Raw genomic sequence first — 56,971 nt, 5'->3', positions numbered from 1 at the left:
CCGAAGCCGTCTCGACGATCAGTTCGAAGATCTCGCGGCCCATGCCGGCAATGGTTTTTTCGCCGGAGGCGATGACGCCGCAATTGACGTCCATGTCCTCTTCCATCTGGTTATACATGGTCGAGTTGGTGGCGACTTTGATCGAGGGTGTCGGCCGGCAGCCGAAGCAGGAACCGCGGCCGGTGGTGAAGACGATGACATTGGCGCCGCCCGCGACCTGTCCGGTGGCCGAGACCGGGTCGTAGCCGGGCGTGTCCATGAACACCAGCCCGTTGCCGGTGACCTTCTCGGCATAGCCGAACACGCCGTTGAGCGGCGTCTGGCCGCCCTTGGCGACCGCGCCGAGCGACTTTTCCAGGATCGTGGTGAGGCCGCCGCGCTTATTGCCGGGCGAGGGGTTGTTGTCGATCGAGGCGCCATGCTTGGCGACGTGATCTTCCCACCATTTCACGTAGCCATCGAGTTTCTTGGCGATCTCGGGGCTTGCGGCGCGATAGGCGAGCAGATGCTCGGCGCCATAGATTTCCGTCGTCTCGGAAAGGATGCCGATGCCGCCGACGCCGGCCAGGATGTCGACCGCCGCGCCCAGCGCCGGGTTGGCCGTGATGCCCGACATGCCGTCGGAGCCGCCGCATTGCAGGCCGACGACGATCTCACTGACGGGGATAGGCTCACGTTTCAACTGGCCGACTTCCTCGGCGATCTCGGCCAGCACGCCCATCGCCTTTTCCACCGATTTGCGCGACCCGCCGGCATCCTGGATGTTGAAATGGCGCTTGCCGGCGGCGGCACCCTTTTGGCCGTAAAGCGTGAGCTGGTTGACCTCGCAGCCGAGTCCGACCATCAGCACACCGCCGAAGTTCGGGTGGCGGGCATAGCCGGCCAAGGTCCGATGCAGCACCATCATGCCGTCGCCAGTGGCGCTCATGCCGCAACCCTGGCCATGGACGATCGGCACGAAGCCGTCGATGCCGGGATATTTCGGCAGCAAGGTCCTGTTGGCGGTGTCGGCGATCGAATGGCAGACGGTGGCCGAGCAATTGACGCTGGCGATGATGCCGATGAAGTTGCGGGTGCCGGCGCGGCCGTCGGCGCGGCGATAGCCCATGAAGGTGCGGGCGCGGTCGGCCTCCGTCGCATGCTCGGCCTCGCTCGGCGGCACCACTGGGAGGCGGCCGGCCTCGAAGACCAGATTGTGCGAATGGACATGCTCGCCCGGTGCGATGTCCTGTGTGGCGCGGCCGATCGCCTGGGCGTATTTGACGACGGCTTCACCCGCGGCGATCGGCTTGATCGCCACCTTGTGGCCAGGCTCGATGACGGCGGCAGCGAGCGCGCCGCCCGGCAGCGTGGTGCCGATCTCGATACGGCCATTGGCAACGGCGACATTGTCGGCGGGGGACAGAAGAATGGTGTTCGAGACGTTCACGGGCGTTTCCTGGGTGATCCTGGGATGCGCGGATTGACACGCGCCTGTTAAGAGTTAATGTCTTTTATCGTGAAAAAACAGTTTTGCGTCAATTGTTTTTTCGCCGCGGTTCGCCCTGAGGCAAGTGGTGGTGCCGGAACAACGAACCGGACCCGGAGAAAGAGATTCCTGCTTTTCAGGGTCATTGGAACACATATTGCGCTTCAAGCCGGCCGCCGCAAGCGCGGGCATGAATGGGTCAGGGGATGTCGAAGAGCAACAACGTCTATAAGGACGCCTATAACCGCTGCCTCAGGCTGCTCGACGAAACGCGCAGCCTGCCGTCGGAACCGGAGTTGGGCGCGGTGCTCGGCGTCAGCCGTACGACGGTGCGCAGCATCCTGGCGCGCATGGAAGAGACCGGACTGATCGCCTGGAACAAGCGCGCCAAGACGGTGCTGCGCGATCCGCGTCCCGATGATTTCTTTCCCGAGGAAGAGACCGACACGCTGGCCGAGATTATCGAACGGTCGTTCATGCGCAGGCTGTTGGCCGGCGGCGCCGAGGCCGGCATGCAGATCAACGAGCTCGAACTGGCGCGTGAGATCGGCGTCGGCACCACCAGCGTGCGCGAGTTCCTGATCCGCTTCTCCCGCTTTGGCCTGATCGAAAAACGCCGCAACAGCCATTGGGTGCTGAAGGGCTTTACGCGGGCCTTCGCACTGGAACTGACCGAGATCCGCGAAATGTTCGAATTGCGCTCGGCCGCCGCCTTCACCGCGCTGCCGCAGGACAGTCCGGTCTGGGGCGATCTCGACCGGCTGGAGGGGGAACACCGCGTTCTGGCACGCGAGATCGCGACGCGCTTCAATGAGTTCTCGGAGCTGGACGAGCGCCTCCACCGGCTCATCCATCGCGCCTCGCGCAACCGCTTCATCGTCGATTTCTACGACGTCATCGCCATGATCTTCCACTACCACTACCAGTGGAACAAGGCGCAGGAACGCGAGCGCAACGAAGTCGCGATCGGCGAACATCTGGCCTATATCGAGGCACTCAAGTCGCGCGACCTCGGCAAGGTCGATGCCGCCTGCCGCAGGCATTTGAAGTCGGCACGCCAGACATTGCTGACCTCGATCCCGGAAAGCCGGCCATCCCAAAAGAGCTGATCCTGTCGTGTTGCCGCAGTGTCGATTTGGCGATTTTCCACCTGTCCCGGCCGTGGTAGGTATCGTCATCGATTGTTTGAAGAGGCAGATGGTTTGAGCCGCCGGGGGAGACAACGGAGCATGCCGGCCGCGCTTGTCGCAGCCTGTCTGCTGTTGCTCCAGTCGACACTTGGTGCGTTCGCCTTCAGCACCGGGCCGAGTGCCACGCAGCTAGATGCCTTCGGCAACGTCATCTGTACCCGCGACGGCGCCACCCAGCTTCCCGGCGGCGACCAACACCCGTCACATCTGCCGGCCTGCTGCACGGTCGGGTGCAGCATGTTTTCGTCGGCCTATGCGCCGCCGCCCGATGCCGGGCTCGCGCTTGCGTCCCTTTCCTTCGAGACCGTCGCCTTCGTCTTCCCCGCGACCACGCATCTCGACTTCGCCCGCGAACGCTCCCCATCGAACCCGCGCGCGCCGCCGCGTGCGGCCTGAGCCTGCTTGCTTGCGGAACCTTTCGCGAGCGTACTCATCCAAGATCAAAACCATTCGCGACCGGCGACGGCGCGATCATCACGTCATGGAGCAACCATGTCCCATTCTTTCCGTATGTCGGCGGGCACTGTGTTCGGCCGCATCCTGCCTCGGTTCAAAGCCGGTCTCGGCATTATCACGCTGGCCTTTGCCCTGTTGTTCGTCGGCGCCCAGGCCGTCCTGGCGCATGAATTCAAGGTGGGCGATATCGAAATCGAACACCCCTGGTCGCGCGCCACCCCTGCCGGCGCCAAGGTGGCCGGCGGCTATTTCACCATTGTCAACAAGGGCAGCGCCGCGGACCGGCTGCTGTCGATTTCCTCGGACGTTTCCGAAAAGGCCGAGCTGCATCAAATGGGCGTCAAGGACGGCGTCATGACCATGCGGCCAGTTGACGGTGGCCTGGAGATTCCGGCCGGAGGCAAGGTGGCGCTGGCGCCCGGTGGCTATCACCTGATGTTCATCGGCCTGAAGCGGCAACCCAAGCAGGGTGAAGAATTCGCCGCCACGCTGACCTTCGAGAAGGCCGGCGCCGTCAGCGTCGAGTTCGCCGTCGAGGGCATGGGTGAAATGGGCGGCATGGACGACCACGCCAATTGATCGCGCCGATCCACCATTTTTTTTGAAATCAGAGGGACCATCATGATCAAGTATCTTTTGGCGGCCGGCGCGCTTCTCGTGCTGGGGACAAATGCCGCCTTGGCGCATATCACGCTCGAAACCCAGGAGGCGGCAGTCGGCTCGACCTACAAGGCTGTGCTGCGCGTGCCGCATGGCTGCGACGGCAAGGCGACGACCGCCGTGCGCGTGCAGATTCCGGAAGGGGTGATCGCGGTGAAGCCGATGCCGAAGCCCGGCTGGACGCTGCAGACCAAGAAGGGCAAATATGAAAAGTCCTACCAGCTCTATGGTCAGGCGGTGGCCGACGGTGTCAAGGAAGTCGACTGGAGCGGCGGCAATCTGCCGGATGAATTCTATGACGAGTTCGTCTTCCGGGCGACGCTGACGGCCGATCTGCCTGCCGGCCAGAAGCTCTACTTCCCGGTGGTGCAGGAATGCGGCGATGCCGCCGCCCGCTGGATCGAGGTTCCGGCGGCCGGACAGGATGAGGACGCGCTGGAGACCCCGGCGCCCGGCATCAAGCTCACGCCGAAGAAATGATTTTCTGGCGGCGCGCCCTGTCCGCAAGGTGCGCCGCCAATTCCATGGCGGCAGCATGAACCCAACATCCCCATTCCAAAGGACCGCAAGGACCGGCAAGCGATTCGGCTGGGCTGGTGGGCTCTTCGCGGTGCTCATGGCGCTCATCGTCATGGCCTCGACAGGCCAGGCCTTTGCCCATGCGGCGCTGATCAAGACCGACCCGGCCGACGAGGCCGTGCTGGCGCAGGCGCCGGCGCGGTTCTCGCTGACCTTCAGCGAGCCGGTCTCGCCGCTGGTGCTGACCTTGGTGAGGCCCGATGGTACGCCGGTTCCGCTGACATCCTTCCGCCTCCGCGACCAGACGGTCGAGATCGACAATCCGCAAACACTCAAGTCCGGCACGCATGTGCTGAGCTGGCGTGTCATCTCCGCCGATGGCCATCCGGTCGGTGGCTCGCTGCTGTTTTCCATCGGTGCGCCAAGCGAGCCTCCGGCTGTCTCCGAAGCGATCGACTGGCCGTTGGGGTCGGCGATCTGGATCGGCAAGGTCGTTCTCTATGCCGGCCTTTTCCTCGGCATTGGCGGCGCTTTCGCCCTTGCCTGGCTGGCCGGGGGTGGCCGTGCCGGTCAATGCTTTGTTGCCGGGGCAATCCTGTGCGGGCTGCTGGCGGCGCCCTTGTCGCTCGGCTTGCAAGGTCTCGATGCGCTCCGTGCGCCGCTCTCCCATCTGGCGCAGCCGGTGGTCTGGCGCACAGGGGTCGGCACCAGCTTCGGCTGGACGGTGCTGATCGCCCTGATCGCACTTGGGCTTGGCCTGCTGTCGCTGGCCGGACCGCGCCCGCCCGCCAGGCCGCTTGCCCTTGCCGGGCTGGTCGGTGTGGGCGCAGCGCTTGCCGCGAGCGGCCATGCCAGTGCCGCCGAACCGCAATGGCTGACACGGCCGCTGGTCTTCGTCCATGGGGTTGGCATCGCCTTCTGGGCCGGCGCTCTGGTGCCGCTCGGCCTCGCGCTGAAGCGTCAAGCGGCCGGCGCCGTTGAATTCCTGCGCCTCTTCTCATGGGCAATCGTGCCTATGGTTGCCTTGCTTGCCGCGGCAGGCATCGTGTTGGCCGTGATCCAGGTGCAGACGCCCTCGGCGCTGGTCGACACTGCCTATGGCCGGCTGCTGCTGGTCAAGCTCGCGCTGCTGGTCTTCCTGTTCACGCTTGCCGGCGTCAATCGTTGGAAGCTCACCGCTTCGGCCGAGGCGGGAGCGACCGAGGTGCAACGCCGGCTCACCCGCTCGGTCGGCTTCGAAGTGCTGATCGTGCTGGCGATCTTCGGGGTCGCCGCGGGCTGGCGCTTCACGCCGCCGCCACGGGCGCTGGCGATCGCTGCGGCGCAGCCGGTTTCGGTCCACGTCCACGCGCTGCAGGCGATGGCCGATCTCAGCATCACGCCTGGCCATGCCGGACCGGTCGCCGCCTCGATGATCATCATGAGCGGCGATTTCGGGCCGCTCGATGCCAAGGAAGTGACGCTGGTGCTGTCGAAGCCCGATTCCGGCATCGAGCCGCTGAAGCGCGCGGCAACCAGGCCCGGCGACGGCAGCTGGCGTGTCGACAACCTCATCATCCCGGTTCCCGGCCGCTGGACGGTGCGCATAGACATACTGGTCTCGGACTTCGACATGGTGAAGATCGAGGCGCCGATCGACATCAGGCCGTAATGGTCGCGACAACACAATTGGGCGAGGCGGTTGACGCGGGCCTGAAGGCCCGTCAATCATCCAAGCAATAATGGGCATCGAGGCAAGAACGGGCTCGAGCTCGAAAACACCAGATCCGGAAACAGGGAAGAAACGATGGAAAAAGCCGAAATCGGCCTGATCGGCCTTGGCACGATGGGCTCCAACCTGGCGCTGAACATCGCCGAGCACGGGCACCGCATCGCCGTCTTCAACCGCACCAAGGCTCGCACCGATGCTTTTGTCGAGAATGCCGGTGCGCTCAGGGACATGGTCATTCCTTGCTACAGTCTGGAGGAACTCGCCGCGGCGATCCGGCCGCCACGCCCGATCATCATCATGGTGCTGGCCGGCAAGCCGGTCGACGAGCAGATCGAAGCCTTGCGCGGCGTGCTGTCCGACAACGACATCGTCATCGATGCCGGCAACGCCAATTTCCGCGATACGATGCGGCGCTTCTCGGAACTGTCCGGCTCGGGCTTGACCTTCATCGGCATGGGTGTCTCCGGCGGCGAGGAGGGCGCACGCCACGGACCGTCGATCATGGTCGGCGGCACCGAAGACTCCTGGAAGCGTGTCGAGAAGGTGCTGACCGCCATCTCCGCCAAGTTCAAGGACGAGCCCTGTGCCGCCTGGCTCGGCACTGACGGCGCCGGACATTTCGTCAAGACCATCCACAACGGTATCGAATATGCCGACATGCAGATGATCGCCGAGATCTACGGCATCCTGCGCGATGGTCTGGGCATGGGGCCGAAAGAGATCGGCACGGTGTTTTCCAACTGGAACAAGGGCCGGCTCAATTCCTACCTGATCGAGATCACCGCCAAGGTGCTCGCCGCCGACGATCCGAAGACCGGCAAGCCGGTGGTCGACATCATCCTCGACCGCGCCGGCCAGAAGGGCACCGGCAAATGGTCCGTCATCGAGGCGCAGCAGCTCGGCATTCCGGCGACCGCGATCGAAGCGGCGGTGGCGGCGCGCGTGCTGTCGTCGATCAAGGATGAGCGGCAGGCGGCTGAAAAAGCCTATGGCAATATCGGCGTGACGAAGATTTCCGGCGACAGGGACGCGCTGCTGAAAGACCTCGAATTGGCGCTGTTCGCCGGCAAGATCGCCGCTTACGCGCAGGGTTTTGCGGTGATGAGCGGCGCTTCGAAGGAGTTCAACTGGAACCTGCCGATGCCGACCATCGCCAAGATCTGGCGCGCCGGCTGCATCATCCGCTCGCAGATGCTCGACACGATGGCCGAAGCGTTCGGCAGCGGCGGCGCTTTGACCAACCTTTTGATGGCGCCGGCCTTTATCACCATGATGCAAGAGGCGCATCCGTCGCTGCGACGTGTCGTCGCGAGGGCTTCCGAGGCCGGTGCGCCGGTGCCGGCGCTGTCTTCGGCGCTTGCCTATTTCGACAGCTACCGCCAGGGCCGCGGTACCTCGAACCTGATCCAGGCGCAGCGCGACTTCTTCGGGGCACATGGTTTCGAGCGCATCGGCGAGCAGGGTGCGTTCCACGGGCCGTGGGGCAGCGGCGCGGCTGGCTAATCGTTCTCATGGAACACCCGGCATTGCTTGCCTGCCGTGCCGGAAATACTCACCGATCCACATGCGTTTTCTCGATCCCGGGGATGCCGCCGATCTGTTGGGCAAGAAAATCGACCAGCAGCCGGACCCGGGCGATGCCCGCGCGTTGGGGGACGATCAGCATACTGAGCGGAACCGACGGCAGCGCATAGTCCGGCAGGATCGCCTCAAGCCGGCCGGACGCCAGGAGATCGCCGACAAGCCATTGATGGGCGGGCGCAATGCCGCGCCCCGCGAGCAGGGCTTCGCGTGCGGCAAGTCCGTGGTCGACCCGAAGGCGCCCGGCAAGCGGCACGACATGGCGCTCGCCGTCCGGTCCTTGCAGCACAAGGGTGTCACTGCCCGCCACGTTTGACATGCGGATGCCCTCGTGACCGGCCAGGTCATGGGGACCTTCGGGCCTGCCGCGTTCAGCGAGATAGCCGGGCGCCGCCACGAGCAGACGCCGGGACTGGCCGAGCGCCCGCAACTTCATGGAACTGTCGGTGAGCGGGCCGAGACGAAGCGCGATATCCACGCCTTCCGTGACAAGGTCGATGCGTTCGTCGGTGAGGCTGAGATCGACGCCGATGTCGCGATAGCGGTCCTGAAACGCGAAGATCAGCCGGCTGACATGCAGCACCCCGATGGCCGCGGTGCAGGAGAGCCGGATCGTGCCCGCGGGCGCTCCGCGCGTGCCGCGAGCCTCGTCGCTCGCCTGTTCGACAAGGCGCAGGATCTGTACGCTGTCGGCATAGTAACGGCTGCCCTCATCGGTCATCGTGACACGCCGCGTGGTTCTGCTGAGCAGAGCCACCCCGACGGCCTCCTCGAGTTCACGCAGATGCCGGGTGACGGTCGACTGACCGATCCCGAGTTCACGTGCGACCGCAGAAAAGCTGCCCCGTTCGGCGACGCGAACGAAGGTGCGCATGCGCTCCAGAGTGACGTCCGATTTATCCATTAATCGGCATAATTTTATGCCTTATCAAGACATAGCGGATCGTTCGGGCATTGGCTATCTCAAGGCCAACATCTTCCAACAGGATCGCTCATCATGAAAGTGTTGCTTGTCTTCGCCCATCCCGAGCCACGATCGCTCAACGGCGCGCTCCGCGACGTCGCCGTCAAGGAACTCGAGGCTCAAGGCCACGAGGTGCTGATATCGGACCTTTATGCCGACGGCTGGAAATCGGAGGTCGACCGTGCTGATTTCCCCGGCCTGTCGCCGGATGCGCGGCTGGTGCCGGTGGCGGCCTCCAAAAAGGCGTTCGAGGCCAATGCGCTGACCGAAGACGTCAAGACCGAGATCGAGAAGCTGCTTTGGGCCGATGCGCTGATCCTGCAGTTTCCGCTGTGGTGGTTCGCCATGCCGGCGATCCTGAAGGGTTGGGTCGATCGGGTCTTTGCCTACGGCTTCGCCTATGGCGTCGGTGAACATAGCGACAAGCGATGGGGCGACCGGTACGGCGAGGGCACGCTCGTGGGCAAGCGAGCAATGCTGATCGTGACGGCCGGTGGCTGGGAGGATCATTATTCCCCGCGTGGCGTCAACGGCGCGATTGACGATCTGCTGTTCCCGATCAATCACGGGATCCTTTATTATCCGGGCTACGACGTGCTTCCGCCGTTCGTGATCTATAGCGTGGACCGTTTCAACGAAGCCGGCTTCGAGCCTGTCGCCGAACGCCTGCGCGAACGGATGCGGACGCTTGCGACCACGGCGCCCATTCCCTACCGGCGCCAGAATGGTGGCGACTACCTGATCCCGAGCATGCGGCTTCGTGCCGAACTGGGCGATCCGGGAGCAGCAGGCTTCGAACTCCATATGAACCGCGGCGCGGCCGACTAGAACGGTCCATTGTTTCACGGAACGCATGCGGATTTGCGCGTTCCGATCCAGGCCGATGCTCAGTCGGAGCGCCGATAGGCCACGACGCCCTTCGGCTCGCTCAGGCTCTGCAGCGAGCCGGGCGCGGCACCACCGATCCAGCCGAGCACCGAGCGCGCGAGTTCGGACCCGGCCAGCCGGAAGTCTTCGTTGACGACCAGCAATTCATGCCTGAACAGATGCAGCAGTTCCGACGATTGCTTCGACACCACGTCGACGTCGCGGCCGAGCTTCAGGCCGGCATCCTCAATGCCGGCGACGATAGCGAGCGTCGCGGCTGCAGCACTGCTGATGATGCCGTCCGGCCTGATGTCGCGCCGCATCAGCTGCGCCGTCCTCATCCTGATCTGCTCGATCGAATGGTCGATAGAGACGGTGTTGAACGGCACCTCGCTGGCGCCGACTTCGCTCAGCGCGTCGGCAAAGCCGTCGACCGTATGACGGTAGTAGCTCAAACCGACCGGCGGCGTCACCAAAGCGAGCCGGCGGCGGCCCATGCCGGCGAGGTGGCGCACCGCCTCGGCCGCGAAGGCGTAGTTGTCGAAATCATGATAGGGATGAACCAACCCCATATCGGTACGGCCATGCGTGGCAAAGGGAATGCCGCGCTCCAGCATGTAGCGGGCGCGGGGATCGTTCGGCTGCGTACGCGAGATGATGACGCCGTCGGCGGAGCCGGTCTCCACGAGATAGCGCACCGGATCCAGCGGATCCTGCGAGCGCGAATAGGGTGTGACGATCAGGTGGTAGGGCGTGTCGGCGATGACTTCCGTCACGCCATAGATGATGTCGGAGACAAAGCTCATGAGTTCGTGCTCGGTGTTGAGCACGAGGCTGATGACATTGGTCTTGCCGGTCCGCAGGCGCACGCCGGCGCGGTTCGGCCGATAGCCGATCTGCTTGGCCACGAGCTGGACACGACGCCTGGTCTCGGCGCCGATCTCGGGCGCATCCTTCAAGGCGCGCGAGACGGTGGTGACGCCGAGGCCGGTCATGAAGGCAAGCGTCTTCAGCGTCGGCCGCTCCTGTGCCGTCGCCTCCTCATCCTTGTCCGTGCGTTGTCTGTCCATCCGTCCCGCCCATCAGGCGCATAGCAGCCGCCGGGCAGCCCGGCAATGTTGCGGCCACTTCCCATGGCGCGTCATCTGCATTGGAAGCAATATACTGAAACGTTACAGCTTGTCACGATCGGTGTAAAAATGGGTGCTGGCGGACACGGAAAGACATCGTCAACCGCGTGGCAAAAAATCGTTGGGATTCAGAGGGAAGCCTGCTCCTAGCAGGTTTCTTGCTGCTTTTGCTCATTGTGCGGCGCACTCTCGCTCATTGCGTCGCACAACAAGGCCGCAGCTAAGCGATTTTGTTCGCGGCTCGAAAAATATCAAACCGACTCTTGCCGGAAGGGGTTGCGCATAGTCTTCAATTGCCGTATCGAAAATCTGTAACGTTTCAGATTTCTGGGAGGAAGCCGAAATGCGATATAAATTCCTGACCGCTGCGTTTGCAGCGACGGTTGCGCTCAACTTCGCCGGGCCGGCGGCCGCGACCGATCTGGAAGTCACCCATTGGTGGACTTCCGGCGGCGAGGCGGCAGCGGTCGCCGAACTCGCCAAGGCATTCGACGCCACAGGCAATCACTGGGTCGACGGCGCCATCGCCGGATCCGGCGGCACGGCGCGGCCGATCATGATCAGCCGCATCACCGGCGGCGATCCGATGGGGGCCACCCAATTCAATCATGGCCGGCAAGCGGAAGAGCTGGTGCAGGCCGGCCTGATGCGCGACCTCACCGATGTCGCCACCAAGGGCAAGTGGACGGAGGTGGTACGGCCCAAGAGCCTGCTCGACTCGTGCACGATCGACGGCAAGATCTATTGCGTGCCGGTCAACATCCATTCCTGGCAGTGGCTGTGGCTGTCGAACGCGGCCTTCGAGAAGGCCGGCGTTCCGGTGCCGAAGAACTGGAATGAGTATGTGGCCGCGGCCCCGGCGCTGGAGAAGGCAGGCATCGTGCCGCTCGCGGTCGGCGGGCAGGCATGGCAGGCATCGGGCGCCTTCGACGTGCTGCTTGCCGCGGTCGGTGGAACCGACGCCTTCCTCAAGGTCTACAAGGACAAGGACGCCAAGTTCGCCGCCGGTCCCGAAGTCGCCAAGGTCTTCAAGGCCGCGGACGATGCGCGCAAGATGGCCAAGAACACCAATGTGCAGGACTGGAACCAGGCCACCAACATGGTCATCACCGGCAAGGCTGGCGGCCAGATCATGGGCGACTGGGCTCAAGGCGAGTTCCAGGTCGCCGGCAAGACCGCCGGCAAGGACTATACCTGCCTTCCCGGTCTTGGCCTGAACGAGGTCATCGCCACGGGCGGCGACGCCTTCTACTTCCCGCTGCTCAAGGATGCCGACAAGGCCAAGGCGCAGGAAGTGCTGGCCGAGACGCTGCTCGATCCCAAGACCCAGGTTGCCTTCAACCTCAAGAAGGGTTCGCTGCCGGTGCGCGGCGACGTCGACCTCAACGCGGCCAATGACTGCATGAAGAAGGGCCTCGCCATCCTGGCCAAGGGCGCGGTCATCCCATGGACGGACCAGCTGCTCTCGCAGGACAGCCAGAAGCAGAAGGAGGACCTTTTCTCCGAATTCTTCGCCAAGCCCGAGATGAGCCTCGAAGATGCGCAGAAGCGCTTCGCCGACATCATCGCTTCGGCTGACTGACGACTGATGAGCCGCCTCGCTCCCGACCTTGCCAGGCAGGGCCGGGAGCCCAGGCGTGCTGACTTTCCGCCCTTATCCGATTCAGCACGACTGTACCGATGAGCAAGAGCGAACGCCCGAGCCAACTCTTCCGCAATCTCAATGCGAAGGTCGCTTCGATCCCGATGATCCTCACCGCAATGGTGGTCTTTGTCGGCGGCACCGCATGGACGGTGCTCTATTCCTTCACCAATTCGAAGCTCCTGCCGCGGCTGAATTTCGTCGGGCTCGACCAGTATTACCGGCTGTGGGCGACGCCGCGCTGGCTGATCTCGATCGAGAACCTTCTGATCTACGGCGTGATCTCACTGGTGTTCTCGCTGGTGATCGGGTTTCTGCTGGCTGCCCTGCTCGACCAGAAGATCCGTTTCGAGGACACGTTCCGCACCATCTTTCTCTACCCCTTCGCACTCTCCTTCATCGTCACCGGCCTTGTCTGGCAATGGCTGCTCAATCCGGATTTCGGCGTCCAGGGCGTGGTACGAAGCCTCGGCTGGACCAGCTTCGACTTCAATCCGCTCTACAATTCCAGCATCGTCATCTACGGCATATCGATCGCTGCGCTTTGGCAAGGCACGGGGCTGATCATGTGCCTGATGCTGGCGGGCCTGCGCGGCATCGACGAGGATATCTGGAAGGCCGCACGGGTGGACGGGATACCCATGTGGAAGACCTATCTGTTCATCATCATCCCGATGATGCGGCCGGTGTTCATCACCACGCTGGTGATCATCGCATCAGGCATCGTGAAGGTTTACGATCTCGTTGTCGCGCAGACCAGCGGCGGGCCGGGCATCGCCTCCGAAGTGCCGGCCAAATATGTCTACGACTACATGTTCTTCGCCCAGAACCTCGGCCAGGGTTTTGCCGCCTCGACCATGATGCTGCTGTCGGTGATGATCGTCATCGTGCCGTGGGCCTATCTCGAATTCGGAGGCCGCAAGCGTGTCTGACCATGCCGTCGCCTTGTCCGCCACGTCGTCAAACCCGCGGGATGATGCCGCCGGCCCGAGCGGGCCAAAGCCGCGACACATGTTCTCGCGCCGCAACATTTTCCTCTACGGCACGCTTGTGGTGGTCGCGCTCTACTATCTCCTGCCGCTCTATGTGATGGTCGTCACCTCGCTCAAGGGCATGCCGGAGATCCGTCTCGGCAACATTTTCTCGCCGCCGCTCGAGATCACCTTCGAGCCCTGGGTCAAGGCGTGGTCGCAGGCCTGCACCGGCCTGAATTGCGATGGGCTTTCGCGTGGTTTCTGGAACTCGGTGCGCATCACCGTTCCTTCGGTGATCCTGTCGATCGCCATCGCTTCGGTGAACGGCTATGCGCTGGCCAACTGGCGCTTCAAGGGCGCCGACACGTTCTTCGTCATCCTGATCGTCGGCGCCTTCATTCCCTATCAGGTGATGATCTATCCGATTGTCATCATCCTGCGCGAGATCGGCCTCTATGGCAGCCTTACCGGCCTGGTGATCGTGCACTCCATCTTCGGCATGCCGATCCTGACGCTTCTGTTCCGCAATTATTTCACCTCCATGCCGGAGGAGCTGTTCCGGGCGGCGCGCGTCGACGGCGCCGGCTTCTGGGGCATCTATCTGCGCATCATGCTGCCGATGTCGCTGCCGATCTTCGTCGTTGCCATCATCCTGCAGGTGACAGGCATCTGGAACGACTTCCTGTTCGGTGTCGTCTACACCCGCCCCGACACCTATCCGATGACGGTGCAGCTCAACAACATCGTCAACTCGGTGCAAGGCGTGAAAGAATACAACGTCAACATGGCCGCCACCATCCTGACCGGGCTGGTGCCGCTGATCGTCTATTTCATTTCCGGCAAATTGTTCGTGCGCGGCATCGCCGCCGGCGCGGTGAAAGGGTGATGGCTATGGCGGCGAACGGCACCAGTGTTTCGATCCAGGATCTGTCGCTGAACTTCGGCGCCATCTCGGTGCTGCAGACCCTCAACCTCGATGTCGCCGAAGGCGAGTTCATCGTGCTGCTCGGGCCCTCCGGCTGCGGCAAGTCGACCTTGCTCAACTGCATCGCCGGCCTGCTCGACATTTCCGAAGGCCGCATCTTCATCAAGGGCAAGAACGTCACCTGGGAAGAGCCCAAGGACCGCGGCATAGGCATGGTCTTCCAGTCCTACGCGCTCTATCCGCAGATGACGGTGGAGAAGAACCTGTCCTTCGGGCTGCGCGTCGCCGGCATCGCCAAGGACGAGATCGCCAAGCGCATCGCGCGGGCCGCCGAGATCCTGCAGATCGAGCCGCTTTTGCAGCGCAAGCCGGCCGCACTTTCCGGCGGCCAGCGCCAGCGCGTCGCGATCGGGCGGGCGCTGGTGCGCGATGTCGACGTCTTCCTGTTCGACGAACCGCTGTCCAATCTCGATGCCAAGCTGCGTTCCGAACTACGCGTCGAGATCAAGCTTCTACATCGCAAATTGCAGAACACCATGATCTACGTCACCCACGACCAGATCGAGGCGATGACGCTGGCCGATCGCATAGCGGTGATGAAGGGCGGTGTCATCCAGCAGCTCGACGCACCGCAGACCATCTACAACCGTCCGGTCAACCGGTTCGTCGCCGGGTTCCTCGGCTCACCTGCGATGAACTTCGTCGAGGGGCAGTTGGAGACCAGCACGACGACAGTGTTCAAGACCGGGGATTTGACCATACCGCTCGATCGCTACAGCTTCGACGGCACCGGGGACAAGAGCGGGGCTTGCGTGTTCGGGATCCGGCCGGAGCACGTTGCCTTTGGCGAGGCCGCGAATTCCATGCCCTTTGCCACCGATGCCGCCGTCGAGATCGTCGAGCCCATGGGTTCCGATACGCTGGTGTGGACGAAGCTCGGCGGCCGCATTTTTTCCTTCCGTGTCGAGGCGGAAAAGACGCTGCGCAATGGCGATCCGATCCGGATCGGCTTCGATCCCGCCCGCGCCTCGCTGTTCGATACCCCATCCGGCAACCGCATGTAGCTCCCAAGAAAACCATCCTCCCAAAGACAATCCCAAGCAGAACGGACAGAGACGATGAACTGGTCATTCCAACTTTACAGCGCTCGCAATTTCTTGCCCTGGACCGATGTGCTCGAAATGCTCGGCAAGCTCGGTTACGCCGAGGTCGAAGGCTTCGGCGGCGTCTATGACGACCCCAAGGCCTTCCGCGCCGAACTCGACAAGAACGGGCTTTCGATGCCGACCGGGCATTTTTCCATCGATGCGCTGGAGAAGGACTTCGACGGCGTGCGCAGGATCGCCGAAACGCTCGGCGTCAAGCTTTTGATCTGCCCCTATCTGATGGCCGAGGACAGGCCCTCCGACGCCGCCGGCTGGCGCGCCTTCGGCGAGCGTCTGGCCAAGGTCGGCGAGGTGGCCACGAAGGCCGACTATGGCTTCGCCTGGCACAACCATGATTTCGAATTCAAGACGCTCGCCGACGGCTCGCTGCCGCAGGATCATATCCTGTCGTCCGCCCCCAATATTGGCTGGGAAATGGACGTTGCCTGGGTGGTGCGCGGCGGCGCCGACCCGCTGCCCTGGATCGAGAAGTACGGCCAGCGCATCGTCGCCGTCCATGTCAAGGATATGGCGAAGCCTGGCGAGGGGCTGGATGAGGATGGCTGGTCGGATGTCGGGCACGGCACAATCGACTGGGCCGGCCTGATCAAGGTGTTGCGGGCCAAGAGCGCGGCAAAATACTTTGTCATGGAACAGGACAATCCCAACGACATCGAGCGCTTCGCCCGCCGCTCGATCGCAACCGTCAAGAGCTACTAGGAACAACCACCATGGCAAAGAAACTGGGTATTGGCGTCATCGGCTGCGGCAACATCTCGAAGGCCTATTTTTCGCTGGCGCCGCTGTTTCGCGGCATCGAGATGCGTGCCTGCGCCGACATCAACATGGATGTGGCCAGGGCGCGGGCGAAGGAATTCAAGCTCCGTGCCGAGACCGTCGAGGATCTGCTCAAGGCCGACGACATCGACATCATCGTCAACCTGACCATTCCGGCCGTGCATTACGAGGTGTCGAAGCAGGTGCTCGATGCCGGCAAGCATGTCTATTCGGAAAAGCCGTTCGTGCTGTCGCTTAGGGAAGGCCAGGACCTTAAGGCGCGGGCCGAGAAGAAGGGGCTGCGCATCGGTTCGGCGCCGGACACGTTCCTGGGCGGGGCGCACCAGCTGGTGCGTGAACTGATCGACGAGGGAAAGCTCGGCAGGATCACCAGCGGCACCTGCCACGTCATGGGCCACGGCATGGAACACTGGCATCCCAATCCGGACTTCTTCTTCCAGCCGGGCGCCGGGCCGGTGCTCGACATCGGGCCGTATTACATCACCAATCTGATCCAGCTGATCGGGCCGGTGAAGCAGGTGGCGGCTTTCGCGACGACTCCGGCCAAGGAGCGGACCATCAGCTCAAAGCCTCGCGCGGGTGAAAAAATCCCGGTCAACACGCCGACCACCATTCACGGCCTGCTCGAATTCGAGAACGGCGCCGTGGTGACGCTGAACACCAGCTGGGACGTCTGGGCTCACGGCCACGCGCCGATGGAACTCTACGGTGAGGCCGGGACGGTGTTCGTGCCGGATCCGAACTTCTTCGGTGGCGACGTGCGCTTCACCAAAGAAGGCAAGCCGGTCAAGAAGCTGCCGAAATGGAAGCACCCGCTCGGCATCCCCAATGAGATGCACGGCCAGGGCATGATGGCCAATTACCGCACATCAGGCCTCGCCGACATGGCGCTGGCGATCGCTGAAGGCCGGCCGCACCGCTGTTCGATGGAACTCGCGCTGCATGCCGTCGATGTCATGACCGGCCTCCTGCGCTCGGGCGAAACCGGCAAGTTCGTCGCCATGCAAACCACATGCGAGCGCCCGGCCGCGCTTGGCGTCAAGCAAGCCAAGGATCTTTTGGCCAAGAAGAAATAGGTCGCGAAGATTATCGATAATTTTGCTTGCCCCTCTCCCCGTTCCTCCGGGGAGAGGGTAAAGGATGGGGTACGGGCATGCTCGTCGCCTCTGCGATGACGGCGCCCTGTCCGTTCAGATTCGAGGATTTCCCATGCCCTATGTCGCCGCTGAGAACCGCTACGAAAAAATGATCTACAACCGTTGCGGTCGGTCCGGCCTCAAGCTGCCGGCGATCTCGCTCGGGCTGTGGCACAATTTCGGCGACGACACGCCGCATCGGACCAAGCAGGCGATTGTGCGCAAGGCCTTCGACCTCGGCATCACCCATTTCGACTTGGCCAACAATTATGGGCCGCCGCCCGGCTCGGCCGAGACAGCTTTCGGCGAGATCCTGCGCACCGATTTTTCCGCCTATCGCGACGAACTGATCATCTCGACCAAGGCCGGCTATGAAATGTGGGCGGGTCCCTACGGTGAATGGGGCGGGCGCAAATACATGCTGGCCAGTCTCGACCAGAGCCTGAAGCGGATGGGCCTCGACTATGTCGACATCTTCTATTCGCACCGCTTCGATCCCGACACGCCGCTCGAAGAAACCATGGGCGCTCTCGACCATGCGGTGCGTTCGGGCAAGGCGCTCTATGCCGGCATCTCGTCCTACAATTCGCAGCGCACCCGCGAGGCCGCCGACATATTGAGGCAATTGGGCACGCCCTGCGTCATCCACCAGCCGAGCTATTCGATGTTGAACCGTTGGGTCGAGGAAGACGGCCTTCTCGATACGCTCGAAGGGCTCGGCGTCGGCTCCATCGTGTTCTCGCCGCTGGCGCAAGGCATGTTGACCGATAAATATCTCGGCGGCATTCCCGATGGCAGCCGGGCGTCCCAAGGCAAGTCGCTGAAGACAGCCTTCATCAACGACCGCACCATCGCCAACATCAAGGCGCTCAACGCGATCGCCGGCAAGCGCGGCCAGACGCTGGCGCAGATGGCGCTGGCCTGGGTGCTGCGCAGGGGCCGGGTTACTTCGGCGCTGATCGGCGCCAGCCGGCCCGAGCAGGTCGAGGACTGCGTCGGCGCGCTCAAGGTGCTCGATTTCAGCGATGCCGAACTGGCCGAGATCGATACGTACGCGCGCGAGTCCGACATCAATCTGTGGGCGGCCTCCGCCGAGCGCAAAGGTCCGCCGAGGAAATAGTCCGCCTCGCAAGCCGGCAGACAAAACGGCGGGAATTCCCGCCGTTTTGTCTGGCAATCCTAAGCGGTCGCGTCAGGGCGACTTTGGCTTCTGGGCGGTGCCGAGCCCGGCCTTGGGCTTTTCGGGTGCTGGGGCCTGTGTCTTCATCCTGGCCTCGATCCAGCCGGTGTAGTTGGCCAGCCGCGTGTAGATGCCATAGGCGTCCTTGTGGCCGCAGGCAGCGCTGCCATCAGCCGGGCCTTCGCCCCAACTGACGATGCCGACCTGGACGGGGCCGCCGGCGCCGGTCATGAACAGCGGTCCGCCGCTGTCGCCATTGCAGGCGTCACGCACACCGCTGGTGGTGCCGGCGCAGATCATGTTGCCGGTCAGTGGGTCCGTCATGTCGGCGGCAATCGCATCGGCCGCGGCATCGATGCCCTTTTCCGAATAGCGCATGCGGTGCGACAGGTCTCCGAGAGCGGCTTTCAGATCATGCGCATAGATGGCCTTGATGCCGCTGTTGCAGGCCCCGTTCGGCTGCAGGTCGAGATCGGCTACCATCAGCGTGGTCGGGAAGGTGCCGTCCTGCATCTTGCCCCAGCCGGTTACGGTCGTCTTGCCGGTGTCGGGCGTCGCCTCATGGGCAAGCTTGATGGTCGGCGCATCGGCCGGGTCGGCGAGCCGGAGCAGGCCGAGATCGTTGTCGAGCGTCTGTTCGCTGTAGCCCTCATTGACAATGACTTCGACAACCTTGTGGCGCTTGCCTTCGCTGAGATCCATGGCGCCGGTCAGCACGGTGACGGAATCGGGCGAGATCGGCTCACCATTGTCGTTGAGGCAGTGCGCCGCCGTCAGCACCCATTGCGGCGCGATCAGGCTGCCGCCGCAGAATTGCGCGTTGGCCTGAGAGGCCGGGTTCTCGTCCAGCCTGGCGGTGGTGAGGAGGGCGACCTGGAAAGGATAGGCGCCCTTTTCAGCCTGATTGCCGCCATAGACGCGGTCGGTGCCGTCGGGATTCTCGGCCGCTGCCTTGGCCCTGGCATCGGTCACCCGCTGCATCGGCGAAACCGCGGCCTCCGGCCTGACGGCGCCCTCGTCCGCCTGGCCGGTGTTGATGAATGCAACGGCAGTGGCGATGCCAAGCAGCGATGCGGCAACGACTTGCCCGAACCGATTTGTGATGTGCACCTGAACCCCTCCTGAGACAATTCTCCCGCGCGGATCGACGCCGGCATTGTGCAAAGACGGTGGCCGCCGGTTCGGCGATCCGGACACGCGCCGTATCGAACGGCGCGCGATCGGTCACAAAACCGAATCCCACTTTTGCTAACCATGCCCGCGAGCAGTACTCGCGCAAACTCTATAGCCCCCCACGTGCTACGTGGAAGCGATTTATCATTGCCAATCTTGGATTATTTTAGGCAGTATGTCGTGGCAGGGTCTTTGGCGGGGGCTTTAGATTGACCGAGGCAAACAACGATCCGGTGCGTTCGCCGATAGCCTTTGCCGATTTTCAGCACCACCACGATCTCGACAATATTTCTGTATCTTGATCCAGGCCTTGCTGACTTTTGGGAGAGTCTCACCATGACAAAACTGACAAAATTCATGATTGCGTCCGCATTGCTTTCCACCGCAATGTTGGCAGCCCCTGCTTTCGCCGCCGATCCTGGCTCCGCCAGTGCCGGCAATGGTGAAAGCATGCGGGACGTGACTTCGGGCGACTACAAGCCCGGGCGGGCCAAGCCGATCGCGCCGCCGACGCTGACCGACGAAGACAGCCGCGCCGCGCCGATCACCGACGAGAAAACGGCTGTCAAATCCTATGGCATCGTCGGACGTTCCGCCGATGGCAAGGAAATCAAGATCGAACCGAGCGAAGCGCTGCGCGAGATCATCATCAAGGAACTGAATGCGCCGGCCAATGGCGCCGAGGGTGGTCCGCGCAAGACCGAGGATCCAGGGCTTGGCGAAGGCGAAGCCGGACGCCAGGTTTTCGGCACCGACGATCGCGAGCAGGTCAAGAACACCAAGACCTATCCGTTCTCGGCAATCGGCTATCTCGAAGCCAAGTCGAAGACCGGCTATGGCAGCTGCTCGGCAACGCTGATCGGCCCGCGCACGGTGCTTACCGCGGCGCACTGCCTCTACAGCCACGAGGACAAGGACTGGCTCTCCGACTACCTGTTCGTGCCGGGCCTCAATGGCGGCACGGCGGACGACGCCCCATTCGGCGCCTTCACCTATGAAAGCGCCTATGTGCTGCAGGGCTTCATCGACAACTACCAAGGCTATTACGGCTCGGTCATCCCGTGGGATCTCGGCATCATCACGCTGAAACAGGATGTCGGCACCAACCTGGGCTGGCTGGGCTATGCCAACTATGACGATCTCGGCGACTTCACCGCCAATCTCGTCGGCTACCCCGGCGACAAGCCGATGGGCACGATGTGGAAGGCGAACTGCGAAGTGAAAGCCGAAAACATCGCTCCGGAATATTTCCAGTATGACTGCGATACGTTCCCGGGGTCGAGCGGCAGCTCGGTCTATGCCTACGATAACAACTCCAAGCAGCGCATCATCACCGGCGTCAACGTGGCGGAAAGCCCCGACGCGAACACCGCCGTGCGCCTGAACGCCGCCAACATCCAGTGGATCAACAGCCTCTATAAATAATCCGGCTGTTTTCACGACAAGCAAGAAAGCGGCGGGATGTTCCCGCCGCTTTTTTCATGCTGACGCTTCCTGCGTGCTTCTTTTGCAGGAGGCGAGCCAAAGGCAGCCACGCATAAGGCGGAAGCTCACCCTGACCTTTGTCATCGTTACTTGGCTTCAGCCGACGGTTGCCGACTGCGCACATAAGCCTCGATCGCCGTGGCGAAGGTGGGCGAGCCGGCCTTGCGCTGCTTGTCGACATAGCCGGCAAAATAGCTCCAGAAAGAAACGGCATAATCGCGGAAATAGGCGTCGGTCACCTTGCGCGAACACAGGTCGCCGTCGACGCAGAAGGACAGCCGGTTGAGGAAATAGACGATGCGGTCGAAATTCTCGCTGAAGTCGGCGAGCGGCATGTCGCCGCCGGATGCGCTCATCGCCTCGATACCGATACGTTGCCGGAACACTTGCTCCTCGGTCGGCGAAGGGTTGGCGCCGAGCAGATTGTCGTATTTGGCGTTGAGCGTGGCGAGACGGTCTTTCAGCGCCCGCTGCGCCTGCTGGTAGTCCTTGGTCTCCCACAGCTCGACCAGCGACATGGTCTGCTCGACGCGCTTCTGCTCCTGGTTGGCCAGGAACTGATAGACCGAGAATGCCAAGGTGAAGATGATGGCGAAACGCACCAGCATGCCAGACCAGGCATAGACCAGCATGCGCCAGTCGCGGTCGGTGAAGGGGTTGCTTTCCTTCTTGATCTCATGGCTGCTCGGCCACGGGAAGCCTTCGGTGGTTTCCGGCAGCGTCTGCGTGGCAGCCGGCGCCTTTGCCGGCACCGCAGGTGCCGTTTGCCTTGTCGTGCCCGCAGGCTTCTTCATTTGCAGCCGTCCAGTTCGATGATGGCGGAGGGATCGAGCACGATGCCGGGCGCTTCAAGCTGCTTCTTCAGGCACGCCAGCTGCGGGCGCGAAACAATGAACTGCACGTCCGGCTCCGCCGGCGCCTTGGTCGGCGACGGCAAGGCCTCGACGATGCCGCGCGAGGCGCAGCCTGAGAGATCGACGACGATCGCGTCGCTTTTGGCTTTGGCGATCTGGTCGTACTGGTCGAGAAAGCAGGTCGCCAGTTCCGAATTGATGACCACCTGCTTGGCGCAGAGGCCGCAGGCGTCCTGCGCTGACGCGTCGGCGACCAGCAGCAGGCTGGCGGCGATGCCGCCAACCGTGGCACTCCAGGAAAATACGCTATAGCTCACGAACCACCCCATCCCATTCCGTCCGGCCGTGTCGTCTCCCGACGCGGCGGCCAAAGTTTTTCACCCATCGTGCCGGCAGTGCAAGGCCCGGCAATGAACACCCGCGCCTGGATTCTCAGGCGCGCGGCACCGTCTCCATCGGGAAAATCATCACCGCTCCCTTCGGGCCGCTTTTGTCGGCAAGCCGCATCACCGATCGGGTCGACGGCGCCATGCCGATATCGGCGAGCATGTCGGAGAAGCTGGCGGGGCCTATTCCGCGTGTCATCGACGCGACACCGTCCTGCGCCAGGAAGCTCAGATCCTCCTTTTCGCTTCCCGGCGGCGCCTCGGTCAGCACCGCGATCATCCGCTCCATTCCGAAGCTGGTGTCGGTGAAGGCAAGCAAGCCTTCCTTGAGCATGGCCCGCGGCGCCAGCCGCTCGGCAACGATGTGGGTGATCGAATAGTCGCTGCCGACATAGAGCACATTGATGTCGACCAGCTGGTCCGAGCTGTTCTTGGCCAGCACATGCACCTCGTCGCCAGGCGAAACGCGCGGCACCACCGAGGCCCGCAGCGGCTCCAGCCCGTCCTTGTCACGGCGCTTGACCTGGAATTGTACGTCCTCGTCCTCGGGCTTGTAGTCGGAGGCCGCCGCCAGCCTGGAAAGCCCGGTGGCGCGGAAGATGGTACGCAAATTCCTGGCCGTCGCATCGACGAGCTTCTGTCGGTCGTCGGGGTGGATGATGATCAGCGGTGGCCTGCCGCCATCCCTCAGGGTCACGTCGCCCGAGGCCGGCAGGAACCATAGGGCCGGCTTGTCGGTTGCGTTCTTGTCAGCGCTGGCAATGGCATTCTCGCGCATCACCGCGAAGCGCAGCTCGGCGCTCTTGCCTGGATCGACCAGTTCGATGGTGAAGCCGGTCTCCCTGGCCGCGGACAGGCCGTCGAGAACCGAATTGACGAGTGCTGTTTCGGTCTCCAATCCCTTGGTCGCGGCCGGCCGTGCGACGGCAAGCTTGTAGTCGACGGCGATCTCCGCCACGCGGGCATAGGCATTGGCGGGAATATCGGCCATCTCGAGCGCGGGCTTCTTGTCGAACTCGACCGGCTTGACGCGGCTCTCCAGGTTCTTCGCCGATTCCACTTCGAGATAGCCGACCGCGTCGGACAGCGACGACAGCGCCGACGGCAGGATGGCGAGCTTGCTGCCGGGGGTGAGACGATGCAGCAGGCCGGCGCCGATCGACGCCTCGCCGTTCTTGACGATAACGGGCCACTGCATGACCGCATCCGTCCTGTCGGTGCCGAACACGCGCGCGTCGAGTTCGCCTTCGAACAGCGGCGTCGGCCGGGTGCGGCTGTCGGCCGAATATTGCTGAAGTACGGCCTGGCCGAGCTGCCGATAGGTGACGTTGGGGTTTTCGGCGAGCTTCGACAGGATGGTGAAGGTGAACAGGCCGAAGCGCGGCGCATCGACCGTGCCCTTGGGCAGCGGCATCTCCGGTGTCGTCTCCACCGTCTGCGCGGCATAGAAGGCGACCAGTTTGCCCCTGGTGATCGGTTCGCCGCCAGTCGGCGTCAGGTTGAAGGCAGGTTTGCGCTGGCCATTCTCGTCAAGGCCGCGCGAGGTGCTCGCGACGGTGTCCTCATAGGTCTTGATAGCCGCCGCCCTGGCGGCCTCGTCGCCACCGACCAGGTCGGCGAACTCGACCTTGCGATCCAGCTCGTCGTCGACATCGACGGCGCGGGTCGCGGTGCCGGAATGGCAGCAGTCGAACACCGCCCAGACGAAGGCGCCCTTGTCGCGGATGGCATCGAGCGCGTCGCCGATCTCGTTGTCGACAAGCGCGTTCGGCACGCCGGCATCCCTGTTGATCCACCTCTCGATATCGACGGGCAGGAAAATCTCGTCGAGACCGTCGGTCTCGTCGCCCTTGACCCTCTCGGGCTGCTGGGCGCCGTGGCCGGACAGATGCAGGTAGACGAAGTCGTCACGCTGAACCTTGGCGGCGAGGTCGGCCAGTGCCGTCTTGATCGCCGCATGGGTCGGCAAGCCTTGGGCGCCGGGAACGTCCTTGGCCAGCAGCGTGACGTTTTCCGGCGCGAAACGCACCGGATCGGGCACGTTCTTCAGCAGGTATTCGTGCACCAGGCCGGCATCGTTCTTCGGCCCGATCAGCCAGTTTCTCTGCGGCAAGGCCGGATATTCGGTGCAGGCCACGAGCAGCGCATGGTAGGTGCGCGACGCGGCAAGTGCCCGGAACGAAACCGTGCCGGCGGCCATCAACGCGGACGCGCCGACAAGCAGCGTCCGGCGTGTCAATTTGATCATATTGCTCCCCAAGCCCCCGATCGAATTTCCCAAGCGAGACCATCCTCGTCGAGGATTTTGTCAGTATTTTGAATGTCGCTCCGTCATAAAGCCTGTCATCACCAATGTGCCGGCACGTCATCGATCGGCTCGGGACAGCAACAGAAGAGTAGCAAAGAAGGCCGTTCGTCGCTATCTGAATGGGATCAGGCCGTTTGCACGAGCAAACAGCCTATGGATGGCGCAGGGCAGGTTGGAACAGAACCATGGCGGCAAGGGATGTGCTGACGAAAAACCAGTTGTGCGTGCTCGAGAAACTCGAGACCGCCAGCGGGCCGCTCAGCGCCTACACCTTGCTCGACCAGCTGCGCGAGCGCGGTTTTCGCGCGCCGCTACAGGTCTATCGCGCGCTCGACACGCTGGTGAAGTCGGGCTTCGTGCACCGGCTGGAAAGCATCAACTCCTTCGTCGCCTGCGCCGAGCCGCATGACCACAGCCACTCGATGACCGCTTTCGCCATTTGCGACAGCTGCGGGCAGGTGACCGAAATGTCCGACCACGACGTCGACCACCGGCTGAACGAATGGGTCAACTCGACCGGCTTCGCCGCCAAGAAGGCGGTGATCGAATTTCGCGGGACGTGCGCGAAGTGTTTGGCGCAAGCGGCCTGAGGGCATTCGCCAGAGCGGTTCAGCGACTGATCGAATCGCCGAACGCTCTAACTCTTTGTTTTCACGCAATTTCCAAGGGAAAGCTCTAAGCGCTTTCCCGGGAAAACCGCTACACACTTTTCCTGAAATTGCTCTAAAGCATGTCGCGGCGAATAGGATTCGCCCGACCTGCTGTAAGCTTCTGATTTTATGCATGTCCTTATCCCGGAACCGAGGACACTTCCGGGCGACATGCATTAGCGCGTCAGTGCGCCTCGTCCCAATTGTTGGCGGCCCGCGCGTCGACATGCAGCGGCACCGACATCGATACCGCCGGCATCGCCGCGTTTTCCATGACATGGCGCACGACCGGGATCGTCGCCTCGACTTCCGCCTCGACCGTTTCGAAGATCAGTTCGTCATGCACCTGCAGGAGCATGCGGGCGGACAGCTTGGCCTTGTCCAAGGCTTCCTCCATGCGGATCATGGCGCGGCGGATGATGTCGGCGGCGGTGCCTTGCAGGCGGGCGTTGATCGAGGCGCGCTCGTTGAACGCCCGTAGCGACGGGTTCGACGACCTGATGTCGGGATAGTGGATGCGGCGGCCGAAGATTGTTTCGACAAAGCCGTGCTCGCGGGCATAGGCCTTGGTCTCCTCGATATAGTCGCGGATGCCGGGAAAGCGCTCGAAGTACTTCTTGATGTAGGCGCTCGCCTCCTCGCGCGGGATCGACAGCTGGTTGGCGAGGCCGAAAGCCGAGATGCCATAGATGATGCCGAAATTGATCGCCTTGGCACGGCGGCGCACTTCCGACGGCATGCCCTCCACGGGCACATTGAACATTTCAGACGCGGTGATGGCGTGGATGTCAGCGCCATCCGCAAAGGCCTGCCGCAGTTGCGGGATTTCGGCGACATGGGCGAGCACGCGCAGTTCGATCTGGCTGTAGTCGGCTGACACCAGCCGGTGGCTCTTGTCGGTGATGAAGGCGGTCCTGATCTTGCGCCCTTCAGCCGTGCGCACCGGAATGTTCTGCAGGTTCGGGTCGGAAGACGACAGACGGCCGGTCGTCGTCGCGGCCAGCGCGTAGGAGGTGTGGACGCGTTTGGTTTCGGGATTGACGAAGCCGGGCAGCGCGTCGGTGTAGGTCGATTTCAGCTTGGTCAGCTGGCGCCAGTCGACGATCTTGCGCGGCAGTTCGTGACCTTCGGCGGCAAGGTCTTCGAGCAGCTGCGCCGAGGTCGACCACTGGCCGGTCTTGGTCTTGGAGCCGCCGGGCAGGCCCATGCGGCCAAACAGGATATCACCGAGCTGCTTGGGCGAGCCGATGTTGATGCGCTCGCCGATGAGCAGGTAGATTTCCTCTTCGAGCCGGGCTGCACCTTGCGCCAGCTCGCCCGAAAGCCGCGACAGGATCTGCCGGTCGACCGAAATGCCGCGCTGTTCCATGCGCGCCAGCACCGGCACCAGCGGCCGCTCCAGGCGTTCATAGACCGAGACCATGCCCTTGGCGGCAAGGCGAGGCTTCAGCACCAGCCACAGCCGCAACGTCACGTCGGCGTCCTCGCCGGCGTGAGCCGTCGCCCTGTCGATGTCGACCTGATCGAAACCGACAGAGCTTTTGCCGGAACCGGTCACGTCCTTGAGCTGAAGGGGCCTATGGCCAAGCCATTTGTCGGCAAGGGCATCCATGCCGTGGCCGTGCGGAGTGCCGGCGTCGAGCACGTAGGAGATCAGCATGGTGTCGTCGAAGGGCGCGACATCGATGCCATAGCGGCTCATGATGACCAGGTCATACTTCAGGTTCTGCGCGATCTTCAGCACCGACCTGTCCTCAAGCAGCGGTTTCAGCACCGCCAGTGCCTCGCGAAGCGGTATCTGGTTTTCGAGCGCGCCGCCGCCGAGCAAGTCACCATTGCCGCTCTTGTGGGCGAAGGGAATGTAGCCGGCGCGGCCGGGCGCCGTGGCCATTGCCATGCCGATCAGTTCGGCCTGCATCGGATCGGTCGACGTCGCCCTGACGTCGAAGGCAGCGATACCGGCCTCCCGCGCCTCGGCGACCCAGGCTTTCAGCGTCGCGATATCGCGGATGCACTGATAGGCCGAGGTATCGATCTTGCGTGTCGCCGCGCCCTCCAGCCGCAATGCGGCCAGGAGGGAAGGGGTGTCACCCTGTTTCGGCCTCTCCGTCGTCTCGGCTTCAGCAGCCTGGGCAGGTTCGGAGCCCACCCCGTTTCGGGCAGCGGGCGGTGTTCCGGCACCGACGTCGGGGCCATGTGCGTTATCGGCGCGTTCGACGGTCACAGCGACGGCCTGGACGTCGCCGGCCTCGGTGCCGGTCGCTTCCGCGACGCGGCGGGTCAGCGAGATGAATTCCATGGTCTTGAGGAAGCCGATCAGCTTCGGCCCGTCGGGCGCATGCAGCACGAAATCGTCCAGCCCCTCGGCCACCGGCACGTCGTTCTTCAGCGTCACCAACTGGCGCGAGATGCGCGCCTTGTCGGCGTTGGCGATGATCGATTCCCGCCTTTTCTCCTGCTTGATCTCGCCGGCGCGGGCGAGCAATCCGTCGAGATCGCCGAACTGCTCGAGCAGTTGCGCCGCGGTCTTTGGCCCGATGCCGGGCACTCCAGGCACATTGTCGACGGAGTCGCCGGTCAGCGCCTGCAGGTCGATCATCTTTTCCGGCGGCACGCCCCATTTCTCGACGACTTCGGGGATGCCGATCTGGCGATCCTTCATCGGGTCGTACATGCCGACCGTGTCGCCAACCAGCTGCATCAGATCCTTGTCGGAGGAGATGATGGTGGTGTCGCCACCGGCCTCGCAGGCCAGCCGGCAGTAAGTGGCTATGAGATCGTCGGCCTCGAAGCCTTCCATCTCGACGCAAGGCAGGTTGAACGCCCTGGTTGCCTGGCGGATCAGGCCGAATTGCGGGATCAGATCCTCGGGCGGCGCCGAACGGTTCGCCTTGTATTCGGGATAGAGGTCGTTGCGGAAGGTTTTCGAGGAATAGTCGAAAATGACGGCAAAATGCGTTGGCACAATGCCCACATCGGTGTTGCGGGCGTCCTGCATCAGCTTCCACAGCATGTTGCAGAAGCCGGAAACGGCACCGACCGGCAGGCCGTCGGACTTGCGGGTCAGCGGCGGCAGTGCGTGATAGGCCCGGAAGATGTAGCCAGAGCCGTCAATGAGGAAGAGATGATCGCCTTTTTTCATGCCGGCAGGGATAGCGCGGCGCGATGGCTTGGTCCATGCCAAAGACATCGCCAGATATAGGTTCCGTCAACACCCTGACAGATCGGGACCCGCCAGATCGGGGTTATACAAGCCCGCTCACGGGCACGTTACAAAAGTGTAACGTTGATGCCCTTGAATCGCCACGTTCAGGGACCCAAATACAGTCCATCGGCAGTTTTCGCCGAAGTCCGGAGCAAGGCCCGTCCCCCGCCTATACCGGACAATTGCGGCAGCCTATCCCCCCTCTCCGGGCTGCCGCATCGTTTCGAGTAAAAGGCCGCCGTGGTTCCCCCTCCACCACGGCGGCATTTTTTTTGCCCGCGGCGACCGTCCCGGGCCGTGGTCCAATCGTCCCGGGCTTTTCGTTTCGCCGCTCTGCCTTTACGGTTCCGGCACTGAATCGAAAGGCTATGCAAATGTCCGCAGTTTCCCCTGTCCTCGACCGTCTAGACCAGAACCTCGACCAGAGCCTAGAACGGCTCTTCGGCCTGCTCGGGATCAAGTCGATCTCCACTGATCCAGCCTATGCCGCCGACTGCCGCAAGGCGGCGGAATGGCTGGTGGCGGAACTCAAGCTGATCGGCTTCGACGCCAGCGTGCGCGATACGCCCGGGCACCCAATGGTGGTTGCGCATCACGACGGGCCGGCGGGCGCGCCGCATGTGCTGTTCTACGGCCATTATGACGTGCAGCCGGTCGACCCGATCGAGCTGTGGGAAAACGATCCCTTCGCCCCGGCGATCAAGGAGGTTGCACCTGGTCACAAAATCATCACCGGGCGCGGCTCGGCCGACGATAAGGGTCAGCTGATGACTTTCGTCGAGGCATGCCGTGCCTGGAAACAGGTGCATGGTGGTCTGCCGTGCCGCGTCACCATCCTGTTCGAAGGCGAGGAGGAATCGGGGTCGCCCTCGCTGAAGCCGTTCCTCGAGGCCAATGCCGAGGAGCTCAAGGCCGACTTCGCGCTGGTCTGCGATACCAGCATGTGGGACCGCGACACGCCGTCGATCTGCGTCGGGCTGCGCGGTCTGGTCGGCGAGGAGATCACGGTTAAGGCCGCCGACCGCGACCTGCATTCGGGCCTCTATGGCGGCGCTGCCGCGAACCCGATCCGCATCCTGGCCAGGGTGCTGGCCGACATCCACGACAAGGACGGCCATATCACCATTCCGGGCTTCTATGACGGTGTCGAGGAAACGCCCTCGCAGGTGCTGAAATCATGGGAGACGCTGGGCGAGACGGCCGAGACCTTCCTCGGACCTGTCGGCCTGTCGATCCCGTCGGGCGAAAAAGGCCGATCGGTACTGGAACTGACCTGGGCGCGGCCCACCGCCGAGTTCAACGGCATCATCGGCGGCTATACCGGCAAGGGTTTCAAGACGGTGATCGCCGCGGAAGCCTCGGCAAAGGTGTCTTTCCGCCTCGTCCACAAGCAGGATCCGAGGAAAATCCGCGCGGCTTTCCAGAAATTCGTCCAGGAGCGCATCCCGGCCGATTGCTCGGTCGAATTCCACGCTCATGGCGGTTCACCGGCAATCCAGCTCTCCTACGACTCGCCGTTCCTGGCCAAGGCCAAGACCGCGCTTTCCGACGAATGGCCAAAGCCCGCGGTGACGACCGGCAGCGGCGGCTCCATTCCGGTGGTGGGCGACTTCCAGACCTATCTCGGCATGGAATCGCTGCTGGTCGGCTTCGGCCTCGACGACGACCGCATCCACTCGCCCAACGAGAAATACGAGCTCAGCTCCTTCCACAAGGGCCAGCGCTCCTGGGCGCGCATTCTGGACGCGCTGACACGGTAAGGTGGACAACCCTGGACGGCGGAAAATCAACTTTCTGTTGATTTTTCCGCCGATCACGGCGAGGACGGGTCGACAGCGCAATATGTTGGAGCGCGTGTGCGCTTCTTCGATGGATGCGCGACGCCGAAGGCCGCGACCCGGAGAAGACGATGAGCGATATCCGCTTTCATAAAAACGATCTGCCTGACCTCTCCCGCTACGATGTCGCGGCCGTGGCCATCGATACGGAAACGCTCGGCCTCAACCCCCACCGTGACCGGCTCTGCGTGGTGCAGATTTCGCCTGGCGACGGCAGTGCCGATGTCATCCAGATGGCGCCGGGGCAGAAGGAAGCACCGAACCTGGTCAAGCTGCTGGGAAACGACAGCGTGACCAAGCTATTCCACTACGGTCGCTTCGACCTCGCTGTGCTCTACCATGCGTTTGGCGTGATGGCCGAGCCGGTGTTCTGCACCAAGATCGCGTCGCGGCTGACGCGCACCTACACCGACCGGCACGGGCTGAAGGACATCTGTTTCGAGCTTCTCGGCGTCGGCCTGTCCAAGGCGCAGCAATCGTCGGATTGGGCGGCCGAAACGTTGTCGCCCGAGCAGCTCGAATACGCGGCCTCGGACGTGCTCTATCTGCATCGGTTGCGCGATGTGCTGGCCGGGCGGCTGGCGCGCGAGGGGCGCACGAAGGAGGCGGACGCCTGTTTCCGCTTTCTGCCGACGCGGGCCAAGCTTGACCTGATGGGCTGGGACGAAGAGGATATCTTCGCTCACAGCTGATGGCCCTCGTGGCGATCAACCCGCTGGAAGAAGGGGATGAGATGGCGGACAGAAAGCCGATATCGACCGCGCCGACCGACGGCTCCAAGGTCACCGTCACCTGGAAGGACAGCGACGGCGTCCTCAATGAATCCATCGCGCAATACCGCGACGACGGCTGGTGGGTCTACATCGACAGCCACACGCAAAAGAAGGTCGAGCCGACCAGCTGGCGGCCCGCCGCCGGCGACGACGACGACCAATGAGCGCGCCGCTGGCCGGGCGCTTTCGCATAGCCTGACGCCATTGAAATCGGGGCCGATTCGGAGCCTTCCGCTCCGTGCGCCTGCTCGAAGAATCAAGCGCGAGCGTCTCGTCGCCTTGCTACGGCAGGCTGGTGATCCCGACTAACCGGATGTGAAATTCGAGCGGATTATGAAAAGACCCGGGTTGGGCCGCCAGCCTGCATCCGCATCCTGGCGGCAAAGGCCTTCATACCCTTATTGATCACCCTGCGCGCTTCATCGGCTCGTGGGGTCCGGGTTTGCTCTGAATGGAACTCCAAGGCGAAATGAATGTTCCATAAGACAGGCGGAGGATGTTTCAGGCATGACAACGGCTTCTCTGCACTTGCTCAAGGGGGTGGGTTATCTGATTTCCACCGCCAGTGTCGTCCTGCTGGCCATAGTCAGTTGGTCGAGCGCTTCAGAAAGCCCGCTGCTGGTCGTCTGCCTGCTTGTCGGCGCCGCCGCGTCGGTCATCGGTATGTTCTGCCGGTGGCTGAGCTACGAGATAGAAAAACGCCAGAGCCACAAATGAGGGCTCGCCACGAGCGTTCGGACGCCGACGGTGCTTCGGGTACGCGGAGCCTGTCACATCCGTCGCGCTGCGCGACGCTGGCAATGGACAACAGATTAACAAATTCCTAACGGAATTCAGACGGTTGCCCGAACCTCTGCTTAACCCGCCCTTAAATCGCCGCATCTACTCTTCAACCCGAGCGCCATTGGCACCGGGGACATCAAGCGCAGCGCATGGCGAACCGCAGAGACAGTCGCATCGAGCCCAGCTTCGAGGGACCGCCACGGGCGAAATCCCAGACGGGTCTTTCGGTGAGCGAGGAGGACCGCGTCGTGCCGAGCAATCGCAAAGCCTCCGCCAAACGCAAATCATCGAAGGGGAAATCGTCGCGGGGGAGGCGCGGCGGGAGTGGTCGCGGCCTGTTCGGCGTGCTCGGCCGGCTGGTCTACTGGTGTTTCGTGCTCGCCATATGGGGCGGCATCGCGGTGGCGGGCGTCGTTATCTACTACGGCGCCAAGATGCCCGCAGCCACGACCTGGTCGATCCCCGACCGTGCGCCCAATATCAAGATCGTCTCGGCCGACGGGCAGCTGCTGGCCAATCGCGGCATGAGCGGCGGCGAAGCGGTCGGCCTGCACGAAATGTCGCCTTATATTCCCGAGGCGGTGATCGCCATCGAGGACCGCCGCTTCTATTCGCATTTCGGTGTCGATCCGATCGGCCTGTCGCGCGCCATGGTGACCAACCTCATCGGCGGGCACTTCTCGCAAGGTGGTTCGACGCTGACGCAGCAATTGGCCAAGAACCTTTTCCTGAAGCCCGACCGCACGCTGGAACGCAAGGTGCAGGAGGTGCTGCTGGCGCTGTGGCTGGAGCACAAGCACACCAAGGACCAGATCCTCGAAATGTACCTCAACCGGGTCTATTTCGGCTCCGGCGCCTATGGTGTCGAAGCGGCCTCGCGCCGTTATTTCGGCAAGAGCGCGCGCGATGTCACCTTGTCGGAAGCGGCACTCCTGGCTGGCCTGCTGAAGGCGCCGTCGCGGCTATCGCCGGCGCGTGATCCCAAGGCCGCCGAGGAGCGCTCGCAGCTGGTGCTCGCCGCCATGCGCGAGGAGGGCAAGATCAGCGAGAAAGAGCTGAAGACGGCGCTGAGCGCACCGGCAACACGCTCGCCATCCTACTGGACCGGCTCGGAAAATTACGTCGCCGACACCATCATGGAAGAACTGCCCGACCTGATCGGCGATGTGCGCGGCGATATCGTCATCGATTCTACCGTAGACCTGAACCTGCAGAAACTCGCCGAACAGTCGATCCGCCGGCTGATCGACGACAGCGGCAAGAAGCTCAACGTCACCCAGGGCGCGCTGGTGTCGATCGACGATTCCGGCGCGGTGCGCGCCATGGTCGGCGGCTATGACTATTCGACCAGCCAGTTCGACCGCGCCTCCGAGGCGCGCCGGCAGCCGGGCTCGGCGTTCAAGCCGTTCGTCTACATGGCTGCGCTCGAGGCCGGCCGCACGCCCGACAGCATCCGCAACGACGCACCGATCAAGATCGGCAACTGGACACCCGACAATTACGGCGGCAAGTACTTCGGCAAGGTCACCTTGGCGACGGCGCTGGCCAAGTCGCTCAACTCGGTTGCCGCGCAGTTGACCATGGAAGTCGGGCCGAACGCGGTGGTGGAAGCCGCGCACCGCATGGGCATCCAGTCCGACCTGCTGGCCAACACCTCGATCGCGCTCGGCACCTCGGAAGTGACCCCGCTGGAACTGACCTCGGCCTATGTGCCCTTCGCCAATGGCGGCTACAAGCCCGACATCCATTTCATCCGCCGCGTCACGACAGCCGACGGCAAGGTGCTCTATGACAGCGCTGGCGGCAACGCACCGCGCGTGATCAAGCCCGAGATCGTCGGCATGATGAATTCGATGATGACCGGGACGGTCGAGGTCGGCACCGCCAAGAAGGCGGCCTTCGCCTGGCCGTCGGCCGGCAAGACCGGCACCAGCCAGAATTCGCGCGACGCCTGGTTCGTCGGCTACACCGCCAATCTGACCACCGGCGTGTGGTTCGGCAATGATGACGGCACGGCTATGAAGAAGGTCACCGGCGGCGCGCTGCCGGCACAGGCCTGGCACGAATTCATGGTCGCCGCGCATGAGGGCGTGCCGGTGCGGCCACTGCCCGGCACCTGGAAGTCGACGCCGGCGGACACCATCGTGCCCGACGACATTCCCTCGGCCGACAACAACCAGCCGGCACCGATTCCGTCGGCTTCGGTTGGCCAGCAGGCGCCGGCCGCGCAGGCGGCGGCACCGCCGGCGCCGGCGCCCGTCCGTGCGGCGCGGCCTGCCCAGACCGTCGATGCCGATGGCTTCAACATGCCGGCGGATGGCGGCACCACGGCTTCGGTCGGGCACCCGGTGCCGCCAGGCAGCGTCGGCGGCCGGCTCAAGAAGCGGCAGACCTCGATCCTGGATATTCTTGGCGGCGGCTAGTTGGCTCGCGGCCTGGCACTGCCCAGTTTCTTGCTGTCAAAGGTCAGCTTGTCGCTGTGGATCTTTCCATCACTGACGATGAGATGCTTGGCGCAGGACAGCGCCCCCGACGACTTCGTCATCAGGTCGTACATCAACAGCGCCTGGTGGTCGTCGCCGAAGGCGGCGATCATGCGCACACCGGTCACATCCTCGGAGAGCTTCGTAAGCCCCTTCAAATAAGGATCCTTGCCGGTCGATTGCTGCATCGGCCCGTCGAAAACGACATCGTCGGCAACGTAGGACGCCGCTTTTTCGAGGTCGTGGCTCGTCCATGCCCTGGTGAAGGCGGTTGCAATGTCGATGGGAGCTGGCTGTGCCATGGCGTTCTCCTGATGGATTGGTGTGACCCCCCGATCGTGTGACTGTCGAAACCAACGGCAAGCCGGTGTTTCAGGTTCCTCATATCGGGCCTATGGTGACATTTCGGCCTCTCGCCACCCCGGCGGCGTTCGGCTACATGTCCAGCCCGGAGACCGCGACATGACCGAGACAGACACCAGAAAAACCATTGTGCTGACCGGCGCCAGCCGGGGCATTGGCCATGCCACGGTGAAGCGCTTTTCGCGCGAAGGCTGGCGCGTCATCACCTGCTCGCGCCAGGCCTTTGCCGAGGACTGCCCGTGGCCGGCCGGTCCAGAGGACCACATCAAGGTCGATCTCGCCGATCAGGAAGATGTCGGTATTGCGGTTTCGGAAATCCGTCATCGGCTCGAAGCGCATGGCGGGCAGTTGCACGCGCTGGTCAACAATGCCGGCATTTCGCCCAAGCTCAGCGATGGCAACAGCCGGATGGACTCGATCGACACGCCGATGCATGTCTGGCGCGACGTGTTCCAGGTCAATTTCTTCGCGCCTATCATGCTGGCGCGCGGCCTGTTCAAGGAATTGGCGGCTGCTAGAGGCTCGATCGTCAATGTGACCTCGATCGCCGGCACCCGCGTGCATCCCTTCGCCGGCACCGCCTATGCGACGTCGAAGGCCGCGCTCGGCTCGCTGACGCGCGAGATGGCGCATGATTTCGGCCCGCACGGCATCCGCGTCAACGCCATCGCGCCGGGCGAGATCGACACCGCGATCCTGTCGCCGGGCACGGAAAAGATCGTCGAGACCATTCCGCTTCGGCGCCTGGGCACCACGGCGGAGGTCGCCGACATCATCTTTTTCCTGTGCTCCGGGCAGGCGTCGTACGTCACCGGCTCGGAAATCCACATCAATGGCGGCCAGCACGTATGAACTGGTCGACTTCAGGCTAGGGCCGGCTCACCCGCCTATGGTGACGACAGCCTTGCCGCTGAAGCTGCGCTGTCGCAGTGCGTCCAGGGCTTGGCCGATGTTCGTCCATGGCACGGTCAAGGCAATGCGGGTGTCCAGCCGACCAGCGGCGACCAGGGCGAGCAGCGCGGCAATATCAGCGCCGATGGCTGAACCGGACGTGTAGTAGGCGAACGTCTGAAGCCTCGCCCCTTCGTGACCCGGAACGAACTGACGGAACCCCACGGGCGTGAGTTCACCGCTGCTCGAGCCGAACATGACGATTGTGCCGCCAGGGGCGACGCGTTCGATCGCGTGTGCGAGGCTTTCGCCGCCGACCGACTCGGTGATCAGCGAAAACGGCGCCTCGGCCTGCTCGATCGACTCCACGATCTGCTCGGCTCCGAGTTCACGCAAATCCTCGTGGTGCCGGGCGGCGGCGATGGCGGTCACCGTCGCACCCTGCTCGCGGGCGATCTGGATCTGGAAGCGACCGACGGCACCGCTTGCACCGGTGATCAGGACCTTTAGGCCGGCCAGGTCACCGCCGTGGCGCAAAGTCCTGAGCGCCGTCGTGCCGGCGACCGGAAGCGTGGCTGCCGAGACGAAGCTGACCTCATCCGGCAGGATGGCGAGACGGTCTGTTGAAACGGCGACCCGTTCAGCCCAGCCGGCCTGGTCGACCAAAGCCGCGACCCTGGTGCCCGTGATCGGCCCGGAGCCATCGGCGGCCGCGCGTTCGACAATTCCGACGATGTCCTGGCCGGGTGTCCAGCCGTTCGGACGGATGGTAAGCAAGCGCAGTTCACCCCGGTTCAACGAAGTTGCGTGGACCGAGACGAGCGCCTCGTCCGCGAGGGGCCGAGGTTCTTCGACCTCGGCTAACCTCAATCCCGTGGCGCTGTCGGAAGATATGACTAAGGCGAGCATGGGTACGTACCTTCTTGCTGGAGGCCGGAACTTATCGGCTTCCCTGCTTGAATAATTTAGCTATCATGGCATTTAATCGCTAAAAGCGGTCAATCATGAGACAGCCTCTTCGCTACCCATGGGTCAATTTCGATGTCGATGACGTGCTGGCGCCAGCCATCGCCGTGCGTGTCGTCACCGAGACCAGAGCGGAGGTACCCGCCCATTGGCACCGCAAAGGCCAGCTCGTCTTTGCGCTCGGAGGCGGCATCACATGCCGCGTTCCGAGCGGCCTGTGGATGGTGCCGCCGCATTGCGGCGTATGGATCCCGGGCGGCATGGAGCACAGCAACATCGCGACGGCCAACGCGCGGATCTTCTTCGTCTATATCGAGCCGGGAGCCGCCGAATTGCCGGACCGGTGCTGCACCCTTTCGATCTCGCCGCTGCTGCGCGAACTGATCGTCGAGCTGTCCGACAGCGTGCAGGACGACCAGGCAAGGGATGAGCTCCTGATCAGGACCCTGCTTGCAGAACTGCCGCGCATGCCTGTCCAGCAGCTGCATCTGCCGATTTCATCCGAGCCGCGCTTGAGGCGGATCGCCGAGGCGCTGGCGCAAGACCCAGCCGATCGCAGTACGTTGGCACAATGGGCCAACCGCGTCGCGCTCAGCGAAAGCAGTCTGGCGCGTCTCGTCGTCAAGGAGACTGGCTTGAGCTTCGGGCGCTGGCGCCAGCAATTGCACCTGATCGTCGCCATTCGGGAGCTGGCGTCCGGTGCCAGCGTGCAGCAAGTCTCGGGCGACCTCGGCTATAGCTCGGTTACCGCCTTCATCACCATGTTCAAGAAGGCGCTTGGCAAGCCCCCGGCAAAATATCTCGGCGGTGTCGCGCAAAATGGCGGCTCGGCATTCGTGGCATGATTGAACCCGCCTTTGGGTAGCGTCGACTCAGGCAGCGGACGGTTCAGAAACCCGCGGCTCTTGGCCAAGCACCTCTTCGACAATGCCGCGCGCGATCTCGCGTTCACCCATGATCACGGTATCGGCGCCGAGTCCCTTCAGATGCTCGACCTCGGCGTCGGAATGGGCGCGGGCGATGACATTGATGTTGGGATTGGCGGCGCGTGCCCGCAGCACGATCTGGCCGGCCTCGAAGGCGTTGGGGATGGCAAGGATCAGCCGCTTTGCGCCTTTAGGATTGGCCGCGGCGAACACTTCGGCATTGGCGGCATTACCGGCGATGGTTTCGATGCCGTCTGCTTTCAGCCTCGCCAGCGTCTTATCGGCATCCTCGATGACGAGGAAAGGCTGTGCCGCTTCCTTCAGCGCGGCACCGACGAGGCCACCGACCTGGCCATAGCCGATCAGGATGGCATGACCGGCAAGCGTCGTCGTCGGCGGCGGGCCGTCTTCCTTGCTCGACGTTGCGGCGACCGAGGCCACCTGGCCCGGTTCCGTCGCCGGGCCGACCGGCTTGGTGTCCGCTGGTGGCGCCGTCCTGATGGCGCGGGCCTCCAGCCACGGCTTCATCCAGTCGATAACCAGAAACATCAACGGGTTGAGCACGATCGACAGGATGGCGCCGGCCAGGATCAGATCGCGGCCTTGCTCGGGCAGAAGTTTCAGCCCGACGCCGAGTTCGGCCAGGATGAAGGAGAACTCGCCGATCTGGGCAAGGCTGGCCGAAATCATCAAGGCCGTGGCCAGGGGATAGCCGAAGGCTACGACGATCACGAACGCCGCCAGCGACTTGCCGATGACAATGATGGCCAGCGTCGCCAGGATCGGCAGGCCGTTGCTGATCAGGCTGAACGGATCGAACAGCATGCCGACGGAGACGAAGAACAGCACCGAGAAGGCATCGCGCAGCGGCAGCGATTCTTCGGCCGCGCGGTGGCTGAGCTCGGATTCGCTCATGATCATGCCGGCGAAGAACGCGCCCAGCGCCAGCGAGACGCCGAACAGTTTTGCCGCGCCGAAGGCGACGCCGAGCGCAATGGCGAGCACCGAGAGACGGAACAGTTCGCGCGACCCGGTATGGGCAACGTAGTGCAGGATCCAGGGAATGACCCGTCGGCCGACCACCAGCATGACCACCACGAAGGCGGCGACCTTGGCCAGCGTGATGCCCACGACACCCCATATGCCGTAGCTGGCCGGCAGCGACAGCAGGTCGCCCGAATGGGCATTGGCGTGTTCCTGGCCGCCGAGTACACCGGCAAGCGCCGGCAGCAACACCAGCGCCAGCACCATGGCCAGGTCCTCGACGATCAGCCAGCCGACGGCGATGCGGCCGCGCTCGGTCTCGATCAGGCGGCGTTCCTGAAGCGCGCGCAGCAGCACAACGGTCGAGGCGACCGATAGCGCCAGGCCGAACACCACGCCCGCGCCCATCGACCAGCCGAGCATCCAGGACAGCCCGGCGCCGAGCGCGGTGGCAAAGCCAATCTGAACGATGGCGCCAGGCACGGCGATAGCGCGGACCGACAGAAGGTCCTTGAGCGAGAAATGCAGGCCGACACCGAACATCAGGAGAATGACGCCGATTTCGGCCAATTCGTTGGCAAGCCCTGCATCGGCGACGAAACCGGGCGTGTTCGGGCCGACCAGAACGCCGGCTACGAGATAGCCGACCAATGGGGGAATACGGAAGCGATTGGCGAGAGCGCCGAAGACAAAAGCCAGCCCCAGACCGGCGACGATGGTGGCGATAAGGGGCGTGTCATGCGGCATTGTCTATGGAGCGCCTTTCAAGCTAGCGATGTCGGATATGCGGCGCCCGAGAGCCGTCGCCTGTTTCGCAATATGGTGGAAGGGGCAACGGTGATGCAACCCGCAAGGTGCGAAAAGCGACGGCGCGGCGACAAAATGCCGGACCGGCGGCCGGGATGCCGCCGATCTGTTTGAGCTCGCGATGGCATTCGCCTTGTTGCCGGCGATCAGGCTGCCTGCAACAGGGCCTCGATCTCGGGGATGCCGTGGTTGGTCATGGTCTTCGGGATTTCGGCCGTCACCTTGTCACCAACCTCCTTATGCAGCTTCTTGCGCATGGCGCCGAGCACCACTGGTGGGGCGACAAGCACGATGCTGTCGAACTCGCCGTCATGGGCAAGCTTGTAGAGCCGGGCGGCAATCTCCTCGGCGAAGCGTTCCTTGCCGATACGGTGCCAGTCGGTCTCCTCGACCGCGCTGCGGTGCACGGATGGGCCGTCATTGTACCGGCCGGGGCTGTCGCTTCCCTGTTCGCGTGTGGGCGGGTTTTCCTGTTCCATCAGATGCACGACTTCAAGGTTGGGAAACTTGGTGTCGCCGACGTTCTTGAGCAGGAGCGCCTTTTCACCGTCTGCCACCAGAACCCAAATGCCATGCTTCAGTTTGATCGTGTTCATGAGGACGCTCCTTGTTGAGTGGTGGCTATACCGGGAACGCGTTTCAGCCCGTCAACGTTCCAACCCACGCGGCGGACCGAACAGCCGTGCAGGCCGGGCGCTGAACATGAAATCGCCACCGGACGGCGTTAATCTACTAAATTGATAGAAATTAGAAAAAAACTGTTTTGCGGGACAGGTCGCCGGCAGCTAGAAGCCCTGAAATCAGGGCCGATTTCGGCGACCCGGCGTGCCCATGGGCATGGGCGTGGAATATTTTTCTCCTGCCCTTCGCGGTTGCGAAAAAGCGATTGCCTGCCATCACCGGATGCGCGAGTGCTTTGCTTCTGCTTTTTTACGCCTCGGCGTAAAACTGCGAAACTGTCCTGGATCGCTATTATCATGCCGCAAGCCACCACCAAGCTCAACGCCTTTCCCGTCTTCATGCGGGTCGAGGGCGAAGCCGTGGCCATTGTCGGCGGCGGCGAGGAAGCTCTGGCCAAGGCGCGGCTGATTGCCCAGTCGAGTGCCGTTCTGCACATCATCGCCAGAGATGCCGAGCCGGAGTTGTTGACCTTCATCGCCGAAGCCGGCGCGAAGCATGTGGCCGCCGCGTATGATGCCTCGCAGCTCGAAGGCGCCGTGATGGTATTTGCCGCCAGCGGCGACGAAGCGCTCGATCGTCGCGTAGCCGCCGACGCACGTCGGCTGGGCATTCCCGTCAATGCCGTCGACCGGCCGGATCTCTGCGATTTCTTCACTCCGGCGCTGGTCAACCGCGCACCGGTCGCCATTGCCATCGGCACCGAAGGTGCGGGTCCGGTGCTGGCGCAGATGCTGCGCGGCCGCATCGACCGCATGCTGTCGCCGTCGCTTGGCGCGCTGGCGGCGCTTGCAATGTCGTTCCGCAATGCCGCCGAGAGATTACCCCGGGGCAATATGCGCCGCCGTTTCTGGAGTGACTTCTTCGGCGGAGCGCCGGCCCGCGCCGTCGAGGCCGGCGATTTTTCGCAGGCGCACGAAGCCGCCACCGATCTGCTGTTGTCCGACGCGCCCGTTTGCGGCCACATCGCCCTGGTGGGAGCCGGTCCCGGCGCCGAGGACCTCCTCACCCTGCGGGCGCATCGCCTGCTGATGGAGGCCGACGTCATCGTCCATGACGCGCTGGTGCCGGAGGCGGTCGTCGCCATGGGCCGCCGCGATGCCGAGCGCCTGCCGGTCGGAAAGCGCAAGGGCTGCCATACCAAGAGCCAAGCCGAAATCAATGCGTTGCTGGTGGAGCTTGGCCGTGAGGGCAAGCGCGTCGTGCGGCTGAAATCGGGCGATCCGCTGGTGTTCGGCCGCGCCGGCGAGGAGATGGCAGCGCTTCGCGACGCCGGCATCGCCTATGAGGTGGTTCCTGGCGTCACCGCGGCCTTTGCCGCTGCCGCCGATTTCGAACTGCCGCTGACGCTGCGCGGTGTGTCGTCGTCAATGGTGTTCACCACCGGCCACGACCTCAAGGGCAATTCGTTGCCGGACTGGGCCAAGCTCGCCATTTCCGGCGCTACCGTCGCCGTCTACATGGGCCGCTCGGTCGCCGCCGAAGTTGCCGGCCGGCTGATCGAGGCCGGCCTGTCGCCGGACACGGCGGTCGCGGTGGTCGAGAATGCCAGCCTGACCAATCGCCGACGCTTCCACGGCACGCTTGCCGACCTGCCGTCGCTGGAGGCGCGCGCCGATCTGTCGGGCCCGGTCATGACCATCATCGGCGACGCTGTCGCCGGCGCCAATTTCGAGCGGTCCGAGCCGCTAGCGGCACACAGGCATGAGAGTGCGCCCGTAGCGGCGGCCGAGGGAGTTCAGCCATGAAGATACTGACCGCCAATCGCCTCGGCGACGGCATTGCCGTCTGGTACGCCGATGGCGGCTGGGCCGAGACGGTGGACAATGCAGACCTTGCCCATGACAAAGCGGCAGAGGATCGGCTGGAGGCGATCGGCGCCAAGGCCCACGCCGACAATGAAGTGGTCGACGTCAATCTGATCGACGCGGAAGTCGTCGACGGCATTGTCGAGCCGGTGCGGCTGCGCGAGAAGATCCGCGCCGCCGGTCCCACCATCCGCAACGATCTCGGCAAGCAGGCTGCGCGGGCAGCCTAACCAGCCACGGGCGGACGCGCCCTGAAAGACGAAGTATGTACCGTTACGATGAGTTCGATCACGATTTTGTCCAGGCCCGCGTCGCCGAGTTCAGCGACCAGGTCAAGCGCCGGCTGTCCGGCGAGATCACCGAGGACCAGTTCCGGCCGCTCAGGCTGATGAACGGCGTCTATCTGCAGCTGCACGCCTACATGCTACGCATCGCCGTGCCCTATGGCACGCTGAACGGCAAGCAGCTGCGCATGCTGGGCCACATCGCCCGCAAATACGACAAGGGCTACGGCCACTTCACCACGCGCCAGAATATCCAGTTCAACTGGCCGGCGTTGTCGGACATTCCGGCGATCCTGGCGGACCTTGCCAGCGTGGAGATGCACGCCATCCAGACCAGCGGCAATTGCATCCGCAATGTGACCGCCGACCATTTTGCCGGGGCGGCCGCCGACGAGGTCGCCGATCCGCGCCCCTATGCGGAAATCCTGCGGCAATGGTCGTCGGTGCATCCGGAATTCTCGTTCCTGCCGCGCAAGTTCAAGATCGCGGTGACGGGAGCCGAGCGCGACCGAGCCGCCATCCAGACGCATGACATCGGCCTGCATCTGAAGAAGAACGCCGCCGGCGAGCTCGGCTTCGCCGTCTATGTCGGTGGCGGCCAGGGCCGCACGCCGATGGTGGCGAGGAAGATCCGCGACTTCCTGCCGGAAGCCGACCTTCTGTCCTACTGCACGGCGATCCTGCGCGTTTACAATCTCTATGGCCGCCGCGACAACAAGTACAAGGCGCGCATCAAGATCCTGGTCCACGAGACCGGCGCCGAGGAAATCACCCGGCAGGTCGAGGCCGAGTGGCAGGAGTTGAAGGACGCGGAGCTGAAGCTGCCGGAGGCCGACATTCGCGCCATCGAGGCCTATTTCGCCCCGCCGGCGCTGACCGGGCGGTCGGACGGCGACACGGCGGTCAAGGTGGCGCGGCTGGATTCCAAGGGCTTCTCTGACTGGCTCGACCAGAACGTGGTGACGCACCGCCACCCCGACTACGCGGCGGTGACGATCTCACTCAAGGGTATCGGCGAGGTGCCGGGCGATGCGACCGACAGCCAGATGGAAGCGGTCGCCGACATCGCCGAAAAATACGCTTTCGACGAGCTTCGCGTCAGCCACGAGCAGAACCTGATCCTGCCGCATGTGGCGCGCGCCGACCTCAAGACAGTCTATGACGCGCTGGTCGACATCGGGCTGGCGACGGCCAATTCCAACCTGATCTCGGACATCATCTCGTGCCCGGGTCTTGACTATTGCGCGCTGGCGACCGCGCGCTCGATCCCGATCGCACAGGAAATCTCGCAACGCTTCGCTTCGCTGGAGCGGCAGCGCGAGATCGGCGAGCTGAAGCTGAAGATCTCCGGCTGCATCAATGCCTGCGGTCACCACCATGTCGGTCATATCGGCATCCTGGGTGTCGAGAAGAAGGGCTCCGAACTCTACCAGGTGACGCTCGGCGGTTCGGCCGACGAAAACACCTCCGTCGGCGAGATCATCGGCCGCGGCTTCTCGTCGGAAGAAATCACCGACGCCATCGAGACGATCGTCGATACCTATCTCGGCCTTCGGCTCAACCCACATGAAATATTCATCGACGCCTACCGCCGTGTCGGTCCCGCGCCGTTCAAGGAGGCGCTCTATGCTGGCGAAGCCAAGGCCGCTTGACCATATCGTCGACGTCGAGGACGGCGCCGCCGCCAAGGCGGCGGGGTTTGACGCGCTCTACGGTCATCTCAGCCCGATCGAGATCATCGAACGATCGGCCAATGAGCTGTTTCACGACGAGATCGCCGCCGTGTCTTCGTTCGGCGCGGATTCGGCGGTGCTGCTGCACATGATCGCCAAGATCGACCGCACGCTGCCGGTCGTCTTCCTCGATACCGGCAAGCATTTCGAGGAGACGCTCGGCTATCGCGACGCGCTGGTCGCCGATTTCGGGCTGACCAACATCCGGGTGATCAAGCCCGACGAAGCGGCGCTCGAACGGATCGACCCGACCGGCAATCTACACCAGAACAACACCGATGCCTGCTGCGACGTGCGCAAGGTCGAGCCGCTGGCACGTGGCATCGCACCCTTCCGCGCCTGGTTCACAGGCCGCAAGCGCTTCCAGGCCTCGACGCGGGCCGCACTTCCGGTGTTCGAGGCGGTCGGCCCGCGCATCCGCATCAATCCACTGGCGCGCTGGACGACGTCGGACCAGGCCGGCTACATGCGCGCGCATGCGCTGCGCGAAAATCCACTGGTCGCCTATGGCTATCTGTCGATCGGCTGCTTTCCCTGCACGCAGCCGGTGCAGCCGGGCGAGGACGCGCGCAGCGGCCGCTGGGCAGGCCATGCCAAGACCGAGTGCGGCATTCACCTGTCGGGACTGGAAGTGTCGCTGACCGACGCATCACTATAGGGTATGTTGCAATTCGGCCGGCCTGCAAACCGCCACTTCTTGAGCTTCCGGTGCTCACGTACTTCAAGTACGCTCCGCTCCGGTTCTCGGAAGCAGCCGTTTTCGACGCGGCCTGACCTGAATTTCAACACACCCTTGAGCGCTTCGAATTTTTAGGAATTTTGATGACTGAACCGACGACACCGGAGACCCGGCTCTGGACCCCGGAGGGTTTTCGCGAGGACGAGTGGACCCATGCCGAAAGCGCCGATGCGCTTTCCGGCAATGGCCGCTTCATCCTGCCGCTGCAGGCGTTCCTCGATCTCGACCCGGAGGTACGCCGCTCGGCGAAGGAGCGGCTCGGCGTCCTGCTGCAGCCCGGCGATCAGCTTGAGAAGATCGCCGACCTGCTCGACCAGCTGTCGCTGGTGGCGCTGGCCTTCCCGGCCTTCGGCGACGGCCGCTCCTTCTCCAAGGGCGAACTGCTGCGCAGCCGCTATCATTTCACGGGCGCGCTGCGTGCCACGGGACAGGTCCTGGTCGACCCGTTGCCGCATATGCTGCGGCTTGGCTTCGACGAGTTCGAGATCTCGAATCCAGTGCTCTTGAAGCGTCTGGAAGAGGGCCGCACCGGCGGGTTGGGGCTTTACTACCAGCCGGCCGCCATAGCGGAGCCCAAGGGTTCGAAATATTCCTGGCGGCGCCTTCGCAGCAGCTGACGCGTTTTCTACGAAGGCCCAAAGCTCTCTCTCAATCGAGGAAGACGCAAACTGGTCGTACCAATTGTGCGATTTGCGCTTTTCCTTACGTGATCCTGCCCTTAGGATAATGCTGTTATTTCGCGACGCGAAATAATGGCCACAAAGGGAGGAACCGGGAATGGCTGGCAAGAAGATATTGATGCTCGTTGGCGAGTTCAGCGAGGAATATGAAATTTTCGTCTTTGAGCAGGCCATGCATGCCGTCGGCCACACCGTGCATGTCGTCTGCCCCGACAAGAAGGCTGGTGATGTGCTGAAGACATCGCTGCACGATTTCGAAGGCCACCAGACCTACACCGAAAAGCCCGGTCACGATTACATCCTCAACAAGACGTTTTCCGACGTGGATCCGGCCCAATACGATGCCGTCTACGCGGCGGGTGGCCGCGGTCCGGAATACATCCGCATCGACAAGCGCGTGCAGGCGCTGGTGCGACACTTCCATGAGACAGGCAAGCCGATCTTCACCATCTGCCATGGCGTGCAGATCCTGATTGCGGTCGACGGCGTGGTGCGGGGCAGGGAAGTGGCGGCGCTTCACTATTGCGAGCCGGAGGTGACGCTGGCGGGCGGCATCTATATCGACGTCGCGCCGAACGGAGCCCATGTCGACGGCAATCTCGTTTCGGCCAAGGGCTGGCCGGGCCTGTCCAATTTCATCCGCGAATGCCTGAAGGTGCTGGGCACTGAGATCCGCCATGGCGAGATCCTGATGCGCGACGAGCGGCAGGCGGCCTGAGGCTTTGGGGGCTGGCTGGACGGTTGAGAAGCTTTGCGCTGCCTCTCATCCGGCCCTTGGGCATTGTTCGAAAAGCCAAGCAATTGGCTTTTCGTCCGCTGCGCGAACCGCGCCTACAGCGCCGCGTGTGCCTCGCGGAACGATATCAGCTTGCTGCGGCTTTCGTCCCACAATGCCAGTTTGACGCAGCGCAGGCTCTCGAGCAGCGTGACGCGGCCGATACCGCGCAACTCGGGATAGTCCCGCAGCACTTCCTGCAGCCGGTAGCCGGGCACCCTGGCGGAGAGGTGGTGGACGTGGTGAACGCCGATATTGCCGGTGAGCCAATTCAGCACCGGCGGCAGGTCGTAGTAGGACGAGCCGTGCAGCGCGGCGTGCTGGAACTCCCATTCCCCATCCTTCGCCCACTCGGTCTCCTCGAACTGGTGCTGGACATAGAACAGCCAGATGCCGGCCGAACCGGCGAGAATGACGATCGGCAGATGGACAATCAGGAACGCGCCGGGACCGATGACCCAGATGAGGATGGCCGCGGCAAGCGCGATGCCAAGATTGGTGGTCATTGACGAAACCCATGGCGTCAGGCCGCCGCGCATCATGCCGACGGGCAGCCTTTGCGAGAAGATGAACAGCCAGATCGGCCCCAGGCCGAACATCACCAGAGGGTGGCGGTAGAGACGATAGGCCAGACGACCACGCCAGGACATCCGGCGGTACTCGGCGACCGTCAACGTTCTGATGTCGCCCATGCCGCGCTCGTCGAGATTGCCGGCACTGGCATGATGCGTGGCATGGGCGCGCCGCCAGCAGTCGTAAGGCGTCAGCGTCAGGATGCCCAGTGCGCGGCCGATCCAGTCGTCGGCATGGCGATTGGCAAAGAAGGAGCCATGGCCGCAATCGTGCTGGATCATGAAAATCCGCACCAGGAATCCGGCCGCGGGCAGGATGAGGATCAGTCCCCACCAATGACCATAGGCATAGGCCGCGGAAGACAGAGCCCACAGCGTGGCGAAGGGAATGAGGGTGATGGCGAGTTCAAGTGCGCTTCGTCGCCTGTCAGGCTTCTTGTAGCGCGCCAGGATCTTGAGCCAGGCGCGCTTGCTATTGGCCGCCGCTTCGGGGGAAATCATGTTCATCAGGAAGCATAGGCGGGGTGCGCCGCCACCGCAAGCCGATGATCACGTAAAGTTACTGTGCGTAATTGTCGCGTAGGGCCTAGTCGATCCTCACTGCCCGTCGCCAGCCGACGTCGCCATCCTCGACCCTGTCGAGGTGGTCGAGCAATTGCCCGAAGCGGTCCGGGATGTCGGTTTCGGTGCGGAAGGCTGGCAAGGTGCGCAGAAAGCGCTTCATCGCCTCGGCGCCGATCTGGCGCCGAACCTCCGCAGCGAGCCTTTCTGTTTTTTCGAGCTTGTTGCGGGTCATCGATTCAAATCCTGCGTCGGGTCCCAAACTCCTCCAGCGACGGAATGGTTCCCGGATCACGGCCTTGTGGCAAGCAAAGCCGGCAAGCACGGTAAAATTTGAATTAAAATCGGACTACCGCCTTGGTGCCTTCCAGGTCCGGTGAAAGGTCGTTACGGTCGCTTTCCCCTTGATTTTTGGCCTGCGAAGCTCGATATCGGGCACAAATCTACACCATTCGAGATGACGGGAAACGGCGATGAGCGACCAGGCAAAAGACGAACGCGCGCCCAGTGAAGCCGGGGCGGCCGAGGCCAATGTCGAGCGCACGGAAGGCAGCATCGATGGCGACTATGAAGCGCTTGTGCGGCTGCTGAAGGAAAACGAAGAGCTGAAGGACCGCGCACTACGCGTCGCGGCCGAGATGGAGAACCTGCGCCGCCGCACCGCTCGCGACGTGCACGACGCGCGCACCTATGCGGTGGCGAATTTTGCCCGTGACATGCTGTCGGTGTCGGACAATCTGCGCCGCGCCCTGGATGCCATTCCCGCCGAGGCCAAGGCGTCGGGGGATGCCGGCTTCAAGGCGCTGATCGAAGGCGTCGATCTGACCGAGCGCGCCATGCTGTCGGCGCTGGAACGGCATGGAGTCAAGAAACTCGCTCCGGAAGGCGAGAAGTTCGATCCCAATTTCCACCAGGCGATGTTCGAAGTTCCCAATCCCGATGTCCCGGCCAACACCGTGGTCCAGGTCGTGCAGCCGGGCTATTCGATCGGCGAGCGGGTGCTGCGCCCAGCCATGGTCGGCGTCGCCAAGGGCGGCCCGAAAATCGCGGCCGACGCGCCGGTCGAGCCAGGGCCGGTCAATGAGCAGGCCGAGAAGGATGCGTGAGGAATAGTGAGTAGTGAGTAGCGAATAGGGAGTAGCGAATAGGAAGTAGGGGCTGACACTAAGCTGCGGCTTCGTGCTATTCCGCTACTCGCTACTCGCTACTCGCTACTCGCTATTCGCTCACCCCATGAACCCCATCGCCCTTCTCGATTATGCCGGCGTTGCCGTCTTCGCGGCGACAGGGGCGTTGGCGGCGTCGCGCAAACAGCTCGACATTATCGGCTTCCTCTTCCTGGCCAGCGTCACCGGTATCGGCGGCGGCACGCTTCGCGACGTCATCCTCAATCTGCCGGTTTTCTGGGTCGCCAACTCCAGCTACGTGCTGATCTGCGCGGCGGTCGCGGTGCTGGTGTTCTTTGGTGCGCACCGTGTCGAATCCCGCTGGAAGTGGCTGCTCTGGCTCGACGCCATCGGGTTGGCCGCTTTTTCGGTGATGGGTGCGGCCAAGGGCCTGGCCATTACCGGTTCGCCGGTCGTTTCCGTCATCACCGGCGTGCTCACCGCCACGTCAGGCGGCATCCTGCGTGATCTGTTGGCGGGTGAACCCTCGGTGCTGCTGAGGCCGGAGATCTATGTTACGGCCGCTCTCGCGGGCGCTGCAATCTTCACGGCTGGCGACGTCACAGGATTGCCGCCGATCGTTTCAGAGCTGGCCGGCTTCGCCGCCGCATTCGCGGTGCGCGGCGGTGCGCTCCGTTTCGGCTGGACATTTCCATCCTACAAGAGCCGTCCTGGCCGGCGGCCGGAAGACATTCCGTGAAAAGAAAGGGAATAGCGAGTAGTGAGTAGCGAATAGGGGTTGGCAGCCTACACGCCTGCGGCATAACCCTCGCTATTCGCTATTCGCTATTCGCTATTCGCTATTCGCTATTCGCTATTCGCTATTCGCTATTCGCTATTCGCTATTCGCTATTCGCTATTCGCTATTCGCTATTCGCTATTCGCTATTCGCTAGCGTCACGCGGCGAAGCGCTGCGCTTCCCCGCCATAATAATTGACGTAGCGTGCGCCGATCTCCTTGACCGGCATCACGACGAAAATGTCGACCGTGGAGAATTCGCGGTCGATGACGCAACCATCGCCGATGCGAGCGCCTACCCGCAGATAGCCCTTGACCAGAGGTGGCATCGCCGCGATCGCCGCCTTGGTGTTGACCGCCTCGATCGGCATCAGGTCCATGGAGCAATAGCGTTCGGACACAGCCCGCACGTCCCAGGCCGAGTTTGTGCGGCAATGATGGGCGAGATAGGTGAGCGCCTCGGCATGCGCCGCAGGCACGGTGCCGTGGAATGAGGCACAACCGGTCATCACGCCGATTTCGTAATGATTGATATAGGCCCAGATGCCTTGCCACAGCGCCTCGATGGTGCGCTTCGAACGGTATTCGGGTAAAACACAAGAGCGGCCGAGTTCGAGGAAACGCTGGCCGGGATGACGGGCGATGAGCTTGGTCAGCTCGAATTCGCCTTCGGAATAGAAGCCGCCGGCGGTTGCTGCGATTTCTTGCCGCAGCAAGCGATAGGTGCCGACGATGCGGCGGTGCTCAGGGCCGGAAAGCGTGGTATCGAGGACGAGCAGATGGTCGCAGAGCGGGTCGAAACGGTCGGCGTCGCGGCGATCCTGCGCCTGGAACAGATCCTTCCTGGCGCCAAGCTCATCATAAAATACACGGTAACGCACTTCCTGCGCGGCAGCGATCTCGGCCTCGTTGCGGGCAAGCCGCACTTCGAGGTTGCCGATACGGCCGAGCGCTGCGCCTTTTATGACGGAATCGACATTACGTCCGGCGAGCAAGGCGCTGCTGGCGTTCGGCCGAGTGTCACATTCCGGCATAACTGTATGCACGAGTGATTCTCCTTCGAGCCATCCCTCTTGGCACGGGGATACGGTGTAGGTGCAACAGGATTGTGACAGTACCGTGATACGGCGTCGCGGGCAATACTTCGTCGGCTGGCGAAAGCGGTCAACCGGCTATGTTGCGTCACAAGGCCCCAGGTGCGTCGTGTTCGCGGGCGCCGAAACCGGGCTGCTTTTTTGGTGGTCTTCGTCAGCCACGCACCGGGAGAAGGCGGCTCAAGCGGCGACCTGGCCTTCGACGGCGCTGACCAGCGCCTCGGGGTCAAGCGGCTTGGTGACGAAGCCGCTGGCGCCGTGGGCAAGCACCGCATGGCGGGTCTTTTCCTGGCTATCGGCCGACAGCACCATGATCGGCACGGGCGGCACGGATGTCTCCTCCTCATGGCGACGAATCGCGGCGATGGCGTCCAGCCCGTCCATGACCGGCATATGCAGATCCATCAGCACCACGTCGAAACGGCGGTTGTGGCCGGCGCCAGTGACCGCCTCGACGGCGGCCTTGCCATTGCCAACCACCTTGACGCGATGCCCGGCCTTCAGCAGCGTTGCACGGGCCAGCATGGCATTGATGTCGTTGTCCTCTGCGATCAGCACGGACAGGCCCTGCTGGCGTTCGCCTGACGCACGAAGCGCCGGTGCGCGTCGTTTTTCCGGCTGCGGCGGGGCAAGGACCGGTGCGTGGCTGCTCAAAAGAACACGCAAGAGTGTTCCTCCGCGCACTGGCCGGGCAAGGAATGTCGCGTAGCCGCTGCCGCGAAACTCGCCAAGCATGCCGCGGTCGGTGGGGGCAATCAGCGTGATGGCTTCGCAATTGGCGAACCCATGTTGACGAAGCCGCTTGAGCAGTCTTCCGTCACTCTCTTCCAGGGCCGCGTCGACCAGAAGCACGTCGCAGCTGTCGGCAAAGGAAGCGGCCTGAGCCACGGTGGTGGCCATGCCGGCCGCGCCGCCATTGGCGCGGATGGTGCGGGCGATGGCGTCGGCCTCGACGGTGTTCTTGGACAGGATCACGGCGCGTCGCCCGGCAAGCGCGTTCAACCGGCCCTGCGGCGGCTCGGTGGCTGATATGGCGGGAATTTCGAAGACGAATTCCGATCCCTGGCCAAGCCGGCTGGAAACCGAAATCGCGCCGCCCATGGCGGCCACCAGGCGCTTGGAGATGGCAAGTCCCAGTCCGGCACCGCCATGGGGGCGCGTCGAGGTGCCGTCGGCCTGCTCGAATTCCTCGAAGATGCGCTCCATGTCCTCGTCGCGCAGGCCGGGACCGGTATCGGCGATGGTGAAGCAGATGCGGTCGGTGGTCTCGGTGCGGGCGCGCGCGACGCTGACCAGAACGCCGCCGCTGTCGGTGAACTTGATGGCGTTGCCGATGAGGTTGAGCAGCACCTGCCTGACCCGGCCCGGATCGGCTGTGATCAATTGCGGCACGTCCGGTTCGACATGGCAGCCGAGGCCAATATTCTTGGCGAAGGCGCGTGCGGCCATCAATTCGATGATGTTGTCGGCGATCTCGCGCACGGACATCGGCTGCGGTTCGGGATCGAAGCGTCCGGCCTCGATCTTGGAATAGTCGAGCAGGTCCTCGATCAGGGCAAGCAAGGCGCTGGCCGAAGTCGAGATGGCCCCGACATAGGTCTGCTGCTCCGGCGACAGCCTGGTGTCGGCGAGCAGTCTGGCCATGCCCATGATGCCGTTCATCGGCGTGCGGATCTCATGGCTGACCGTGGCGAGGAAGCGCGACTTGGCCTGGCTTGCGAACTCAGCGCGCTCGCGCGCGGTGATCATGGACGATTCGGCGCGCTTGCGTGCGGTGATGTCGCGGGCGATGGCGCGATGCGAGACGGCATTGCTATCCTTGTCGCGCACCGACAGCTCGATCCACGAGAACCAGCGCGGGCCGGTCGGCGTGCGGATTTCAACGTCGGTGGAACTCAGGCATTCATGGTCGGAGAAAGCGGCATCGGGAACGATACCGACCTCGATGCCGAGCTCGGCCAGCGTCTTGCCGGCAAGGTCGCGCTGATCGGTTTCAACAAGGTCGGCGAACACCTTGTTGGCATAGACGATGTAACCGTCTCGGTCGCGATGGATGACGAGGTCGCCGAGCGCGTCGATGAGACCGCGAAAGCGCTCCTCGCTTTCCTGCATCTCCCACATGCGGTCGGCCAGCGTCTCGATCTCGGCGCGGTTGCGGGCGGTGGTTTCGTCGAGCAGGACCGTATTGCGGCGCACGCCGCGTCTGGCGTGCAGATGCATGGCCAGGCCGGCAAGCCCGGTTGCCAGCAATGCCAGGCTGATGAAGGCCGGCGCCCCGGTCAGGTAGGAGAGGCCTGCCAGCGCCATGACAACGAAGGTCAGGATCGGCAGGCCTTGCCGCTTGGCCGGTTGCTGATCGGGCACCAGCGGCGGCGCGGCGATAAACCGCCGCGCGGACGCCGGCGCTTGCGCCGGTGCCGCATCGATATCGTCGCCTGCGTCGACCTGTTGGCTGTCGGATTCCGCGATCATGCGAAATCCTTTGCCAGACAGACATTATGGAAAATTGCGGGGGATCGTTCGAATTTTAGCGGATTGGGCGTTTTTGCCTCGGCGGCGACGGATTTGCCAGCCGATGTGACAATTCCGTCCGTCGCCCGCGACCCCTGAGACGGGTCACATGTCGACGACGACGCGGCCGCGGATCTTGCCATCGACGATGTCGTGTGCCGCACCGATGATGCCGTCGAAGCCGATGGTCGTGGACAGGCTGGCGAGCTTGTCGACATCGAGATCGGCACCGATGCGCCGCCACGCCTCAAGGCGTACGGCCTTCGGCGCCATCACCGAATCGATGCCGAGCAGGGAAACGCCACGCAGGATGAAGGGGGCCACGCTCGACGGCAGATCCATGCCGCCGGCCAGGCCGCAGGCGGCGACCGCGCCGCCATAGGAGGTCATCGACAGGACGTTGGCCAGCGTGTGGCTGCCGACCGAATCGATGCCGCCGGCCCAACGCTCCTTGGCCAGCGGCTTGGCAGGCTGGTTGAGCTCGTCGCGCGATATCACCTCGGCGGCGCCGAGGTTGATCAGATAAGGGCTTTCGGCATTGCGGCCGGTCGAGGCGATGACATGGTAGCCGAGGCTGGACAGGATCGAGACCGCGACCGAACCGACGCCGCCGGCAGCGCCCGTAACCACGACCGGGCCACGATCGGGCAGGATGCCGTGCCGCTCCAGGGCCATGACGCAGAGCATGGCCGTGTAGCCGGCGGTGCCGACCGCCATGGCATCATGCGCGCTCATGCCTTCCGGCAGAGGCACCAGCCAGTCGCCCTTCACGCGGGCGCGCCCGGCATAAGCGCCGAAATGGGTTTCGCCAACGCCCCAGCCATTCAGGATGACCTTGTCGCCCTTGCGCCAGTCGGGATTGGAAGAGGAGATGACGGTGCCGGCAAGGTCGATGCCCGGCACCAGCGGCCATCGGCGGATCACCGGCGCCTTGCCCGAGATGGCCAGTCCATCCTTGTAGTTCACCGTCGTCGCCTCGACCGCGATGGTAACGTCGCCCTCCATCAGATCGGCGTCGGTGAGATCAGTCACGGCGACCGACTGTTTTTTCTCGGCATCGCGCGAAACGAGAATGGCTTTGAAAGTTTCGGTCATCTTTCTCTCCGCGAACTTGCTTGGCGTGTGACTGTGCGGCGATGGCAGCGTGGGGTCAATCGTTCGAAGGCGTGGGTTCACGCCGCCAGCCGATGAGTTCGTCGAAGACGACCAGCGCCGCGCCCACGGAAATGAAGGCGTCCGCAAGGTTGAAGACGGCGAAGGACCAGACCGGCGTGTGGAACAGGATGTAATCGATGACGTGGCCGTAGACGGCTCGGTCGATCAGATTGCCCAGCGCGCCGCCGATGATCAGGGCAAAGCCGATGCGGGCGATGACATGGCCCGATGGCGTGCGCGTGGCGAGGTAAAGCACGCAGGCGACGACCAGCACGGCGATGACCACGAGGCCGGTGTCGCCGAAGGAGGAGAACATCGAGAAGGCGATGCCGGTGTTATAGGTGCGAAACAGCGCCAGGAAGGGCAGGAGGTCGAGCTTTTCCTGGAAGGGCAGGCCGGCCTCGACCAGTGCCTTTATCCATTGGTCGAGCGCGATGGCCACGATGACGAGCAGCGCGTAGGGAGACCATGATTTCACGATTGGGCAATCCTCATTGCTGGTCCGGGATTGGTTCGAGTTTCAGCGCGCCGCGCCTGATCTCGAACAGCATGATGCCGGTGGCGACCGCGAGGTTGAGCGAATCGGCACGGCCCGCCTGCGGAATCCTGAGCAGCCTGTCGCAGCTTGCCGCCAGGCTTTCGGGCAGGCCCTGCTGCTCGTTGCCCATCATCAGCAGCACCGGCCCGCGGGAGAAATCGACCGAGCGGTAGTCGACCGCGCCTTTCAGATGCGTGCCGGCAACGAGACCCGAAAAGCCGCCGCGCCAGGCCAGGAATGCCTCGGTCGTTGCCTTCGCCACTGGCACGGCGAAAATGGAACCCATGGTGGCGCGTACAGTTTCCACAGAAAACGGATCGGTGGTATCGCCGACCAGAATGACGCCCCTGGCGCCGACGGCGTCGACGGTGCGGATGACGGTGCCGAGGTTGCCGGGATCGCGCACCCGGTCGAGCGCCACCCAAACATCGCCATTGTCGGCACGGATGTCCTTCAGGGCCAGGAATTTTTGCGAGAAGACGCCGACCACCATTTGCGGATTGTCGCGGCGGGTGATGGCGACAAGCACCTTTTCCGATACTTCGAGCACGGTGCCGCCGGCGGCAACCGTGCGCGCCGCGACCTTTTCCACGGCCGCGTTGCCGCGTCCGGCCTTGGCGAAAACAAGCGTCCTGATCTGCCAGCCCAAATCGAGCGCATCGATGACCAGCTTCAGCCCTTCGGCCATGAAGGCGTTCTGCTGGTCGCGGAATTTCTTCAAGGCAAGTGCCTTGATGTCCTTGACCAGCGGATTGGCAAGGCTGGTGACTTCCTTCACCTGGCCTGGTGCGCCGGCATGCCGTTCGTTCATGTCAGGTCACCCAGCGCGAAAACAGTGAAGTCGAAAGCGCCCGGCCGGCGGACTTTTCACGGATGATCAGCTCACCCGATTCAACCTTGCCGCCCATGCCGGCAAAGGTGTCGCGCATCAGAGCGTGGATGGCGAAGAAGGAGGCACGGATCGAATAGGCGGTCAGCACCACGGCAAGCGGTTTTGGGGTCAGGATCGAGCGACAGAGGTCCGTCAAATCAGGCAGGTCCTCGAACAACTGCCACACTTCGCCCTTGGGGCCGCGGCCATAGGCCGGCGGGTCGAAGAGGATGATGTCGTAGCGGCTGCCGCGACGCTCCTCGCGTTCGGCGAACTTTACCGCGTCGTCGACGATCCAGCGGATCGGCTTGGCGCCAAGACCGGCCATCGCCTGGTTTTCGCGCGCCCAGCCGATTGCCTTCTTCGAGGCGTCGACATGGGTGACCTCCGCACCCGCGCGCGCCGCCACCAGCGAGGCAAGGCCGGTATAGCCAAACAGGTTGAGCACCTTGACGGGGCGCCTGGCCGCCGCGATCAGGTCCGCCATATGGTCCCAGTGCGAGGCCTGCTCGGGAAAGACGCCGACATGGCGAAACGAGGTGAAACGGCCGAGATAGTTGATGCCGTCATGCTTCATCGGCCAGGTTTCGCCGAGCGGTGTCTTGGGAAAACGCCAGCGGCCGATGCCCTCCTCGTCGGTGTCGCCGGTGAAGATCGCGTCGGCCCGCTCCCAGTCCCTTGCCGGCAGGGCCTTCTGCCAGATCGCCTGGCCCTCGGGCCGCACGATGCGGTAGGGACCGTATTGTTCAAGCTTTTGGCCGGCACCGCTGTCGAGCAGCGCGTAATCCGCGTTGGGAGCTACTTCGAGGATTACCGGAAGGTGCTCAGCGGGCAGCGCGCCTTCGCGGCGGGCGAGGATGCGCTGCGCGGATTTCGGCTCGAACTGGTTTTCCGGTTTCACATTGTGTTGTTCGCGCGGCCTGGCATCTGGCTTGACCGCGGAACGATCCTCGGCCGGGCGCGGCTGTACGGTCCCGCTCTTCGCTGGGTGCGGTCGGCCGTCGCGGCGTTTGTCGCGAAAAGACTTCAAGAGGCAGCTTCTCCGGCGGTTCGGCCCGCTTCTGCCACAGCTATGCCCATCGGCGCAACAAACCCGCGCGACATTGCGGTTGCGGATGGCTCAGCCACGCCCGATCGAAAGGAGGGCGACAACCAGCGAGACGAAGCCGACAGCCTTGGCCGCCGTGACGGCCATGTGGCCGGTCTCCCAGCGCAGCCGTATGGCTTCGAAATCGTCCGGAATCGGGCCCGGCACCCAGGTGGCGAGAACGTTATTGGCCGGTTTGACGAGAACGAACCAAAGCACGAGGGATAGCGCATAGAGCAAGGTGGCGCCGAGTGCGAACCAGAACGCCGGCCGATCCTCGCGCAGCAACCATGCGAGCAGTCCCGGGCAGGCGACCGCCGCGACATCCAGTGGCGCGCCAATGATAGCGAAGAGCAGGAACTGCCCGTTGAAAACGGTGGCCTCGCGCCAAAGCGCCGGAGACCACCGGGTGAGCCGGGGCGCCGATTCCAGGACATGGGCGAAGGACGGCCCGAGGCTGAGCGCAGCGATCGTGGCGGTCAAGACAGACCAGAAGAGCAGGAAGCCATATAGTCGCATGACGCGACAACGGTTCCGGGCCGAAGCCGTTCCGAACCGTCGCCACTTGCTGTTGCCTCAGCGCTGGCCCCATCGTTTACCACTCCCGGATAGCCGTCCATGTCCCGTTCCGAGGTTGTGTGCGTCAAGTTCTGCAAAATTGGGCGGCCATGGTGCTGGTCATGCGGCTTGGCGTAGAGCGAGTTTTTTGTGCTCGCGCAGATCGTCCATATTGATGTATCGGTTGGCCTCCATCCAGTT

At 63.4% G+C, this 56,971-nt stretch carries 52 protein-coding genes (1 of these 52 cut by a window edge); 31 read left to right on the top strand and 21 right to left on the bottom strand.

Translation table 11 applies throughout. The features are described 5' to 3' along the window. Nucleotides 1-1,429: the 5' portion of a UxaA family hydrolase gene (locus tag O7B34_RS25785; RefSeq protein WP_027144671.1), read on the bottom strand. The gene continues 77 nt to the left of window position 1, outside the view; the window shows 1,429 of its 1,506 coding nt (coding positions 1-1,429); the start codon lies at nt 1,427-1,429; its stop codon lies off the left edge, out of view. 245 nt (nt 1,430-1,674) lie between these two features. Here O7B34_RS25785 and O7B34_RS25780 point away from each other — a divergent pair, with 245 nt between their 5' ends. From O7B34_RS25780 to gndA, 6 genes are all read left to right on the top strand, one after another. Continuing rightward, nucleotides 1,675-2,577 (top strand): GntR family transcriptional regulator, encoded by a 903-nt coding sequence (locus O7B34_RS25780; protein ID WP_337148679.1) that lies wholly within the window; start codon nt 1,675-1,677, stop codon nt 2,575-2,577. A 120-nt stretch (nt 2,578-2,697) separates the two neighbouring features. After that, entirely contained in the window at nt 2,698-3,054 is a 357-nt protein-coding gene (locus O7B34_RS25775; RefSeq protein ID WP_337148677.1) for a DUF2946 family protein, read from the top strand. 96 nt (nt 3,055-3,150) lie between these two features. Beyond that, nucleotides 3,151-3,693, top strand: a complete 543-nt coding sequence (locus O7B34_RS25770; RefSeq protein ID WP_337148676.1) for a copper chaperone PCu(A)C — start codon at nt 3,151-3,153, stop codon at nt 3,691-3,693. Nucleotides 3,694-3,735: 42 nt separating this feature from the next. Then, on the top strand, nt 3,736-4,254 hold the full coding sequence (locus O7B34_RS25765) for a YcnI family copper-binding membrane protein (RefSeq protein ID WP_337148674.1): 519 nt from the start codon (nt 3,736-3,738) through the stop codon (nt 4,252-4,254). Nucleotides 4,255-4,390: 136 nt separating this feature from the next. Continuing rightward, complete coding sequence (locus tag O7B34_RS25760) at nt 4,391-5,944, top strand: copper resistance CopC/CopD family protein (RefSeq protein ID WP_442921001.1); 1,554 nt, start codon at nt 4,391-4,393, stop codon at nt 5,942-5,944. A 135-nt stretch (nt 5,945-6,079) separates the two neighbouring features. Further along, a complete protein-coding gene (gene gndA / locus O7B34_RS25755; protein WP_337148672.1) occupies nt 6,080-7,507 on the top strand; it encodes an NADP-dependent phosphogluconate dehydrogenase in 1,428 nt (475 codons plus the stop codon). 49 nt (nt 7,508-7,556) lie between these two features. On the opposite strand, the gene O7B34_RS25750 is transcribed toward gndA, so the two are convergent. Further along, nucleotides 7,557-8,489 (bottom strand): LysR family transcriptional regulator, encoded by a 933-nt coding sequence (locus O7B34_RS25750; RefSeq protein ID WP_337148671.1) that lies wholly within the window; start codon nt 8,487-8,489, stop codon nt 7,557-7,559. A gap of 93 nt (nt 8,490-8,582) precedes the next feature. Between O7B34_RS25750 and O7B34_RS25745 the strand changes: the two genes are divergently transcribed. Further along, nucleotides 8,583-9,377: an NAD(P)H-dependent oxidoreductase gene (locus tag O7B34_RS25745; protein ID WP_337148670.1), complete on the top strand. Its 795-nt coding sequence runs from the start codon at nt 8,583-8,585 to the stop codon at nt 9,375-9,377. A 59-nt stretch (nt 9,378-9,436) separates the two neighbouring features. On the opposite strand, the gene O7B34_RS25740 is transcribed toward O7B34_RS25745, so the two are convergent. Next, on the bottom strand, nt 9,437-10,486 hold the full coding sequence (locus O7B34_RS25740; protein ID WP_337138843.1) for a LacI family transcriptional regulator: 1,050 nt from the start codon (nt 10,484-10,486) through the stop codon (nt 9,437-9,439). Nucleotides 10,487-10,889: 403 nt separating this feature from the next. Here O7B34_RS25740 and O7B34_RS25735 point away from each other — a divergent pair, with 403 nt between their 5' ends. From O7B34_RS25735 to mgrA, 7 genes are all read left to right on the top strand, one after another. Then, the gene (locus O7B34_RS25735; protein WP_337148668.1) at nt 10,890-12,128 is read left to right on the top strand and encodes an ABC transporter substrate-binding protein; all 1,239 of its coding nucleotides are present in this window, start codon (nt 10,890-10,892) and stop codon (nt 12,126-12,128) included. A gap of 98 nt (nt 12,129-12,226) precedes the next feature. After that, nucleotides 12,227-13,120, top strand: a complete 894-nt coding sequence (locus O7B34_RS25730; RefSeq protein WP_015315676.1) for a carbohydrate ABC transporter permease — start codon at nt 12,227-12,229, stop codon at nt 13,118-13,120. Further along, entirely contained in the window at nt 13,113-14,048 is a 936-nt protein-coding gene (locus O7B34_RS25725) for a carbohydrate ABC transporter permease (protein ID WP_140503031.1), read from the top strand. Before O7B34_RS25730 ends, O7B34_RS25725 begins: the two co-directional genes overlap by 8 nt. Further along, complete coding sequence (locus tag O7B34_RS25720; protein WP_442921000.1) at nt 14,048-15,151, top strand: ABC transporter ATP-binding protein; 1,104 nt, start codon at nt 14,048-14,050, stop codon at nt 15,149-15,151. Before O7B34_RS25725 ends, O7B34_RS25720 begins: the two co-directional genes overlap by 1 nt. Nucleotides 15,152-15,205: 54 nt before the next feature. Then, nucleotides 15,206-15,952 carry a sugar phosphate isomerase/epimerase family protein gene (locus O7B34_RS25715; RefSeq protein ID WP_337148666.1) on the top strand — a complete coding sequence of 249 codons (747 nt, stop codon included), beginning with the start codon at nt 15,206-15,208 and terminating at the stop codon, nt 15,950-15,952. Between the two features lie 11 nt (nt 15,953-15,963). Further along, nucleotides 15,964-17,106 carry a Gfo/Idh/MocA family protein gene (locus tag O7B34_RS25710; RefSeq protein ID WP_337138838.1) on the top strand — a complete coding sequence of 381 codons (1,143 nt, stop codon included), beginning with the start codon at nt 15,964-15,966 and terminating at the stop codon, nt 17,104-17,106. A gap of 133 nt (nt 17,107-17,239) precedes the next feature. Next, nucleotides 17,240-18,286 carry an L-glyceraldehyde 3-phosphate reductase gene (gene mgrA, locus O7B34_RS25705; protein WP_337148664.1) on the top strand — a complete coding sequence of 349 codons (1,047 nt, stop codon included), beginning with the start codon at nt 17,240-17,242 and terminating at the stop codon, nt 18,284-18,286. Nucleotides 18,287-18,358: 72 nt separating this feature from the next. Here the strand turns inward: mgrA and O7B34_RS25700 are convergent, their stop codons facing one another. Continuing rightward, nucleotides 18,359-19,456, bottom strand: coding sequence for a S1 family serine peptidase (locus O7B34_RS25700; protein ID WP_337148662.1), 1,098 nt, complete (start codon nt 19,454-19,456; stop codon nt 18,359-18,361). Nucleotides 19,457-19,855: 399 nt separating this feature from the next. Between O7B34_RS25700 and O7B34_RS25695 the strand changes: the two genes are divergently transcribed. After that, on the top strand, nt 19,856-20,944 hold the full coding sequence (locus O7B34_RS25695) for a trypsin-like serine peptidase (protein WP_337148660.1): 1,089 nt from the start codon (nt 19,856-19,858) through the stop codon (nt 20,942-20,944). A gap of 146 nt (nt 20,945-21,090) precedes the next feature. Here O7B34_RS25695 and O7B34_RS25690 read toward each other — a convergent pair whose 3' ends face one another. The 3 genes from O7B34_RS25690 to O7B34_RS25680 all read right to left on the bottom strand — a co-directional run bounded on the left by O7B34_RS25690 (nt 21,091) and on the right by O7B34_RS25680 (nt 24,492). Next, a complete protein-coding gene (locus tag O7B34_RS25690; protein ID WP_337148658.1) occupies nt 21,091-21,798 on the bottom strand; it encodes a DUF4760 domain-containing protein in 708 nt (235 codons plus the stop codon). Further along, the gene (locus O7B34_RS25685) at nt 21,795-22,175 is read right to left on the bottom strand and encodes a hypothetical protein (protein ID WP_337148657.1); all 381 of its coding nucleotides are present in this window, start codon (nt 22,173-22,175) and stop codon (nt 21,795-21,797) included. Before O7B34_RS25685 ends, O7B34_RS25690 begins: the two co-directional genes overlap by 4 nt. Nucleotides 22,176-22,290: 115 nt before the next feature. Beyond that, complete coding sequence (locus O7B34_RS25680; protein ID WP_337148656.1) at nt 22,291-24,492, bottom strand: caspase family protein; 2,202 nt, start codon at nt 24,490-24,492, stop codon at nt 22,291-22,293. Between the two features lie 245 nt (nt 24,493-24,737). Between O7B34_RS25680 and O7B34_RS25675 the strand changes: the two genes are divergently transcribed. After that, the gene (locus tag O7B34_RS25675; protein ID WP_027143071.1) at nt 24,738-25,142 is read left to right on the top strand and encodes a Fur family transcriptional regulator; all 405 of its coding nucleotides are present in this window, start codon (nt 24,738-24,740) and stop codon (nt 25,140-25,142) included. A 244-nt stretch (nt 25,143-25,386) separates the two neighbouring features. Here O7B34_RS25675 and polA read toward each other — a convergent pair whose 3' ends face one another. After that, nucleotides 25,387-28,344 (bottom strand): DNA polymerase I, encoded by a 2,958-nt coding sequence (polA, locus tag O7B34_RS25670; RefSeq protein WP_337148739.1) that lies wholly within the window; start codon nt 28,342-28,344, stop codon nt 25,387-25,389. A 368-nt stretch (nt 28,345-28,712) separates the two neighbouring features. Between polA and O7B34_RS25665 the strand changes: the two genes are divergently transcribed. The 5 genes from O7B34_RS25665 (at nt 28,713) to O7B34_RS25645 (ending at nt 34,224) form a co-directional block, all read left to right on the top strand. Beyond that, nucleotides 28,713-30,167 carry a M20/M25/M40 family metallo-hydrolase gene (locus O7B34_RS25665; RefSeq protein ID WP_442921002.1) on the top strand — a complete coding sequence of 485 codons (1,455 nt, stop codon included), beginning with the start codon at nt 28,713-28,715 and terminating at the stop codon, nt 30,165-30,167. A gap of 149 nt (nt 30,168-30,316) precedes the next feature. Then, a complete protein-coding gene (locus O7B34_RS25660) occupies nt 30,317-30,937 on the top strand; it encodes a ribonuclease D (protein ID WP_337148652.1) in 621 nt (206 codons plus the stop codon). A 41-nt stretch (nt 30,938-30,978) separates the two neighbouring features. Next, complete coding sequence (locus O7B34_RS25655) at nt 30,979-31,182, top strand: hypothetical protein (RefSeq protein ID WP_140770679.1); 204 nt, start codon at nt 30,979-30,981, stop codon at nt 31,180-31,182. Between the two features lie 343 nt (nt 31,183-31,525). Beyond that, nucleotides 31,526-31,735, top strand: coding sequence for a hypothetical protein (locus O7B34_RS25650; protein ID WP_337148650.1), 210 nt, complete (start codon nt 31,526-31,528; stop codon nt 31,733-31,735). Nucleotides 31,736-31,950: 215 nt separating this feature from the next. After that, entirely contained in the window at nt 31,951-34,224 is a 2,274-nt protein-coding gene (locus O7B34_RS25645; RefSeq protein WP_337148649.1) for a transglycosylase domain-containing protein, read from the top strand. Here O7B34_RS25645 and O7B34_RS25640 read toward each other — a convergent pair. Beyond that, the gene (locus O7B34_RS25640) at nt 34,221-34,586 is read right to left on the bottom strand and encodes a nuclear transport factor 2 family protein (RefSeq protein WP_337148646.1); all 366 of its coding nucleotides are present in this window, start codon (nt 34,584-34,586) and stop codon (nt 34,221-34,223) included. The two genes, O7B34_RS25645 and O7B34_RS25640, sit on opposite strands and share 4 nt — an antisense overlap. A 160-nt stretch (nt 34,587-34,746) precedes the next feature. Between O7B34_RS25640 and O7B34_RS25635 the strand changes: the two genes are divergently transcribed. Further along, the gene (locus tag O7B34_RS25635; RefSeq protein ID WP_337148644.1) at nt 34,747-35,499 is read left to right on the top strand and encodes an SDR family NAD(P)-dependent oxidoreductase; all 753 of its coding nucleotides are present in this window, start codon (nt 34,747-34,749) and stop codon (nt 35,497-35,499) included. 27 nt (nt 35,500-35,526) lie between these two features. On the opposite strand, the gene O7B34_RS25630 is transcribed toward O7B34_RS25635, so the two are convergent. After that, a complete protein-coding gene (locus O7B34_RS25630; RefSeq protein ID WP_337148642.1) occupies nt 35,527-36,447 on the bottom strand; it encodes a zinc-binding dehydrogenase in 921 nt (306 codons plus the stop codon). Between the two features lie 95 nt (nt 36,448-36,542). Here O7B34_RS25630 and O7B34_RS25625 point away from each other — a divergent pair, with 95 nt between their 5' ends. Continuing rightward, nucleotides 36,543-37,349: an AraC family transcriptional regulator gene (locus tag O7B34_RS25625; protein WP_337148640.1), complete on the top strand. Its 807-nt coding sequence runs from the start codon at nt 36,543-36,545 to the stop codon at nt 37,347-37,349. 27 nt (nt 37,350-37,376) lie between these two features. On the opposite strand, the gene O7B34_RS25620 is transcribed toward O7B34_RS25625, so the two are convergent. Next, nucleotides 37,377-39,161: a cation:proton antiporter domain-containing protein gene (locus O7B34_RS25620; protein WP_337148639.1), complete on the bottom strand. Its 1,785-nt coding sequence runs from the start codon at nt 39,159-39,161 to the stop codon at nt 37,377-37,379. 206 nt (nt 39,162-39,367) lie between these two features. Next, the gene (locus tag O7B34_RS25615; RefSeq protein ID WP_027143060.1) at nt 39,368-39,817 is read right to left on the bottom strand and encodes a baeRF12 domain-containing protein; all 450 of its coding nucleotides are present in this window, start codon (nt 39,815-39,817) and stop codon (nt 39,368-39,370) included. 381 nt (nt 39,818-40,198) lie between these two features. Between O7B34_RS25615 and cysG the strand changes: the two genes are divergently transcribed. From cysG to O7B34_RS25585, 6 genes are all read left to right on the top strand, one after another. Beyond that, on the top strand, nt 40,199-41,647 hold the full coding sequence (cysG, locus tag O7B34_RS25610; protein ID WP_337148637.1) for a siroheme synthase CysG: 1,449 nt from the start codon (nt 40,199-40,201) through the stop codon (nt 41,645-41,647). Beyond that, complete coding sequence (locus O7B34_RS25605; protein WP_337148635.1) at nt 41,644-41,937, top strand: DUF2849 domain-containing protein; 294 nt, start codon at nt 41,644-41,646, stop codon at nt 41,935-41,937. The genes cysG and O7B34_RS25605 overlap by 4 nt, the downstream gene beginning before the upstream one ends. Before the next feature lie 35 nt (nt 41,938-41,972). Next, entirely contained in the window at nt 41,973-43,643 is a 1,671-nt protein-coding gene (locus O7B34_RS25600) for a nitrite/sulfite reductase (protein WP_337148634.1), read from the top strand. Beyond that, nucleotides 43,618-44,382: a phosphoadenylyl-sulfate reductase gene (locus O7B34_RS25595; protein ID WP_027143056.1), complete on the top strand. Its 765-nt coding sequence runs from the start codon at nt 43,618-43,620 to the stop codon at nt 44,380-44,382. The genes O7B34_RS25600 and O7B34_RS25595 overlap by 26 nt, the downstream gene beginning before the upstream one ends. A gap of 164 nt (nt 44,383-44,546) precedes the next feature. Continuing rightward, complete coding sequence (locus O7B34_RS25590) at nt 44,547-45,080, top strand: DUF934 domain-containing protein (RefSeq protein WP_027143055.1); 534 nt, start codon at nt 44,547-44,549, stop codon at nt 45,078-45,080. A gap of 160 nt (nt 45,081-45,240) precedes the next feature. Then, complete coding sequence (locus O7B34_RS25585; protein WP_140503003.1) at nt 45,241-45,861, top strand: DJ-1/PfpI family protein; 621 nt, start codon at nt 45,241-45,243, stop codon at nt 45,859-45,861. A 113-nt stretch (nt 45,862-45,974) separates the two neighbouring features. Here the strand turns inward: O7B34_RS25585 and O7B34_RS25580 are convergent, their stop codons facing one another. Both O7B34_RS25580 and O7B34_RS25575 read right to left on the bottom strand, forming a co-directional pair. After that, a complete protein-coding gene (locus O7B34_RS25580) occupies nt 45,975-46,997 on the bottom strand; it encodes a fatty acid desaturase (RefSeq protein WP_337138817.1) in 1,023 nt (340 codons plus the stop codon). A gap of 79 nt (nt 46,998-47,076) precedes the next feature. Continuing rightward, nucleotides 47,077-47,286: a hypothetical protein gene (locus O7B34_RS25575; RefSeq protein ID WP_027143052.1), complete on the bottom strand. Its 210-nt coding sequence runs from the start codon at nt 47,284-47,286 to the stop codon at nt 47,077-47,079. 238 nt (nt 47,287-47,524) lie between these two features. On the opposite strand from O7B34_RS25575, the gene grpE reads away from it, so the two are divergent. After that, entirely contained in the window at nt 47,525-48,157 is a 633-nt protein-coding gene (grpE, locus tag O7B34_RS25570; protein WP_337138816.1) for a nucleotide exchange factor GrpE, read from the top strand. A 127-nt stretch (nt 48,158-48,284) separates the two neighbouring features. Beyond that, nucleotides 48,285-48,917 (top strand): trimeric intracellular cation channel family protein, encoded by a 633-nt coding sequence (locus O7B34_RS25565; protein ID WP_027143050.1) that lies wholly within the window; start codon nt 48,285-48,287, stop codon nt 48,915-48,917. A gap of 197 nt (nt 48,918-49,114) precedes the next feature. Here O7B34_RS25565 and O7B34_RS25560 read toward each other — a convergent pair whose 3' ends face one another. The 7 genes from O7B34_RS25560 to O7B34_RS25530 form a co-directional block, all read right to left on the bottom strand. Then, nucleotides 49,115-49,990, bottom strand: a complete 876-nt coding sequence (locus O7B34_RS25560; RefSeq protein ID WP_032935138.1) for a GNAT family N-acetyltransferase — start codon at nt 49,988-49,990, stop codon at nt 49,115-49,117. A gap of 240 nt (nt 49,991-50,230) precedes the next feature. Next, nucleotides 50,231-52,522, bottom strand: coding sequence for a PAS domain-containing hybrid sensor histidine kinase/response regulator (locus O7B34_RS25555; protein WP_337148632.1), 2,292 nt, complete (start codon nt 52,520-52,522; stop codon nt 50,231-50,233). 144 nt (nt 52,523-52,666) lie between these two features. Then, nucleotides 52,667-53,656, bottom strand: a complete 990-nt coding sequence (gene acuI / locus O7B34_RS25550) for an acrylyl-CoA reductase (NADPH) (protein ID WP_337148631.1) — start codon at nt 53,654-53,656, stop codon at nt 52,667-52,669. Between the two features lie 55 nt (nt 53,657-53,711). Beyond that, nucleotides 53,712-54,194, bottom strand: coding sequence for a signal peptidase II (gene lspA / locus O7B34_RS25545; protein WP_337148630.1), 483 nt, complete (start codon nt 54,192-54,194; stop codon nt 53,712-53,714). A 13-nt stretch (nt 54,195-54,207) separates the two neighbouring features. Next, complete coding sequence (locus O7B34_RS25540) at nt 54,208-55,065, bottom strand: TrmH family RNA methyltransferase (RefSeq protein WP_337105423.1); 858 nt, start codon at nt 55,063-55,065, stop codon at nt 54,208-54,210. 1 nt (nt 55,066) lies between these two features. After that, on the bottom strand, nt 55,067-56,155 hold the full coding sequence (locus O7B34_RS25535; RefSeq protein ID WP_337148629.1) for a class I SAM-dependent rRNA methyltransferase: 1,089 nt from the start codon (nt 56,153-56,155) through the stop codon (nt 55,067-55,069). Nucleotides 56,156-56,245: 90 nt separating this feature from the next. Next, entirely contained in the window at nt 56,246-56,731 is a 486-nt protein-coding gene (locus O7B34_RS25530; RefSeq protein ID WP_337148628.1) for a DUF1772 domain-containing protein, read from the bottom strand. Nucleotides 56,732-56,971: the final 240 nt, after the last annotated feature.

This window comes from Mesorhizobium sp. Cs1299R1N3, from assembly GCF_037179625.1.
Lineage (GTDB): Bacteria > Pseudomonadota > Alphaproteobacteria > Rhizobiales > Rhizobiaceae > Mesorhizobium > Mesorhizobium salmacidum.
The sequence above is the reverse complement of the archived record's forward strand: the minus strand, read 5'-3'. Positions and strand labels throughout refer to the sequence as shown.

Excerpts from the sequence above, each read along its gene's own strand:
- polA (WP_337148739.1), bottom strand. The coding sequence starts at position 28,344 with ATGAAAAAAGGCGATCATCTCTTCCTCATTGACGGCTCTGGCTACATC.
- O7B34_RS25775 (WP_337148677.1), top strand. The coding sequence starts at position 2,698 with ATGCCGGCCGCGCTTGTCGCAGCCTGTCTGCTGTTGCTCCAGTCGACA.
- cysG (WP_337148637.1), top strand. The coding sequence starts at position 40,199 with ATGCCGCAAGCCACCACCAAGCTCAACGCCTTTCCCGTCTTCATGCGG.
- O7B34_RS25635 (WP_337148644.1), top strand. The coding sequence starts at position 34,747 with ATGACCGAGACAGACACCAGAAAAACCATTGTGCTGACCGGCGCCAGC.
- O7B34_RS25780 (WP_337148679.1), top strand. The coding sequence starts at position 1,675 with ATGTCGAAGAGCAACAACGTCTATAAGGACGCCTATAACCGCTGCCTC.
- O7B34_RS25710 (WP_337138838.1), top strand. The coding sequence starts at position 15,964 with ATGGCAAAGAAACTGGGTATTGGCGTCATCGGCTGCGGCAACATCTCG.
- O7B34_RS25750 (WP_337148671.1), bottom strand. The coding sequence starts at position 8,489 with ATGGATAAATCGGACGTCACTCTGGAGCGCATGCGCACCTTCGTTCGC.
- O7B34_RS25625 (WP_337148640.1), top strand. The coding sequence starts at position 36,543 with ATGAGACAGCCTCTTCGCTACCCATGGGTCAATTTCGATGTCGATGAC.
- O7B34_RS25590 (WP_027143055.1), top strand. The coding sequence starts at position 44,547 with ATGACTGAACCGACGACACCGGAGACCCGGCTCTGGACCCCGGAGGGT.
- O7B34_RS25745 (WP_337148670.1), top strand. The coding sequence starts at position 8,583 with ATGAAAGTGTTGCTTGTCTTCGCCCATCCCGAGCCACGATCGCTCAAC.
- O7B34_RS25580 (WP_337138817.1), bottom strand. The coding sequence starts at position 46,997 with ATGAACATGATTTCCCCCGAAGCGGCGGCCAATAGCAAGCGCGCCTGG.
- O7B34_RS25565 (WP_027143050.1), top strand. The coding sequence starts at position 48,285 with ATGAACCCCATCGCCCTTCTCGATTATGCCGGCGTTGCCGTCTTCGCG.
- O7B34_RS25655 (WP_140770679.1), top strand. The coding sequence starts at position 30,979 with ATGGCGGACAGAAAGCCGATATCGACCGCGCCGACCGACGGCTCCAAG.
- O7B34_RS25560 (WP_032935138.1), bottom strand. The coding sequence starts at position 49,990 with ATGCCGGAATGTGACACTCGGCCGAACGCCAGCAGCGCCTTGCTCGCC.
- O7B34_RS25605 (WP_337148635.1), top strand. The coding sequence starts at position 41,644 with ATGAAGATACTGACCGCCAATCGCCTCGGCGACGGCATTGCCGTCTGG.
- O7B34_RS25555 (WP_337148632.1), bottom strand. The coding sequence starts at position 52,522 with ATGATCGCGGAATCCGACAGCCAACAGGTCGACGCAGGCGACGATATC.
- O7B34_RS25720 (WP_442921000.1), top strand. The coding sequence starts at position 14,048 with ATGGCTATGGCGGCGAACGGCACCAGTGTTTCGATCCAGGATCTGTCG.
- O7B34_RS25660 (WP_337148652.1), top strand. The coding sequence starts at position 30,317 with ATGAGCGATATCCGCTTTCATAAAAACGATCTGCCTGACCTCTCCCGC.
- O7B34_RS25765 (WP_337148674.1), top strand. The coding sequence starts at position 3,736 with ATGATCAAGTATCTTTTGGCGGCCGGCGCGCTTCTCGTGCTGGGGACA.
- O7B34_RS25730 (WP_015315676.1), top strand. The coding sequence starts at position 12,227 with ATGAGCAAGAGCGAACGCCCGAGCCAACTCTTCCGCAATCTCAATGCG.
- O7B34_RS25690 (WP_337148658.1), bottom strand. The coding sequence starts at position 21,798 with ATGAAGAAGCCTGCGGGCACGACAAGGCAAACGGCACCTGCGGTGCCG.
- grpE (WP_337138816.1), top strand. The coding sequence starts at position 47,525 with ATGAGCGACCAGGCAAAAGACGAACGCGCGCCCAGTGAAGCCGGGGCG.
- O7B34_RS25735 (WP_337148668.1), top strand. The coding sequence starts at position 10,890 with ATGCGATATAAATTCCTGACCGCTGCGTTTGCAGCGACGGTTGCGCTC.
- O7B34_RS25650 (WP_337148650.1), top strand. The coding sequence starts at position 31,526 with ATGACAACGGCTTCTCTGCACTTGCTCAAGGGGGTGGGTTATCTGATT.
- O7B34_RS25645 (WP_337148649.1), top strand. The coding sequence starts at position 31,951 with ATGGCGAACCGCAGAGACAGTCGCATCGAGCCCAGCTTCGAGGGACCG.
- O7B34_RS25615 (WP_027143060.1), bottom strand. The coding sequence starts at position 39,817 with ATGAACACGATCAAACTGAAGCATGGCATTTGGGTTCTGGTGGCAGAC.
- O7B34_RS25695 (WP_337148660.1), top strand. The coding sequence starts at position 19,856 with ATGACAAAACTGACAAAATTCATGATTGCGTCCGCATTGCTTTCCACC.
- O7B34_RS25715 (WP_337148666.1), top strand. The coding sequence starts at position 15,206 with ATGAACTGGTCATTCCAACTTTACAGCGCTCGCAATTTCTTGCCCTGG.
- O7B34_RS25585 (WP_140503003.1), top strand. The coding sequence starts at position 45,241 with ATGGCTGGCAAGAAGATATTGATGCTCGTTGGCGAGTTCAGCGAGGAA.
- O7B34_RS25600 (WP_337148634.1), top strand. The coding sequence starts at position 41,973 with ATGTACCGTTACGATGAGTTCGATCACGATTTTGTCCAGGCCCGCGTC.
- O7B34_RS25760 (WP_442921001.1), top strand. The coding sequence starts at position 4,391 with ATGGCGCTCATCGTCATGGCCTCGACAGGCCAGGCCTTTGCCCATGCG.
- O7B34_RS25530 (WP_337148628.1), bottom strand. The coding sequence starts at position 56,731 with ATGCGACTATATGGCTTCCTGCTCTTCTGGTCTGTCTTGACCGCCACG.
- O7B34_RS25680 (WP_337148656.1), bottom strand. The coding sequence starts at position 24,492 with ATGATCAAATTGACACGCCGGACGCTGCTTGTCGGCGCGTCCGCGTTG.
- O7B34_RS25540 (WP_337105423.1), bottom strand. The coding sequence starts at position 55,065 with ATGAACGAACGGCATGCCGGCGCACCAGGCCAGGTGAAGGAAGTCACC.
- O7B34_RS25675 (WP_027143071.1), top strand. The coding sequence starts at position 24,738 with ATGGCGGCAAGGGATGTGCTGACGAAAAACCAGTTGTGCGTGCTCGAG.
- O7B34_RS25740 (WP_337138843.1), bottom strand. The coding sequence starts at position 10,486 with ATGGACAGACAACGCACGGACAAGGATGAGGAGGCGACGGCACAGGAG.
- O7B34_RS25630 (WP_337148642.1), bottom strand. The coding sequence starts at position 36,447 with ATGCTCGCCTTAGTCATATCTTCCGACAGCGCCACGGGATTGAGGTTA.
- O7B34_RS25640 (WP_337148646.1), bottom strand. The coding sequence starts at position 34,586 with ATGGCACAGCCAGCTCCCATCGACATTGCAACCGCCTTCACCAGGGCA.
- O7B34_RS25595 (WP_027143056.1), top strand. The coding sequence starts at position 43,618 with ATGCTGGCGAAGCCAAGGCCGCTTGACCATATCGTCGACGTCGAGGAC.
- gndA (WP_337148672.1), top strand. The coding sequence starts at position 6,080 with ATGGAAAAAGCCGAAATCGGCCTGATCGGCCTTGGCACGATGGGCTCC.
- O7B34_RS25575 (WP_027143052.1), bottom strand. The coding sequence starts at position 47,286 with ATGACCCGCAACAAGCTCGAAAAAACAGAAAGGCTCGCTGCGGAGGTT.
- O7B34_RS25770 (WP_337148676.1), top strand. The coding sequence starts at position 3,151 with ATGTCCCATTCTTTCCGTATGTCGGCGGGCACTGTGTTCGGCCGCATC.
- mgrA (WP_337148664.1), top strand. The coding sequence starts at position 17,240 with ATGCCCTATGTCGCCGCTGAGAACCGCTACGAAAAAATGATCTACAAC.
- O7B34_RS25620 (WP_337148639.1), bottom strand. The coding sequence starts at position 39,161 with ATGCCGCATGACACGCCCCTTATCGCCACCATCGTCGCCGGTCTGGGG.
- acuI (WP_337148631.1), bottom strand. The coding sequence starts at position 53,656 with ATGACCGAAACTTTCAAAGCCATTCTCGTTTCGCGCGATGCCGAGAAA.